This is a genomic window from Rhodococcus sp. KRD162, from assembly GCF_017168335.1.
Taxonomy (GTDB): Bacteria; Actinomycetota; Actinomycetes; order Mycobacteriales; family Mycobacteriaceae; genus Rhodococcoides.
In genome coordinates this window covers 1-57,671 of record NZ_JABFAU010000032.1, presented here as the reverse complement: position 1 = coordinate 57,671, position 57,671 = coordinate 1, and the positions used below count along the sequence as shown (strand labels likewise).

47 protein-coding genes and 1 pseudogene (1 of these 48 running past the window's edge) are annotated in these 57,671 nt (G+C 62.2%); 19 read left to right on the top strand and 29 right to left on the bottom strand.

Features of this window, described 5'->3' with window-relative positions; all coding sequences use genetic code 11:
- The 11 genes from J1M87_RS24510 to J1M87_RS24460 form a co-directional block, all read right to left on the bottom strand.
- Positions 1-1,592, bottom strand: the 5' portion of a protein-coding gene (locus J1M87_RS24510) for a LysM peptidoglycan-binding domain-containing protein (RefSeq protein ID WP_008720788.1). 2,038 nt of this gene lie to the left of the window's left edge; 1,592 of the gene's 3,630 nt are visible here — the first part of the coding sequence; it begins with the start codon at positions 1,590-1,592; its stop codon lies beyond the left edge, outside the window.
- 124 nt (positions 1,593-1,716) lie between these two features.
- Positions 1,717-2,184, bottom strand: coding sequence for a pilus assembly protein TadG-related protein (locus J1M87_RS24505; protein ID WP_008720790.1), 468 nt, complete (start codon positions 2,182-2,184; stop codon positions 1,717-1,719).
- A complete protein-coding gene (locus J1M87_RS24500) occupies positions 2,181-2,642 on the bottom strand; it encodes a TadE/TadG family type IV pilus assembly protein (protein ID WP_008720792.1) in 462 nt (153 codons plus the stop codon). Before J1M87_RS24500 ends, J1M87_RS24505 begins: the two co-directional genes overlap by 4 nt.
- Positions 2,639-3,064, bottom strand: coding sequence for a hypothetical protein (locus tag J1M87_RS24495; RefSeq protein ID WP_042940446.1), 426 nt, complete (start codon positions 3,062-3,064; stop codon positions 2,639-2,641). The genes J1M87_RS24500 and J1M87_RS24495 overlap by 4 nt, the downstream gene beginning before the upstream one ends.
- Before the next feature lie 38 nt (positions 3,065-3,102).
- Complete coding sequence (locus J1M87_RS24490; protein ID WP_042940448.1) at positions 3,103-3,333, bottom strand: hypothetical protein; 231 nt, start codon at positions 3,331-3,333, stop codon at positions 3,103-3,105.
- 171 nt (positions 3,334-3,504) lie between these two features.
- On the bottom strand, positions 3,505-4,425 hold the full coding sequence (locus J1M87_RS24485) for a type II secretion system F family protein (RefSeq protein ID WP_008720797.1): 921 nt from the start codon (positions 4,423-4,425) through the stop codon (positions 3,505-3,507).
- The gene (locus J1M87_RS24480) at positions 4,422-5,300 is read right to left on the bottom strand and encodes a type II secretion system F family protein (protein ID WP_008720799.1); all 879 of its coding nucleotides are present in this window, start codon (positions 5,298-5,300) and stop codon (positions 4,422-4,424) included. The genes J1M87_RS24485 and J1M87_RS24480 overlap by 4 nt, the downstream gene beginning before the upstream one ends.
- Positions 5,300-6,928, bottom strand: coding sequence for a CpaF family protein (locus J1M87_RS24475; protein WP_008720801.1), 1,629 nt, complete (start codon positions 6,926-6,928; stop codon positions 5,300-5,302). Before J1M87_RS24475 ends, J1M87_RS24480 begins: the two co-directional genes overlap by 1 nt.
- Before the next feature lie 32 nt (positions 6,929-6,960).
- Positions 6,961-7,785, bottom strand: a complete 825-nt coding sequence (locus J1M87_RS24470) for a hypothetical protein (protein ID WP_008720803.1) — start codon at positions 7,783-7,785, stop codon at positions 6,961-6,963.
- A gap of 4 nt (positions 7,786-7,789) precedes the next feature.
- A complete protein-coding gene (locus J1M87_RS24465; RefSeq protein WP_008720806.1) occupies positions 7,790-8,503 on the bottom strand; it encodes an SAF domain-containing protein in 714 nt (237 codons plus the stop codon).
- Between the two features lie 2 nt (positions 8,504-8,505).
- Positions 8,506-9,045: a hypothetical protein gene (locus tag J1M87_RS24460; RefSeq protein ID WP_206492367.1), complete on the bottom strand. Its 540-nt coding sequence runs from the start codon at positions 9,043-9,045 to the stop codon at positions 8,506-8,508.
- Positions 9,046-9,759: 714 nt separating this feature from the next.
- Here J1M87_RS24460 and J1M87_RS24455 point away from each other — a divergent pair.
- The 10 genes from J1M87_RS24455 (at position 9,760) to J1M87_RS24415 (ending at position 22,251) form a co-directional block, all read left to right on the top strand.
- Positions 9,760-10,458 (top strand): hypothetical protein, encoded by a 699-nt coding sequence (locus tag J1M87_RS24455; protein WP_051048292.1) that lies wholly within the window; start codon positions 9,760-9,762, stop codon positions 10,456-10,458.
- A gap of 749 nt (positions 10,459-11,207) precedes the next feature.
- Positions 11,208-12,203, top strand: a complete 996-nt coding sequence (locus tag J1M87_RS24450) for a ParA family protein (protein ID WP_198289543.1) — start codon at positions 11,208-11,210, stop codon at positions 12,201-12,203.
- Positions 12,200-12,895: a hypothetical protein gene (locus tag J1M87_RS24445; protein WP_008720816.1), complete on the top strand. Its 696-nt coding sequence runs from the start codon at positions 12,200-12,202 to the stop codon at positions 12,893-12,895. Before J1M87_RS24450 ends, J1M87_RS24445 begins: the two co-directional genes overlap by 4 nt.
- Positions 12,896-13,303: 408 nt before the next feature.
- Complete coding sequence (locus tag J1M87_RS24440; RefSeq protein WP_157226241.1) at positions 13,304-13,525, top strand: hypothetical protein; 222 nt, start codon at positions 13,304-13,306, stop codon at positions 13,523-13,525.
- A gap of 220 nt (positions 13,526-13,745) precedes the next feature.
- On the top strand, positions 13,746-19,118 hold the full coding sequence (locus tag J1M87_RS24435) for a telomere-binding protein (protein ID WP_307830923.1): 5,373 nt from the start codon (positions 13,746-13,748) through the stop codon (positions 19,116-19,118).
- Between the two features lie 3 nt (positions 19,119-19,121).
- Positions 19,122-19,772 carry a helix-turn-helix domain-containing protein gene (locus J1M87_RS24430; protein ID WP_008720822.1) on the top strand — a complete coding sequence of 217 codons (651 nt, stop codon included), beginning with the start codon at positions 19,122-19,124 and terminating at the stop codon, positions 19,770-19,772.
- Between the two features lie 103 nt (positions 19,773-19,875).
- Positions 19,876-20,001, top strand: coding sequence for a hypothetical protein (locus J1M87_RS29150; protein WP_269419367.1), 126 nt, complete (start codon positions 19,876-19,878; stop codon positions 19,999-20,001).
- Positions 20,002-20,007: 6 nt separating this feature from the next.
- Entirely contained in the window at positions 20,008-20,646 is a 639-nt protein-coding gene (locus J1M87_RS24425) for a hypothetical protein (RefSeq protein ID WP_008720824.1), read from the top strand.
- A gap of 100 nt (positions 20,647-20,746) precedes the next feature.
- On the top strand, positions 20,747-21,622 hold the full coding sequence (locus J1M87_RS24420) for a CPBP family intramembrane glutamic endopeptidase (protein WP_206492366.1): 876 nt from the start codon (positions 20,747-20,749) through the stop codon (positions 21,620-21,622).
- An 8-nt stretch (positions 21,623-21,630) separates the two neighbouring features.
- Positions 21,631-22,251, top strand: coding sequence for a DUF2637 domain-containing protein (locus J1M87_RS24415; RefSeq protein WP_206492365.1), 621 nt, complete (start codon positions 21,631-21,633; stop codon positions 22,249-22,251).
- A 9-nt stretch (positions 22,252-22,260) separates the two neighbouring features.
- Here the strand turns inward: J1M87_RS24415 and J1M87_RS24410 are convergent, their stop codons facing one another.
- Complete coding sequence (locus J1M87_RS24410; protein WP_206492364.1) at positions 22,261-23,262, bottom strand: hypothetical protein; 1,002 nt, start codon at positions 23,260-23,262, stop codon at positions 22,261-22,263.
- Positions 23,263-23,302: 40 nt separating this feature from the next.
- Positions 23,303-23,830: a hypothetical protein gene (locus J1M87_RS24405; RefSeq protein WP_206492363.1), complete on the bottom strand. Its 528-nt coding sequence runs from the start codon at positions 23,828-23,830 to the stop codon at positions 23,303-23,305.
- A 288-nt stretch (positions 23,831-24,118) separates the two neighbouring features.
- Between J1M87_RS24405 and J1M87_RS24400 the strand changes: the two genes are divergently transcribed.
- From J1M87_RS24400 to J1M87_RS29505, 3 genes and pseudogenes are all read left to right on the top strand, one after another.
- Positions 24,119-25,045: a DNA processing protein DprA gene (locus J1M87_RS24400; RefSeq protein ID WP_051048303.1), complete on the top strand. Its 927-nt coding sequence runs from the start codon at positions 24,119-24,121 to the stop codon at positions 25,043-25,045.
- A 110-nt stretch (positions 25,046-25,155) separates the two neighbouring features.
- Complete coding sequence (locus J1M87_RS24395; protein WP_206492362.1) at positions 25,156-25,680, top strand: hypothetical protein; 525 nt, start codon at positions 25,156-25,158, stop codon at positions 25,678-25,680.
- A gap of 347 nt (positions 25,681-26,027) precedes the next feature.
- Positions 26,028-26,636, top strand: a pseudogene (locus J1M87_RS29505) (hypothetical protein); the annotation flags it as partial.
- 214 nt (positions 26,637-26,850) lie between these two features.
- Here J1M87_RS29505 and J1M87_RS28855 read toward each other — a convergent pair.
- The 10 genes from J1M87_RS28855 to J1M87_RS24345 form a co-directional block, all read right to left on the bottom strand.
- Complete coding sequence (locus tag J1M87_RS28855; RefSeq protein ID WP_097388390.1) at positions 26,851-27,165, bottom strand: hypothetical protein; 315 nt, start codon at positions 27,163-27,165, stop codon at positions 26,851-26,853.
- Positions 27,166-27,659: 494 nt separating this feature from the next.
- Positions 27,660-29,201 (bottom strand): type VII secretion protein EccE, encoded by a 1,542-nt coding sequence (locus J1M87_RS24385; RefSeq protein ID WP_206492360.1) that lies wholly within the window; start codon positions 29,199-29,201, stop codon positions 27,660-27,662.
- Positions 29,198-30,568 (bottom strand): type VII secretion-associated serine protease mycosin, encoded by a 1,371-nt coding sequence (gene mycP, locus J1M87_RS24380; RefSeq protein WP_206492359.1) that lies wholly within the window; start codon positions 30,566-30,568, stop codon positions 29,198-29,200. Before mycP ends, J1M87_RS24385 begins: the two co-directional genes overlap by 4 nt.
- The gene (gene eccD, locus J1M87_RS24375) at positions 30,565-32,043 is read right to left on the bottom strand and encodes a type VII secretion integral membrane protein EccD (protein WP_206492358.1); all 1,479 of its coding nucleotides are present in this window, start codon (positions 32,041-32,043) and stop codon (positions 30,565-30,567) included. Before eccD ends, mycP begins: the two co-directional genes overlap by 4 nt.
- 18 nt (positions 32,044-32,061) lie before the next feature.
- On the bottom strand, positions 32,062-32,352 hold the full coding sequence (locus J1M87_RS24370; RefSeq protein WP_206492357.1) for a hypothetical protein: 291 nt from the start codon (positions 32,350-32,352) through the stop codon (positions 32,062-32,064).
- 48 nt (positions 32,353-32,400) lie between these two features.
- A complete protein-coding gene (locus J1M87_RS24365) occupies positions 32,401-34,197 on the bottom strand; it encodes a ParA family protein (protein WP_206492356.1) in 1,797 nt (598 codons plus the stop codon).
- A 57-nt stretch (positions 34,198-34,254) separates the two neighbouring features.
- A complete protein-coding gene (locus J1M87_RS24360) occupies positions 34,255-36,468 on the bottom strand; it encodes a hypothetical protein (RefSeq protein ID WP_206492355.1) in 2,214 nt (737 codons plus the stop codon).
- Entirely contained in the window at positions 36,461-39,058 is a 2,598-nt protein-coding gene (locus tag J1M87_RS24355) for an ATP-binding protein (RefSeq protein ID WP_206492354.1), read from the bottom strand. Before J1M87_RS24355 ends, J1M87_RS24360 begins: the two co-directional genes overlap by 8 nt.
- Positions 39,059-39,083: 25 nt before the next feature.
- Complete coding sequence (locus J1M87_RS24350; RefSeq protein ID WP_206492353.1) at positions 39,084-39,473, bottom strand: hypothetical protein; 390 nt, start codon at positions 39,471-39,473, stop codon at positions 39,084-39,086.
- 6 nt (positions 39,474-39,479) lie between these two features.
- Positions 39,480-39,794 (bottom strand): hypothetical protein, encoded by a 315-nt coding sequence (locus tag J1M87_RS24345; protein ID WP_206492352.1) that lies wholly within the window; start codon positions 39,792-39,794, stop codon positions 39,480-39,482.
- Positions 39,795-40,571: 777 nt separating this feature from the next.
- Between J1M87_RS24345 and J1M87_RS24340 the strand changes: the two genes are divergently transcribed.
- On the top strand, positions 40,572-41,264 hold the full coding sequence (locus tag J1M87_RS24340; RefSeq protein WP_206492351.1) for a hypothetical protein: 693 nt from the start codon (positions 40,572-40,574) through the stop codon (positions 41,262-41,264).
- Here J1M87_RS24340 and J1M87_RS24335 read toward each other — a convergent pair.
- The gene (locus tag J1M87_RS24335) at positions 41,261-42,217 is read right to left on the bottom strand and encodes a conjugal transfer protein (protein WP_206492350.1); all 957 of its coding nucleotides are present in this window, start codon (positions 42,215-42,217) and stop codon (positions 41,261-41,263) included. The two genes, J1M87_RS24340 and J1M87_RS24335, sit on opposite strands and share 4 nt — an antisense overlap.
- Positions 42,218-42,266: 49 nt before the next feature.
- Here J1M87_RS24335 and J1M87_RS24330 point away from each other — a divergent pair, with 49 nt between their 5' ends.
- The 4 genes from J1M87_RS24330 to J1M87_RS29340 are packed head-to-tail and all read left to right on the top strand — an operon-like array spanning position 42,267 to position 51,449.
- Positions 42,267-43,775, top strand: coding sequence for a hypothetical protein (locus J1M87_RS24330; protein WP_206492349.1), 1,509 nt, complete (start codon positions 42,267-42,269; stop codon positions 43,773-43,775).
- A gap of 16 nt (positions 43,776-43,791) precedes the next feature.
- The gene (locus J1M87_RS24325) at positions 43,792-45,645 is read left to right on the top strand and encodes an AAA family ATPase (protein WP_206492348.1); all 1,854 of its coding nucleotides are present in this window, start codon (positions 43,792-43,794) and stop codon (positions 45,643-45,645) included.
- A gap of 30 nt (positions 45,646-45,675) precedes the next feature.
- Positions 45,676-47,178 (top strand): type VII secretion protein EccB, encoded by a 1,503-nt coding sequence (eccB, locus tag J1M87_RS24320; protein WP_097388404.1) that lies wholly within the window; start codon positions 45,676-45,678, stop codon positions 47,176-47,178.
- Entirely contained in the window at positions 47,178-51,449 is a 4,272-nt protein-coding gene (locus tag J1M87_RS29340) for an FtsK/SpoIIIE domain-containing protein (protein ID WP_206492347.1), read from the top strand. The genes eccB and J1M87_RS29340 overlap by 1 nt, the downstream gene beginning before the upstream one ends.
- 71 nt (positions 51,450-51,520) lie before the next feature.
- Here the strand turns inward: J1M87_RS29340 and J1M87_RS24310 are convergent, their stop codons facing one another.
- The 5 genes from J1M87_RS24310 to J1M87_RS24290 form a co-directional block, all read right to left on the bottom strand.
- A complete protein-coding gene (locus J1M87_RS24310; RefSeq protein ID WP_206492346.1) occupies positions 51,521-52,387 on the bottom strand; it encodes a hypothetical protein in 867 nt (288 codons plus the stop codon).
- 374 nt (positions 52,388-52,761) lie between these two features.
- On the bottom strand, positions 52,762-53,589 hold the full coding sequence (locus J1M87_RS24305) for a hypothetical protein (protein ID WP_206492345.1): 828 nt from the start codon (positions 53,587-53,589) through the stop codon (positions 52,762-52,764).
- A gap of 2 nt (positions 53,590-53,591) precedes the next feature.
- Positions 53,592-55,520, bottom strand: a complete 1,929-nt coding sequence (locus tag J1M87_RS24300; RefSeq protein ID WP_206492344.1) for a hypothetical protein — start codon at positions 55,518-55,520, stop codon at positions 53,592-53,594.
- 73 nt (positions 55,521-55,593) lie between these two features.
- Positions 55,594-56,505 (bottom strand): peptide transporter, encoded by a 912-nt coding sequence (locus J1M87_RS24295; protein WP_097388616.1) that lies wholly within the window; start codon positions 56,503-56,505, stop codon positions 55,594-55,596.
- Positions 56,506-56,507: 2 nt separating this feature from the next.
- Entirely contained in the window at positions 56,508-57,170 is a 663-nt protein-coding gene (locus J1M87_RS24290; protein ID WP_097388409.1) for a ParA family protein, read from the bottom strand.
- A 184-nt stretch (positions 57,171-57,354) separates the two neighbouring features.
- Here J1M87_RS24290 and J1M87_RS24285 point away from each other — a divergent pair, with 184 nt between their 5' ends.
- Complete coding sequence (locus J1M87_RS24285) at positions 57,355-57,567, top strand: MerR family transcriptional regulator (RefSeq protein ID WP_206492343.1); 213 nt, start codon at positions 57,355-57,357, stop codon at positions 57,565-57,567.
- The last annotated feature ends 104 nt before the right edge of the window (positions 57,568-57,671 follow it).

The window sequence follows — 57,671 nt, the reverse complement described above, 5'->3', positions numbered from 1 at the left end:
CGATCGTGTTGTTGACGGTGCCTGCGCAGGCCAAAAGCACCGGCGAGTCCAATGGCCGCTAAGGCTGAGATCCCGAGCCACAGTGTGCTGTTCTGATTCTCGGAGACGTCACTTGGGTTCGCCGTCGCGGTGATCTGCACTGGATCTGTCGTCGGTGTGTCCAGTGGAATCTGGGTGGCTGGTTGAGCTGCGGCGGTGTCGAGTGACGACGCTTGCGCAGGAGCCGGTGCAAGCTCAGGAACCGCTGCAGGAGCGGCGGCCGGAGCAGGAGCGGCGGCAGGCTCAGGAGCGGCGGCCGGAGCAGGAGCGACAGCCGGAGCAGGAGCGGCGGCCGGAGCAGGAGCGGCGGCCGGAGCAGGAGCGGCGGCCGGAGCAGGTAGCTGCGACGAAGCGCTGTTCAGTTCGATCCCGAAGATTTTCGCAGCGGCAGCGGCAGCGGCCTGCGCTTCTGCCTGGGCCTGTTCGTCACCGCCCGGAACCATTTCCTCTTGCTCTGGGACGTCGGTGCCACCTATGAAAGGTGCAGCCGCGGCCGGCTCAGGAGCGACAGCCGGAGCCGGTTCAGAAGCAACGACCGGAGCCGGTTCAGGAGCGACAGCCGGAGCCGGTTCAGAAGCAACGACCGGAGCCGGCTCAGGAGCGACAGCCGGAGCCGGTTCAGAAGCAACGACCGGAGCCGGCTCAGGAGCGACAGCCGGAGCCGGTTCAGAAGCAACGACCGGAGCCGGCTCAGGAGCGACAGCCGGAGCCGGTTCAAGCGTGCCGGTCTCGGCGGCTTGCTCGTTGACGGTGAGCTGCTGTCCGACGTGGATGATCGTCGACGGTGTAGTTCCGTCGGCGTTGATGATTTCCTTGTAGCGGTGTCCGTCACCCAGATGTTGCTCAGCGATACTCCAGAGACTGTCGCCTTCTCGAACTGTGTAGGCCCCGTCGACGGTTGTGGGTGCGACGGCTGGAAGCTGAAGTTTCCAGCCTGGTTGCAACCATCCATCGTCGGTCAGGACGTCGGCATTGAGCTGCTTGATCTCGGTGTATCGAAAGCCGTCGCCAAGGTGTCGTTCTGCGAGCTTCCATAGGCTGTCGCCCTGCTGCACCGTGATGGTTTCTCCGCTGATGGGGCGCGCAGGGGCTTCTGCTGGATGCGGTTGGCTTTGTTGCGTTACTTGGATTGGTGCCGAGTGGGCAGGGGCCTCGAAAAGCGGTAGTGCTGTCGCGGTGAGGGGTTGGGCAGTGGCGGTGCCGGCGGTCACCAGCATGAGTGCTCCGCCTATGAGAACGGAGGCGCTTCGCTGCTGGAAACCAAGTCCTCGGAGTCGAGGTGCTTTGATGCCGCGTAGTACTGCGCCGAGTTCGATGACGGTGCTGAAGGTGAAAGTGGCCCAGGCGAGCCAGCCGATCCAGGTCACGAATCCGAGGAAGAGCGATCCGTCGTCTTGGGTGGTCAGAGCTGTTCCGATCTGGTTGAGATCGGGCAGCGTCGTCGGTATGGGGTTGCCGCGGAATGTCCACAGTGCAAGCGGAATTCCCACGACGAGGACTAGTAGGACGATCAGGTAGAGCAAACCAGTCAAGCGCCGTCGGATGGTGGTCATGCGTGTGTCCTTTCCGATGGCTGCAGGGTGGCCGGGGTCGTGCAGCGTTCCGCCGCGAGCTGTCGAATCACGTTCTCCGTCTTGTCGTGGAGTTCTGTGGCCCGTCTGCTCTGCGGTGGATTGGTCATGGGGTGCCGGGGATTCCGAGGTTGGTGCGGTTGAGGTTGACGGTGGCTGTTCCGATGATCTGCTGTGGGCCGACGCCGATCAAACCGAGGACTCGGGGTTGGTAGGTCGTTGTGGTGGTGATCAGCAGCGTTGTCGGTCCGGTCGGCACCACGACGCCAGGAATTCCAGCTGCAGCAAGGTATTTGGTGGCCTTTACTTGCGCTGTCAGTGGGTTGACGATGACGTTGGTGCCGCGGACTGCGAGTGGTTCGATGATGGCTTGTCCTGCCCCGCGGGCTGCTTCTTCGGCGACTTGCTCGGCGCGCTGTTTGGCTTGGACCTTGCCTCCGCCGTCGACGACGAGGCCCATCATGATCAGCAACGCCATGGCTGTGATGACACTCCACATGGCGATGGTTCCGGCGTCGTTGTGCGTGTCCCGGCGTGTGCAGGCGGCTACGGCCCGACGTAGTGCTTCGGTCATCGGATGCGCTCCCGGTAGGTGTCGACGGGTGAGGTCGCGGTCGCTGTGATGGTCCGTGAGCCCATGACTTTCGGGAATCCGAGTGCGTCCAACGAGATGATGCAGGTGACGGTCGCCGAGACGGAGGCGGTGACGCCAGGGCGGGTTCGGAATCCGCCGAGGTCGGTGTTGACGTTGAGCGCGGTGCAGGTCAGACCCCGTGCTGCCAGATCGTTGCGGGCGGCGGCTTGTGCGTCTGGTGCGGCGGCGAAGGCTGTTCGCGCGATCGAGGCGGTGCGCGCTGCTTCGTTCGCGGCGTGGACTACTTTTTGGTGCGCTTGCGCGAGGACGCCGAAGGTGACGATGAGTGCGATCAGGAATAGTGTGGCGGGGGCGACGATGACTGTTTGCAGTGCCGATCCACGATCGTCGGCTCTGGCCGTGGCTGCTAGCTGGCGTAATCGGGCGGCGGTGTTCATCTGGTTCCTGGGGCGGTGACTCGTTCGACGGGAAGCGTCTCGTTGACGTGGATGTCGAGAGGGAAGAACGGGATGAGCCGGATGGGTTGTCCGGTGATCTGGACGGTGGCTTCCCGTACGCCGCGGTTGACGAGGATGATGGGTGCGCGCAGGGTTGTCGGGCCGGCGGTGGCTGCGAATGCGTATCCCGCTGCTGTGCCGGCTGCAGCGCTGCCGAATTGCGATCGCGCTTGTCGTAGGGCTTCTTCACCTGTCGAGATCGCTACGGTTCGTGCGTGGGCGTATAGAGCTGCCTGGATTGCGATGAGGAAGAGCAGTAGGACGACACCGAAGACGACGACGGTTTCGAGGGCTGCTCCGCGGTCGTCTTGGCGTATCCGGCCGAGCCATTCGCGCAGTGGTGCGTGTGGTTCGGTGTGCATCGCGTGTTCTCCCCTATCTCGTTGGGCGAGTGGTGGGGTTACTGGATTTGGGAGAGGTATCGCTGGCCGACCACTGTGATTCCCGCGACGATGAGGATGGCGAGGACAACGAGGCCGGCGGTGATGATGACCGTTTCCATGCTGTAGCCCTTGTCGCTCTTGCGTCCGCCGGCGCGCTCTGCCATGCGGGTGTACGAGAACAGTGCCAGCGCGAACAGTGTCGCCGTCGTTGCTGTGATTCGGTTTGCGATGGTGCGTGTTGCTGCCATGTGACGCTTCCCTTCGATCTGTAAACCCTGGTGGGCGTGGAGCTATGGATGCCGGTCAGACTATCGCCAACACCGGACACTTCGAGCAGGTGAAGTGCGCAAGCCACTGTTTGTGCAGCTCACATGTGGTAGTTGATCGTTGAATGACAACGCATTCGAGGCGTTCGGTTCTCAAATTCCCATGATGTTCACTGCAGCCGGTACGAGCAGCATGATCATGAACAGCACGGCCAAGGCCCCGAGAGGGGCATCCATCTTCTTCGTACGAGCTCCCGCTTCGCCTTGCTCTTTCGAGAGCAGGGCACTACGGAGTGCCCCGGCCCGGGCGGCGAGAGTGTCTGCCACGCTGGCCCCTTGGTCGCCGGTGTAGGTCATGATGTCCGCGAGGTCACCCAGTTCTGGGAGCGCGAGTTCGCCTGCAAGATTGGACAGAGCGGCCCAGGGTGCTTGTCCTGCAAGGGACGCCTTCTGCAGCTCGGCATCAAGGCGTAGGAACACCCAGCTATCACCAACGGCGGCAGCGCGTTCGAGACTTTGGAATGCTGCGACTCCGCCGCTTCGGTTCAACGAGACGAAGTCGATGAACGCCGCCAGTGCTCGCGTGAATTCGAGTCGAGCACTGGCCGCACGAGTCTTCACGTCGGCGTCAGGCGCGAAGAAACCCGCCAACGCCAGGACGAGCGAACCGGCTGCGGGGAACACGAACGGCACTGCGATGCCGAAGAGGGCAAGGAGTGCAAGGGAGACCGGAGCAATGATCAGCCCGATTGCGGCGGAAAGGATTTTGTCTCCGATGAACTTCTGTGGGGTCTCTCTGAGAATCGCAAGGTCCGCGGTCGGGATCCTGAACCATGCCTGCGATCGCAGTCGCGGGTAGAAGCGTGCGCCGACTCTGTAGGACAGGGCATCCGAGCCGGCAAGGTTGTCGCCGCCGCTGGTGTCGACGGTGTACGGGTCCGGAGCTGCACCGGACAGTCGTTCCATGGCGTCGTCGAGGGCAGGGTCTGCCGGCAGCATGCGGAGAACAAGGAGGATTAAGCCGAGAGCGGCGATCGCGGCGAGGGCCATTGCCCAGAGCTCGAAGTCGTTCATGATGCGCTCCTCGCACGTGCGGTGCTTGCTGCGTCGCGGTCCTTGGTGCCGATGAACCTGGGGTATTTGACGGGCAGGGTGTATCGCTTCATCCACCCGAGCACGAGGCCGAACCCGACGAATTCGAGGAACAGGACGGGCTGAAAGAGGGGCTGTTTGTAGGGGTCCATGTAGTTGGTGAACAGGAACAGCCCGGCGATGAGGGCGACGGTGATGATGGTGACCCATCGAGCGGTCGTACGGGGTCCCTGTCGCTCCGCCTCGGAGGTTCTGCGGTTGCGCACGTTTTCTGCCACCGATTCCGAGAGTCGTTTCAGGGCTGCGGTGAGGCCGGATCCGCGCAGGCGTGCTGCTTGGCGGAGGGCTCCGACCACGTAGTCGCCGGTGGAATCGTCGAGGTCGTCTGCGAAGCGAAGCAGCGCTTCGTCGATAGATACGTTGCCGCGCAGGCGGGTGATGAGGCTGGTGATTTCCGGCCGCAAGGCTTGGGGCATTCCTCTGTGGGTTGCGATGATGGCTTGTTCGAGGCCGGATCCTGCTGCGAGTACGCCGGTCAGGTTCCGGACCCATTCTTCGAGTGCGTTGAGGCGTTCGATGTCGTCTGCAGCGGCGGATGATCCGAGAAGGTACGGGACGCCTACTGCTGCGATCGGAATGATGGGAAACAGAACGAACCAACCGCTGAGCAGCCATGCTGCGAGCCCGAGCGCGGTGCCGACTGCAAACACGATTTTGGTCTGCCGAGGGATACGGGTGCGGGGTGTCCGGTGCCGTGTCGGTGCTGTCGGGTCACGTCGATCGCGAATCCCGTTGGCAAAGAACCATATTCCGGTAGCAAAGAGGAGGACGATGCCGACGGCGGCAATCGTGTACATCAGCGTTCACCTCCTGTGATCGTGTTGATGGGGATTTGGCTCGGAGTGAACCCGCCGGCGTAGAGCTTGCGGAGCAGTGCCGGGGGAAGTGTTCCGTATTCGCCGGTGCCGCCTGGTCTTCCTTCGTAGATTTTGGTCACTGCGGGCATGGCGTTTTCGCCGGCCTCGATATGGATGACCTCGCTGACGAATCGGACCTGACGTCTCTCGCCGGTGTCGGTGAATTCGTAGTCCGTTTGCAGCTGGATGATCAGATTGATGTGGTGTGCCACTTGGCGGTAGGCGTACTCGACCGGCACTCCTGCTTCGAGGGCGCAGGTGACGAGGCGGTCGATCGCGCCGGCGGCGTGTTCGGCGTGCGTGGTGCTCAGGGAGCCTTTGGCCATCTGCATTGCTTTGAACATGTCGATGATCTCGCCGCCGGCGACCTCTCCGACGATGACACGGTCCAGCTGCATTCGCACGAACTGGTACAGGATGTCTGACAGCGTCGTCGCGCCGCGAAGCGCACCGGTCAACTCGTTTCGCTCTCCGCCGCCGGTGATTGCCTCGGCTGCAACGACATACGGTCTACGACCGTCGAGTTTGTCGAGGAACAGTTCGTACTCTGTTTCTGCTGTGCCGATTCGCGTCTGCAGGGGAAGGCAATTGGCGAGCGCGCGAAGGTTGGTCGTCTTGCCTGATCCCATCGGCCCGGAGATGACGACGGAGGCACCTCCGATGACTGCGGCGCTGAGGATCTCGGACAGCAGCTGGGGCATGACTCCCATGTCGACCATCTTGTCGATGGTCACATCCTTGTGGCGGTGCATGCGGATGGCGATGCTGGGATGGCGGACCGAGTAGCCCATCGCGGATAGGCGGATGTCGCCGGGCAGGTTGAGGCGGAGGTTGGGGTTGACCTGAGAGAACGGTCGTCCGCCGCCGGGGGCGCGCTGTGCGAGGTTGGTGAGCCAGTCGTAGAGTTCTTCGTCGCTGTCCGCGATCGGGGGTCGTGTCTGCAGGCTTCCGTCGGGGTACATCACAATGACGCTGTCGCCGTTGATGAGGATGTTCTCGACGTTCGGGTCGTCGACGAGCGGCTGCAGTGGGCCGAGTCCGAACAGCGTGTCGAAGACCGCCTTAACCAGTGTTTGTTCTTCTTGGACACTCAACTGTTTGTGCCCGGTGTCAATAGCGGATTGCACTTCTTTGCTGACGAGATCGATGACGATCTGCCTGCCTGACTCGCGCTCCTCGTCCGGCGTCATTGCCGTCACGCCCAGCTCAGGGTTGAGCGCCTGATCTGCTCGTTGTGTCTTTCGGAGAGAGAGGATCTCGGATGCTTCTTTGGTCAGCTGCTTGACCAATTGATGGTCGGTCTTCGCGACGTCCGATCGATCCGCCTGAAATGGCGAGGGCGATGTGAACGGGACCGTCTCGAGGTGCTCGGGTTCCGGATGAGAATGGCGACCGTCCTTGCCTGCTGCGGCGAGCAGCCCTGCAGAAGGGGAACCGTATTGCCCACTCCTGTAACGAGTTATCTCGTTGTCGCCGTCGCCGAGGATGACCGGGTCGGCGGCAAACATCGGTAGGTCGGGTAGGGCTGGTCGCTCGTCGTCATCGAAGTCGGGTGCGTTGTTGGTCATGCGGGTGGTCTCCCTTTGGCCTTATCGGCTCGTCAGGCGGGCGGTGAGCTGTATGGAGAGTTGGCGATCCATGCCGGCTGGTGGGTTTGCTGGAAGCGCTCGATCTTTTGCCAGGTTCCGTCGATTGCGCGGAGATAGCTCGATCGACGTCGCCGCCATTTACCGAGCGAGGCACCTTCGGAGAAGACTTGCGCGTGCACCGGTGACTCGGGAACGACTGCTATCAAGTCCAGACCGGTCGCTGCTGCGGCCTCAGCGGCGCTGTACGGCTCGGTGCCCCTCACGATCAGGCCGATGCTGGCCGGTGACTTCGTGTTCTCCAGATGCTGCTGTAGTGGGCCCAGCCCAGCGCGAACTGCCGCCACTGCGGTCCTGGTTGGCCTGAGCATGATGCCGATAACGTCACTGTGACGGATCAGGTCTTGATGTCCCGACCGTAGATTGAGGCGGCCAGCGTCGACGAGTAGGTCACCGCCGCCCTGTTTCGAGAGCAACGCGAGGTGCGCCCCCAACGGGCCCCACGTCGACTTCATCGATTCCGTCTGCGCGGCATTGACGAGGCCGGGGACGAACCATCCCTGCGCCTTTGTCGGATTCTCAGGGTCGAAGGGGCCGACCCTGACTATTTGATTATGGAAGGCCGGTCCGATTTGGCCGTGCCTGTTCGGCTCGACCAGTTGGATGATCGATCGATCGTGGCGGCGACGCGCGTGAAAGTATCCGGCCAGCGTCGGTGACGATCCGACCGGATCCGCCTCGATGTACAGCAGCTTGCTGGAGTCCGCAGTGAGAGCGATTCCCAGGCCGGTCGTCGAGACGCCTGGCGAGCCCGAGATCGAGGTCAGTGTGACTAGCATCGGCTCAGCGCTCCCGGGAGTCGAGGACGATGGCGACGCGGTTGGTGGCGGCCCGGGCAGCGATCCAGCTGGCCTCTCCGTTCTTGACCAGAACGTCCACTGTCGTCTGACCGGTCTCGGGAATCTCCTTGACAGCAACGACCTGTGCGTTCGCGGTGACGGGTCCCTGTACCGGGGAATCATCCTGGTCCCGGGGAGTGTCGACGATTCGAACGTTGTCGCCGGCGAGCAGTGGCTCTGCGGGGAGCTTGCCGATTGCTACGGTGATGCCGACCAAAGTGTTGTCTCCACTGGGGATTACGGCGTTGGTGACCGACGATGGGTTCAGTGCCGACCCGCTCAGGAGCGGGACCGCTGCGCTCTGGCCCACGACGGACGCCTTGTCTGTAGCGGGAACGGTCGCGATCGTCGCATCGCTGTTGACCTCTGCGGTCTTGAGGTCGTCGGTGGTGATCGTCTCCCCTTGAGGGACGTCGCGGGCGAGAACCAGAATTGTCGAGGTGGCACGCATGGCGTTCACCAGGAAGACTGCTCCCACGATGGCCACGGCCATGAGCGCTACTCCAGCGATCCAGTACGACCGTCGGCGACGAACTTTGGTGGTCGATACGACTTCGGTGAAGTCATGGCCGGGCTTGGGGGCCACCTCTTTTGCGGTGCGCGTCTCCCCCACCGCGACGGTCGATGTCTTTTCTTTGAGATTGCCGAACATAGCCATGCTCAATCACTTTCCGTTCGTGTCGTGGCCCCGAGGCCGAGGTGTGCTTTGAGGGCGGTTCCGATGAGATGGCTGCGGGAACGGGCCTTGAACTGATCTTTCAGTTGATCGATGATGACCCAGTCATCGGCGTACAACCCGACCGTGACCCCCTTCTTCTCCGCCTTACCTTCAGACGGCTTCCCTCCTACTCCCCTGGCGCGGAACAGATTTCCGCCGATCTTGCCGCCGGGGAACAGCAGGCTTTCGAGGTCACTGTGGACATCTTCGATTGCAGTGATGACCAGCTCTCCGTGAGTTCTCCCCGTCCGCTTACTCGCCTGTACCAGGCCTTGCGCAACAGCGACAGCAAGGTGAACCGTGGACGGCACAATGGTGTCGTCGTGCCCCAATTCTGCTGCGCCAGAAGACTGTTCCTCTTCATCCTTGGAGCCCAACTCCACCACCTCCGCTGAGTCAGCACTTGTCGATCCGGCCGGCGGCCGTGGCATGAAGGCCGCGCCGAGCGACGGTCGCGCAGGTGGAATCTTCGGCACGTCCACACCTTCAGCGCTCTCGGTCCTCACTCACGATCCTTCCGATATCCCCGTCCACATGAGTCGCAGCCTTGAGTGCGACGTACGAGATATACCGGGTCTCATGGACACCGCGGACAGCGTCGTTTCACACCGAACCCCGCAATACGAACGCCATGTTCCTTACGTGAGAGGACCCCACCCCCTCCCGACCTGCACAAAGGCTATCTCCACTGCAACAGCAGTGGCGATCAATGCTCGGTACATAACAGTTCGATAACAAGATCATCGATTGCGCACTTGTCCTCCATGGAACGGTCGTCGGTGCCACACCATCTATCCCCCATCGCGCTCACGGCGCTGTCGGCGAGAGCCGGACGCTTCGGTTGCTATGGCCTCTCGGCATGCATCCAACGCACCGACGCATCAGTACCACCTTTACGTTGCGAACCTGTGGTCTAACTATCGCGGTGCCATCCGTGCCTCACCGTGTGGCGCTCATGTTGGCCTGATGGCTTCTTGCTATTTGGCTGATGTGGCCTTGATGTGCTCTGCATTGCGCCGTGCTCGTTCTGCCGTGCCTTGGCAACATTGCTGTGCATCCCTGTCGATAGCCCTCGGCAGGCCTTGTGGTGCGACATTGGAGCCCTGCCGGGTTTGGCGCACTAGCCGTGGGCATAGTCATAGAACTGATGCCAACGGAGTCGTGACATGCCACCGTTTACCTGCAACTATCGACGTGTGAGCCTCTCCGACACTGCCTCCGCGCCGAGCCGCGCGGGTGCCGCGCGGGCACTCGAGGACCTGCGGTGGCATCGCGAGTTCCATCGCCAGTCCCAGTTCCGCTGGTGGGACACCGAGGCCGCGCTCGTCGCCACAGAATTCACTCGTGGACAGGACCACTTCCAGACCGTGCACGACCTCGCGCACCTGGAACGACAGCGGCTAGCTCTCGCCGACTACACCTCGACCTGTCAACGAGCCCTAGGCCATGCGCTGAAGCAATCACAACGCCTTCTGGACACGAGAGACTGGCACTTCGCATCAGACGCACTCTTGCTGTCGCCACGAATATGCGAGCAAAGCAGCTACCTCGCGACCTGGGCCGATCCGTACGATCCGAGAGCGATGAGCAACCCTCAGGTCCAGCGCATCCAGCGTTCCTGCGAGCGCATGATGTTCGGGAGTCCCCTCATCCTCAGTTGGGAACTGAGCCATCTGTGGAGCCTCTACCGCGCCGCCGAAACTCTGCTCGAGGACACCCTCGTAGACCTGACTATCGAGCTCTCGGAAGCAGTCCCCAACGCCGCATTGTTGTGGGCGACCCAGATGGCGTCGACAAGCGGATTGAGACGTCGGATATCCGATCAGCGGTCGAGCCGTGGCGAGCCCGGTGATCCCCGCCGTCGACCATGTCAAAGCTACACACTTCAACGCTGATCGGGAGCAGCAGCATAGTGCCGTGACCTGGCACTTTGGACGGAACTCGCACTCGTCCTCGCACTGAACTACGCGTTCGTATTCGCACTCCCCTACCGTCCGTGACTCGCTTGTTCATTGAGCTGCGGCGCATAACGGGCCAGCGGCCGAATCCCTGTCCGAATCGTGCGTCAAAGCGCACAAGACTCCGCACGCCAATACCGCCCCTCCTACCGGCGCTGACTCGTTGCGATACGCCTACTGATCTTCGTTGCACAACGCGCTGCCGAACTCGCCTTACAAACCCGATGTTGCAACCCATGCAAATACGCACGCCAGTACGTACGTCAGCACTCTTCGATCTTCGCACCTGTAGTCCGGTGTTGGTACGCGTCTTGATTCGCTGTTAAGTACGCGTACTCTGTCGCGTTGCAGACCGTGTTTCACACCGTGTATTACTTCGCGTTGCATGATGCGTGGTTCCCCGCATAGTTGTACGCACCAAATACTGCGTCTTCCAGCGCACCTCAAAACACTGTTCACTTCGCGTTGCTCAACGCGTAGTTCATCGCGTAAAACTACGCAGATAACTACACGTGCCACTACGCGAGCCGGGGCGCGTTGCTCCACCCGGTGTAATACGCGTTGACACACACGGTTATCTGCGCGTACTCTCGCGCACACAACCACGCACGACAACCCGCGCATTCACCCGCGTAAAAGGCTGCGGCAGATTCGAGCCACACACGCCACTCGTAGCGATGCGGCCTGTGAACGCTTCGGTCCCGCTCCGCCTTTTAGCGCTCGAGCAGATGGCGGGATCCAGAATCCTGGAAGGAAGGTTCCATTCGATGGCGATACCAAATTCACTTGCAGTCACCCAGGGCAAGGGGGGAGTTGGCAAAACGACAGTCGTGGCCAACCTCGCAGGCCTGTTCGCTGCTGCCGGCTACCGCGTTCTGGTCGCCGAGTTCGACCCTCAGGGCAACCTGTGCCGCGATTTCGGCTATGAAAAACAGTCCGGTGAAGAGCTCCTGATGGCATTGATGTCCGGCGGGCGACCCCCGGTCATCAAAGACGTCCGACACGGTCTCGACGTTATCCCTGCTGGTCCTGCTCTTACTGACGTCGCAGGAATGATGCTCTCCAGGCTCAGCCGCGGGGGAGAGACCTTGGGACAGATCCTCGACAAGGTTCTCGCTCCGATCGTTCCCGATTACGACATCGTTCTCTTCGACACCCCACCGGGCGACGTCATCATCGGCGACGCGGTCCTGTATTGCACATCCTCGGTCATGATCCCCACCCGCGCCGACGACGGCAGCCTCGACGGCCTCGACCGTGTCGCCGAGCGCTTCGCGCGTGCCCGCGAACACAATCCGCAGCTGCGATTGGCCGGCATGCTCTTGTTTGCGGTCGGCAGTAGGTCGCAACGTCTCCAGGACCAGGTGCGGGAGAGTATTACGCAAGCAATACCTGACACGATCGCACCCATTTTCAATACGACGATCCGGTACATGGAGAGCGCCGCGGCGGATGCGAGGCGGCATGGCTTGCTCGCACACGAGCTCGAGGGAGCGACTGCGAGCGCGAAGAAGGCCCGGCTGAAAGCGTTGCGAGACAAGGTAAAGCCGCCAAGCCTGCTACTTTCGCGGGATGCTACCGGGCTGGCAGACGACTACGAGGCCCTTGCAGCCGAAGTCCTGCATCGTCTGGCCGAGCTTGCAGACGAAACCAATCGCACACAAGAAGGGGGAGCAGCATGAGCGCCGTCGAACGCAAGAAGCGCGCCAGCCTGGCAGACCAGTTCGAGAAGCCCGCTCCACGTGGATCCGGCCTTGCCAATATCTTTCCTCGCAACGGAACCGGCGCTCTCACACGGCCGGCACCTACAGGACCTGCCTCGCTCGACGAGGCTGCGGGCAACTCGAAAGACGAGCCGCACGTGGCCCCAGTCGACGCTTCCGTCGACACGACGGCTGCTGCTGTCGTAGAACCCACGCCCCCGCCCATGCCGACACCCGAACCAGCCACGCGGGCGACGGCAGCTATCACCGCGGAACAGTCCGAACCCGACCTGGATGCAGCCGCAGCTGCGGTGGTCACCGACGAGGATGTCCGTCCGATCGCGGTCTACGTTCCCGCAGCGGTGAAGGAGGCATGGAAGGCACGGTCCCAGAGGGAGAAGAAGTCCTACGGCGAGATCGTCGAGGACGCCTTCGCCGAGCACACCCCCGAGACCCTGGTTCGTCTCTTCGCGCCACGCCCAGTCGAATCATCACGGGGTGGGATGCCGCGCCTGGCCCGCCCGAAAGTGGCGAGTGGGGGAGTGGAGGTGCGCCCGCATCTGTGGGTCGCCCAGACCGGCTGGATCGACGAGCAGGTGGAAGCAAGCCACCTAATCCCATCGCGAAGTGCCCTCATCGCTGCCGTGGTCGAAAGCTATTTGGCCTCTTGATCGACCCATCAGGGCGTCTTGCTCCTGGCTCCCCACCATGCTCCCCACCATGCTCCCCACTCCGGTGGGGAGCATTTTTTGTGCCTTGACCTGCGTCGATTGCCATGCTCCCCATGCTCCCCACCAATTTGCGGTCAGGTCACGCGTAGATGAAAGAACTGCTGCTCGATGGAAGTCCGTTCCACAAGTTGGGGTGTTCGTGGTGTCCGGTGCCGCAGAGAGAATGTCAGGAGATTTCGCCACTCCTGTCACAGAGGTCGATCGAGATGGATCTACCTGTCATGTGTGGGATGACGACGGTACGGACGAGGCAGGGAGGGACACGGTGAACGTCGGACGACAGGTAGGCGACACACCGGGAGTCGCGGCCTCCCTGTTTCTGTTACTGATTTCGTTTACCGTGGCCGCATGGCTGGAAGCAAACCGGGAAGAGAGTCGAAGGGCCCTCGCACACCCGCAATGGTGCGCACTCCCGAAAAGCAATATCTGCATTACAAGAACGAGGCAGACACCCTTGGCCTCGACCTCTGCGATTACTACGTCTACGTCATGGCGATGCACCACGAGCTACCCATCCCGCACTACATCCAAGATCGAATCGATCCCGCGCAGTACAAGCTGGGCGCGTGATGACCGAACCCTAGACAGCGAAAAACCCCCCTCGTGCTTGGCGGCGAGAAGGGGGGTCTTCCAGATTCACATATGAGCGAATCGCTTCGCTCCAACCACCCACCGGGAACAACCACGAACACGACAGGAGGTGTATTGACATCATAGCTCAGTACTCCGGACTCGCCGTGATTTGCGGTCCCAACCGGACACGCGTCGCACCTCGTCGTGGTGGCCTGTCGTGACCTCACCGACTCCCAACCGCGGCCACATGTGGTCGATGGACAATATCCGTCCACGCCTCGAGCAGCTCGGCGGCTTCAAAGCCACGTCAAGTTCCCAGTTTCAGGCTCGTTGCCCTGTTCACGACGACCGTCACGCTTCACTGTCTGTCACGTGGACTCCGGGACATCGCGGTTCCGGAATGGTGCTGCTGCGGTGCCATGGGTGCTCCGCGACGGCCGTGGAAATCGCGGAGCGGCTCGATATCAGCCTGTCCGATCTGTTCGACGAGCCGTTGCCGAGCCGGGATCCGGGCGCACCGCGTGTCGGTAGATCCCCGCAACAACGTGCAGCCGGCAAACGACGTGGGCGACTGGGGCGGCTTCCTGCTCGGATAGCCGGCCCGGGACCAGAGCCCGAAGTCGAGCACTCGTGGTCGGAAGTTACGCGCTATCCCTACACCGATGCCGACGGCGACTTGGTGCAGGAAGTCATCCGCGAGGAGTGCACCTCGTGCGGGGTCAAACACAAACGATTCCGGCAGTTGTTCGTCGGACCTAATCGCACCTATGTCAAACGTAAGCCCGCGGTGTTCACCCCGGTCCTGTTCGCGATGCCGCAACTGCAGGCGGCCCTGTCAGCCGGACAGCCGGTATGGCTGCTCGAGGGCGAGAAAGATGTCGAGACCGCAACGCGTCTCGGCCTCTGCGCGACCACGAATGCCCAAGGTGGCCTGAACTTTCCGCCACAGCTCGCCGAGGTGTTCACCGGTGCCGCCGTACGCGTTGTTCTCGATCGCGACGCTGCCGGATACGACCGCGGCATCGAATTGGCATCGCTGCTCGGCGCGGTCGATGCCGAGGTGCAGCTGCTGTTACCCGGCACCACAGACGACAAATCAGACTTCACAGATCATGTCGAGGCCCAACTGTGGGAACCAGACGATGCATGGAACGGGTTCATCCCCGTCCATGTCGGTGAGGTTGCGGCGCACGCTGCCCTGGCCAAGCTTCGCGGCAAGGCCACCGAGGTCGAGAAGGCAGCGCGGGAAGCGGCCGCACGCGCCGAGCGCGGGCGAGTATCGGGTCACCAGGATGAGTGCGCCGACGAGATGCGTCTTGCCCAACGGTGGGCTGTCGAGGCGGAGCGCCTGTTCGAGCCGTTGAGCGAAGCCGTCGATACGGTGCGCAGTTTCGCTGCCGCCGAAGGCACGAAGTGGTCACAGGAGGCGGTGGACGCCGCTACCGCCGTCTGGCGCACCGCCCGGACCGCTGCCCGTGCCGCACACGATATTTCGCACACTCCGATTCCACCGCTGCTGCACGACGAGGACGAACACGCCGCGACGCCACCGTCGACTGGATCCAGCCACGTCGATGCCGACGAAACGAGCCCTCCGCTCCACGAAGGACCCCAACTGCACGTTGTCGGGTCGGCCACTCGCGGCGCTCACATCTCGGCACCGACGTATCGGGTAGTCGAAGGAAGCCTCGTCGAAATCGTCACCAACCGAGATGGCGAGCAGACCGCCAAAATGGTGCTCAGCATCGATGCTCGGATCGTCGAGATGGAATACCTCGAATCGCAGGACGACGGCCTCGACGTCGATGCGCCGACGCTGCTCGGCCGCGAAGACATCGCCGGGCAACGGGAAGCCAATCCGCCGTCACCCGAACAGCTTTCCGCTGTCGTCATCGGGTACACCCATCCTGATACGAGCGAGTTCATGCGCATGCGGGTGGACGCCCAGGACTATCGGGACTGCACTTGGGTGGATTCTCTTCCCGGGCCACCGACGTACGATTCCAAACCCTCTGGGATCGCCAAACTTCGCGACGCTCTGAAAGTAGCCGGGGGAGTGACGATCGCCCGGACGGTTCGGTTCCGTTCCACCGGTTGGCGTAAGGACCGAGACGACGAGTGGTTCTACGTGCACGCAGGCGGCGCTATCAGTGCTGCCGGTACCCGTGTTGCGCCGGTGCTGCTCAGTGGCCCGCTCGCGCGTTACGACCTGCCGTGCCCGATCGCCGATGCACCTCGGTTGCGTGATGCCTTCATGGTCGATTCGGGATCGATGCTGACGCGTCTGCCGGTGCGGATCGCGGCTCCGTTGCTCGGGCACGTCTTTCGCGCGGCCTTGGGACCCAACCCGTGGGTTCTGTCGCTCATCGGTTCGCCCGGGTCCTACAAGACCTCGATCGCCTCGATCGCGATGCATCATTTCGGAGAGCTGTGGGATCGACGACGACCGGCATCGTCGATGTCCGGGAACGGTGACACCCTCAATGCGCTTCGGATCAAACTGAATTCGTCGAAAGATGCGCTGTACTGGGCCGACGACGTCGCGCCCACACGAGACTGGGGAGCTGCACAGAAAGCGCTCGAAGAGTTCGCGCGCATGGTCCACAACGGCGAACAACGGAGCCGTTCCAGTCGCGACGGGTTGAGCATCCTCGACGGCACCGCCCCCCGCTCGTCCGCGATGGTGACCTCGGAGGTCATGCCTCGACCAGGGTCCGGTGCACAGCGCATGTTGGTGGTGCCGTTGCAGTCCGACGAGATCGAACTCGACGAGCTGATTCGACTCGACAGCGAGCAGTCGCGGCATGGGCGCGCCCTGCTGATGGCCTCGTTCCTGCAGTGGTTGTGCCCCCGCCTCGAAGAGCTGCGGGAGAAGGTGTTCAACGAGGGCGCGCACTACGCCGAGGGTCTGCGTGAGCAGGGCGAAACCGTGCGCCAGGCCGAAGCGGTCGGCGCCGTCTGGGCAGGATGGCAGGCGTTCACCGCCTTTTTGCTCGATGTCGGCGCGCTCGATGCCGATGAGGTCGAGCAGGTTCTCGACGTCGTCGACGGCGGATTGCACGACGCGGTCGTCGCTGCAGCCGACCCCGATCTGCCCTCACGCACCGGAGCTCGGGTGCGCGAGCTCCTTGCGCATGCACTGCGTACCGGATTGGCCTACGTCGACGACGTGCGGACCGGTGAAGCACCCGACCGCCCGCTCGCCGGCAGGCTGGGGTGGCGGCGAACGTTGGTCTCGGACTATCAGGACGTCAAGAAGTATCGCGAAGATGCCCGCGGGATCCGGTTGGGGTACGTGCTCACCGACCCCGGGCCACGCGACGGCGAAGCGCAGCTGTTGATCGAATCGACTGCCCTCGAACAGGTTCTGAAAGCCGCGGCATCGACGATGTCCGATGCTCCACAGATCGATCGAGGCACGGCGCTGCGGGCACTCTACGACGAGGGTGTTCTGATCGCCGAGGAACGCGCAGGCAAGACACCCCGTTACACCGTCCAACGCACCATCCATTGTGAGGAACGCCGTCAGCGGATGACGGCGCTCCGTCTATGGGCGATCCTCGGCGACGGTCCCGACGACGGTCAGATCGGAATCTTCGACACTGATGGCGGACCCGACGATGCACCGGACGGTTCGACACCGAGCGACGTTCCGGGTTCGACCTCCGCAGTGGCCGACCTCGCGACGTTGTTCTCGGTATCGAACAGCGACACCTCATCGACGACGGACAGCTCTCGCGCCAACGACGCCGAAGCTACGTCTGACAACTCCGAACAGGAGGACATTCCAGTGGGAAGCTACCCCGACGCCGAGGGCCATATCGCTGTCGCAGAACATATTTCGCCGAGCGTCCCGTGCGTGAAATGCGGAGTGGGCTCGGGCCTTCGCTTCGATGGCCACGTTCTGCACGCGCAGTGCTGGTTCGGAAGCACAGCTGCCTCCCGCGCTGCACTGGTTGCCGATACCGCAGCCGCAGCGAAGCCGCCTGCACCCGCCGCCACTGGCCCGCGGCCGTCGACCGAACCTGCTCGTCGAGCGGCTTCCGAGGCCGCCGAGTCGAGTACTCCTACGGTCGAGCAACCCAGTGCGCCGCTCGAGACCACGCGGCCTCGGCGTTCAGCTCCCGCAAAGACCGCGGCCGACCCGTTCGCTGCCCCTGCCGCCGTCCTCGACGTCGATGGCATTTGGATGCCCGACGGCAGTCGAATCAATCTGCCACAGAACATCTCTCACGTCGGGCATGTCGCCGAGCTGGTGCAGGAGCTGCGTCTGGGCACTCAGACCTCGTCGTGGCAGAGCGAACCGGGACAGATCTGGGTGACCGCGGCGATGACCGAGAAGTTCGGAGTGGATCTGAGCACGCTGAGCGAGGATCCGTCACAGCGACGCAAAGACGTCGGCGAGGCCACTGCCGGCACAGCGTTCGTCACCGATGCCATCGCCGACGGTTGGACCCTGGGCAAGCCCGGTGACCGGCTCGGTGCCTGGACCCGTGTGTGGCGCACCCAGGGCGAGCACCGCGGTGTGTGGGTCGTTCTGGCTGCAGGCATGAACGCCGATCCACGCGATATCCCCATTCTCGGAGACCGACCGTCCCCGAGCACACTCGCGCGTCGACTGTCGCTGTTCGCCAGCGCGTTGAAGATGCCGTGGGTGATCACCCCGCAGTCCACCGGTTTCGACCTGATGATCTCGACTCGATTCAAGGACCGCGAGCGCATGTTCGGGGCGCAGACCCCCGTCGGCCCGGCCACCATCAGCTCCCTCGAGGACGATTACGCCTGGTCCCGCAAACCGACCAGCGACGAGACATCGATGACCTACGTCCACGCGTACGACCGTGGCGGCTCGCACGCTGCGGGAATCGCCGGCTTGGAGATGCCGATCGGATCGTCCACTCATCATCCCGACGGGCGAGCGTTCGACAAGAAGCTGCCGGGCTATTGGCGGGTAGAGGTTCCCGAGGCAGGGGACTGGCGCATCCCACATCCATTGATGCCTCTCGGTGGCCGGCCGGGCCTGCTGTGGGTGACCACACCGAGTCTGCAGGTCGCCGGAGAACTCGGCTACGAGCTCGAACCTGTCGAGGCCTACGTGTGGAACGAACATGGCCGAGTACTCGATCCGTGGTACGAGCGAATCCGTGACGCACGAACAGCTTTGGACGTCGATGACGTCGACGCTCAGTTGGCCAGGGATCTGCTCAAGGGCGTCTACACGCGCACGATCGGACAGATGGGGTCCTCGGTTCACATGACCGGCCGAGCAGGTTTCTCGCCGGAGCGACGCCATCACATCATCGCCAAAGCGCGGGCGAACATCACTCGTCGCATCGTCAAAATCGGCACCGTCTCCGACCGGTGGCCGGTGGCCATCACGAACGACACGGTTCTCTACACCAGCAACGATCCGGATCCGATCGCGTCCTGGCCCGGGGAGGACAAGCAGCTCGGTCGGGGGTTCGGCCAGTACAAGTGGGAGGGCTCCGCTCGGCTCGACGATCACCTCGAGTTCCTCGTCGGCGGCCGCTACAAGGGCAAGGAAGCGTTGACGATGAACTGGGATGCCACGACAGGTAAGGGGGAATAGCCGATGGTCGGTCGCAAGCATGCCGGCTTCACAGAGAACCTGGAAGCAGACGAACGCCGACGCAGCTCACTGTTCCAGGGCTTGACGGGTCGGCGCGGTGCCGATGTCTCCGGCAAGGCCGGTACCACCCCTGACATGCGTGGGATGCTCCTCGCCGCGTACGGCCCGGGCACGCGGGGCGGGGTGAACACGGCCGCAGCTGCGCGCGATCTCGGAGTCTCGCGTCGTACGGTGGAACGGTGGGTCGCCGCCGAGGGACGCCAGCGAATCTCGAAGCCGAAAGCCGAGACTCTGAGCAAACTCACCACCAAATCGCGGCAGGCAGCGACGACGAAACAGGGCCGGCGCGCCGCCATCAAAGCTGTCCGAGAGAGCAAGCAAGGCAAGTCGATCGCCAAATACGGTGCGCGCGTACAGATCAAGGGCCGACAAGGCGTCGCCGGCGGGGGAGGGTTCTACATTCGCAATCGTTCCATCCAGATCCCCCCGGATCAGAGTGGTATGTCGCCATCCGACGTCGAGTCGATGTGGTCGGCGTACGAACGCGGCGGCGACAAAGAGCTCTCGAAGTGGCTCAGCGGCTACGCCAGCGACCGGTACGTCGACGGATGGACCTTCGAGAGCATCGACAACATCTCCATCGACCCGGTCTGACCATAAGAGTCTGCGAGTTCAGATGTTCGGAGTGTCCGGTGCAACCACTACGGTATCGGTGGAATCGCGCACGGCAGCGCTCTGCAGGAGGGATCAGAAAGACATGTTCGAGACCAAGTCTCAGCAGTGGAAGACCCGCGTCGTTGGCGCGTTGGTGGGTCTAATCCTCGTCGGCTCGGTTGTGCAGGCCAAAATGGGATTCAGCTTCTTTCTCGGACCACTCAATTAGAGCGACATGAACCCGAAGCGACCGCGGTGGACCAAACGACAGCTCGAGGTCGCATTCACCGCGTGCTACGGACGATCGGTCAACGGTGGTGTCGATATCGACTATGTCGCAGCGGCATTCAGGGTTACTCGCCGAACCGTCCAGCGTTGGCTGCAGGGCTCACCTCGTACTCGAGCAGCGATTCCCGCCCACCGGTTGCAGCAACTTCAATTTCCCCTTCCTGAAATCCGACGTGTCGAACAGCAGACCCTCGACAATGCACGAACTGTCCTGACCGGACTCGATCTTCCCCGTGGCCGCGGTGTCCGCAAGGAATGGCGAGAGCGACGCTGGCTGGACCCCCATGTCGTGGCGATCCTCCGTCCCCACGGCTCTCCGGACCTGCGGCAGGTAGCGATCGCCAGAGGCGCACCCCGCCCCGTCGCGGCACTACACAAGCGGGGCCCGCTCGATGACTTCGTCACCGTTCCCACCCGTTTCCACGCCGACGCCCTCGTCGGTGAACTGCTCGACCGCGTCGGCCCATGGCGTCTCTATCCGGACGACCGTGTCGTAGAGCTCGGCCGAACCCGCGTGTGGGCCGCATGGGCACCACCGATCGACCTACCCGCTATTGCCCGCGGTGCGGGCCTGCTCGACAACTGATCAGCCTCGACCGCCGTACCCACGCTCAGTACTCGTATCCGCACCCATGACTGTCCTGTGCCGCCGCGACGAGAGAATGTCAAAGAAAGAGTGAATCGCGATGAATCGCAACAACAACTGGAACTCAAGCCTGTATATCGCTGCTGTTCCGCTCGGGCTTGCTGCCGCCTACCTAGTCGTGTGTTGGCCTTTCGAGGCACTAGTCTCGGTTCAGAGGCATCTCGGTGCCGGATCCGAGGTAGTCACCGAGTCGACCCCACCGACGATGCCCGGCGCTCAAATTGGCTTCCTAATTCTCTTCTTCGCCGCAGTTGCCGGTCTCGCTCTCGTCGCGGCGGTGCGCCGGTTCATCGAACCGAACGCGATCGAACCGAACAGCTTCCCTGGGACGTGGCGAACACGGACGCTGATGAGTGCAGGATTGTTCCCCATCGGCCTGTGCATGGCCTCGTTGCTGTCCCCCGAGGATGCCGAAAACCTCTCGCGCACCAGTGACTACGACAACCCGGCACAATGGTGGAACAGTGCGCACCTTCTCGTCGCCGGCTCGGCCGAGGAACCGTTCTTCAGTGCGCTTCCGGTCTTGTTGCTCTTCGGGGTCGTCGGACTGGTCTGGCGCGTCCAGCCGTGGATGCTCGGCATCGTCATCGCGAGCTCAGCTCTGTTTCGAGCCTCCATCCATCTCTACCAGGGAACAGGGCAAGCGTTGTCGGCGTTCGTATGGGGCGCTGTGGCCGTCTACGTCTACTATCGACTCCGCAGTCTCACGGGACTCGTTCTGGCCCATACAGCTTGGAATGCATTCGTCATTGCAAACAATGGTGACTACACCGCGGCTCAGATAGTGATCGGCGGGTGTATCGCGTTCACCGCTCTGTGGTCGATCTATCGACTGTCAAACACTTCCACCTTCGATCACTCCGATCGAGCATGCCCGACGGCAGCAGCCGGCCACACCTCGAACGCCACCAGCTAAGGACACCGATGACCAATCTGACGACCATCAAACGTTGCGCGGTAATCGGCAATGCGGTGATCGGTGTCAGCGCCTTCACCAAGAGCGGAATGTCGTTGTGGCAGCTGGCGACCGCCAGTGGATACCCGACAGCACTGGGATGGGTCCTGCCACTGGTGCTCGACGGAATGGTCATCCTCGCAACACTCATGCTCGTCGTCGACGCCTCACACCGCTGGTTCGCGTGGGCCTTGCTGATTCTCGGGTCGATCGCATCGACCGCGGGCAACATCGTGCACGTCTCGACGGTGGACTACAGCTCGACTTTCACAGTGGCCGCCCTGGCAGCTGCTGCGCCGCCGCTGGTACTGCTGGTCACCACGCACCTGATGATCCAGCTGGTCCGACTCGAAGCACCGGCCATGGAAGGCGACACCGACGAGCGTCAGGTGGACCTGAAAAGCCCGACAGAGGCCGAAACGGCCATCCTGTGCGTTCACGTCCTGAAGCTGGCCAGCGAAGGCCATGAGCTCGCTGCAGTGGCCACCAGGACCGGGCTGTCTGTCGAGGTCGTTGACGCGGTGATCGCGGCCGCGGAGGACGAGCTCCAGATCGGCTCTGAGGAGGATCGATACCTCGCCCCGGCATGAGTGCCCGGTCTACTTCATTCGCGAGCTCAGTTCGTCGAAGAATGCTGCGAGCATCGACGGCGCGTCGGGGCTCTCGAACTCTTTGCCCCCGAACCGATAGACCTCGTATCCCGCTAGCCGGAGACGTCGGTCTTCGGTGACCATCTCGGCGTACAGCTGCGTGCTGGCGCGGCCGTCTTCGTTGGCGTAGTGCTGACGACCGTCGACCTCGATGACGACGCGTTTTCTCGAGCTGAAGAGCAGCAAGAAGTCCATGCGTTGGCGTTCGAGGGGACTGCTGCCCTTGCGTTGATACTTGGTGTACGGGTCGTAGTGGAGGTAGACCTGCGGGATCAGAGCGGGAATACCGAAGCCGTGCTCTCCGTATCGACGTGAGTAGACGTCCAAGACCATCCGCTCGGGTTCGTTCTTACCGAGGCTCTCTCGCAGCCGTTTGTGCAGTGACAGCCCGACATCGCGATCGTCCGTGTCTGCCATTGCTTGGTGCTCACGCCACCACTGAATCAGCTCCTGAAAGGACAGGCCGGCCTCGGTTATCGGTCTGTCGTAGACAAGGCAGAACTCAGCATTCTTGGTGATCAGGATGTCGTTGCTGACCGCGTCGCGGAGCACCATCTCCGGTTTGGGACCATTGGCCGCGAAAATGAGGTTCTTTGCGGGGGAATCGACACCGCTGGAGCCCTTTTCGTACTCTGCGATCAGCACCGCGAGCCCGTGGTCCACGACGTCGCATTCTGCAAGCACGCGACGCGCCAGTGCGACGAGCTGGGGGATCTCGAATCCTACGAGGTAACCATCGATCAGCGACCGCTTGGTGTCGGCCTCAACGGGGGTACCCGTACCTGCCCACGTCAGGTCGAGTTCGTCGGGTAGGACCACTTCGAGGGCGGCTCGCGAGAACCCATAGATCAAGGTGTCCTCGATCGCCGACCTGAGCGTTCTGGTCGACACGATCACCCGTCGCGGCGGCTCCTCCGAGAGGCCGGCCGCAAGTGAATCCCAGAAGCTCATCGGTCAGAGGCTCCGCGGGCGGCCATGTTGAGCGGAGCGCTTACCGGCGTCGATGGCCTGGATCCAAACGAACTTCGGCGAGAATCGCCCAGAGCTTGGCGTCGTCGCCGTCGTCTCGGTGGTCGGCGATGGCCTGCACGAGGGTGTTGATGACCTCACGAGACCGTGGATTGAATCCGGCAGCTCGCGCACCAGCCCAGGCCAGGGGGTCGTCGACCACCTTGTCGAGCCTGTCGAGGGCGTGGATACACAGGTCGTGAAACTTGCCGGCGCGTTTGTATTGGGCGTCGTCGAGTTCGCCGGTATCGAGCGCTGCTGCTGCTTGCTCGACGTAGACATCGATGATCGCGTTTGCGCGATCGTTGAGCTGCGGATCGAAAGTGAGGGTGTTCCAGAATGCACGCCAATTGGCTGTATCGCCGGCGGTGTTCGAGCGCGGCAGGAGGTTGTCACGAATGATCGCAGCCAGTTCCGGGTCCATCAGTTTGCTGATCGTTCGGGCGTCGGCGGAGTTCGGGGGGAGCGGGGCCGGCGTCTTGCTTCGACGCCATGGCTCGGGCTCGGTCATGTGTGCAGCTTCCCTCTCGAACGTCGCGGTTGGTGCGTTTTTCGTCGGCGGCCCGTGAGATCTGCTCCGGTATTTGTATCACTCGAACAGGACACTTCGGTCTGCTCTTTTGGCCGCTTCGTGAACTTACCGCCCGGCGCACCCGCTGTCCCCGGCACCGGGTGCGCCGGGGACATTTTCGCTTGTCAGGTGCTGTTTTTGTCGGTGTGTCGGGGTAGGTTCGAGTTGTTCTGTTGATCGGGCGGACTGACCATCTGCCCCTTGTGTGAGCCCTGGGAGGGTTTCGTCGTGAGCGGTGTGTCGAGCGAGAACGCGGTGTCGGGTAGCGAGATGGTGCGGAGTGAGCGTGTGGCGTGGGCGTACCTCGCTCACGTGGCGCGCGGGCAGGGCGCGTTGGTTCATCTGGCGGTGTCCTTATCGGGCGTGGAGGCTGCAGCCGAGGCTGTGCGGCAACGGGAGGTGTCGGAGGACTTGTTGCGTGCGACTGCTCGCTCGTGGGAGTACTCGGGTGCCGAGGCAGACCTCGAGACGGCTGCAACACTGGGAGCACGATTGGTCACTCCTGCGGACGCTGAGTGGCCGCAGCGGCTGCGGATGGCCGGATGGCTGGAGGGATCGACTCCGGTCGCTCTGTGGGTTCGTGGGCAGGGCATGCTGCCCGGTGTCGATTCGTCGGCGGTGGCGCTCACCGGCACCCGGGCCTCGAGTCCCTACGGCGATCATGTCGCGGCGGAATTTGCCGCGGATCTAGCGATGCGCGGGGTGTCGGTCTTGTCGGGCAGCGGGTTCGGGATCGAGGCAGCGGTGTTACGGGCATCGTTGGGCGTCGGTGCGGGACCGGTCGCGGTCATGCCGTGCGGTTTGGACCGGGCATATCCGTCCGGTCATGCTCGGTTGCTCGAGCGCGTCGCGGAGCAGGGGGTAGTGGTGAGCGAGTACTCGTTCGGTGCAGAGCCTCGTCGAGAACGTTTCAATGGGAGTGGCGCGCTGCTGGCTGCTCTCTCCGATGCGGTAGTGGTGCCCGAGGCCGGGTCACGCGGACGTGCCCTGGCTGTGGCTAGGGAAGCGCACAGGCTCGGACGTGCGGTGTACGCGATACCGGGACCGGTCACCTCCGCAGCGTCGAGCGGATGCCATGCCTTGATCGTCGACGGTGTTGCGTGTCTTGCGATGTCGTCTGCTGACGTGTGCCCAGACAGAGGCGAGTTGTCCTGATCGATGCGATCACTGTTAAGGGGGCTTAAGGAAAGCACATCATCACCCCTGAACGGTGCGCGCTTACGCTCGTTCTGCCATGAAAGACGTTTGCGAAGAGAGGAATTGGCATGAGTTATGTAGCTGTTGCGTCACGGCTCGGGCAGATTACGGATCCACATTTGGCAGGGGTGATCGTCGGCGTCAGACGCGCGGTGACCGCGGAAGCGACCGGGCAGCGTTGCCCGATGCCGTCGGCAGTGTCGATACCCGTACGTTTCGCGAGCGGAGAGCAGAGGGCAGCGGATCTGTGGCCGGTAGCCGCGCACGGGTACCTCGACGGGGTTCGCGCGGGAATCGGCGCCGTAACAGAGACGGACGATCCCGAATGGTTCGCCCAAGAATCGCAGGTGGTGTCCGGTTTCGTGTCAGCTCTGGCCGCTGCGGAGTGGGCTGTCTCGGCGCGCGATGTCGTCGACGTGCTCGACAACCCCCATAGATGGAACCGTCAATTCTCCCTGTGGCAGGTCCTGGGGTCTCCGGGTCCGATGGACGCCGAAAGCGATTCGCTGGTGTGGTCGGTTTGGACGTGGGTTCTGGACGCGATCTCGGAGACCAATATCGGCACGCCGGATTCGATCCGAGAGATCATATAGCGAGATTCGCTGTTGCCCAAATGCTTTCGCATCAAACCCGAACGCTGCACAACGGGCCTGCCCAACGAGAACATGGGCGGGCCCGTTGCCGTTCGTGCACCGAGTCCCCGGCGCACTCGGTGCGGTCCCCGGCACCGAGTGCGCCGGGGACGAATTCCGTTGCGTGTGAACCGTTCTTGTCGGTGGTCTCGGCTAGATTATGGGTGTTCTGTTGATCGGGCGGACTGACCATCTGCCCCCTGTGCCCTGGAAGGGGTTTGTCCGATGTCCTCTGTTTTTCGTATCTCCACCCCGCCGATGCTGTTGCTGCAGCCGTGTTGCTTGTCCGCTACGTTCCCGAGAACGAAATGGTGGTGTTCACCCCGAACGCGCCGGTCATGGCCGTGATGGTCTGCCCCATGGGAGAGGATGCGCCGATCGGCGGTGTTCCCTTGCTGGTGCCCAATGGTCACCCGGTGCGTGAGCTGGCCGGGCCGCGTGTAGTGGTGGTGTTCGGTAGTGACACACACGCTGATGCGGCGACGATGGCCGTTCTGCACGAGTTTTCGGACGATGACGTTGCCGTGTTCCAGTTCCACGAAGGCCGTGCACGCTGCTACCTGATGAACGGGGTGCTGGCGGGACCGGAGGCGGTCGGCGAGGCGGTCGACCTGACGGCTCATCCCTACGTGGTCGGAGCGTTGCTCGAGGGGCAGGTACGTCTGGCCTCACGCGCTCAAATCCGCGCTGGCTTCGCCGCTGAACAGTTCGGCACCGAACGCGCAGCGAGTGTTGTGGACATGATGCGGGCCGCACGCGGGGCCTTCCCGGCGGTAGGTCCTATCTCCGCAGCCGAGACCATCCACCGCGAGGTACTCGCCGGATATCTCGATTCGGACAACCGTGGAATCGAAGTATCTGACTACCACGCTGCGATGCTGGCAGCCGCTGCCTCGGATGTGCGCGTGCGCGATGTGCTGTTCGTTCATTTCACCGAAGCCAACGCCGCAGTCCTCGGCGAATTGTGGCGGCAGGTCGGCGCAGTGCTGCGCCTCGGCAACCAGCCCTGCGAATGCTGCCCATTCGACCGCGCCAGCGAACCACGTTGCTGGACCAATTCCGGCGTCGTATCGACCGGAGTTGATCTCCGGTGGATACAACCCCCACGGCTCAGCACCCACTTGTTTTCTCCTAGACCGAGATTGCTGTCGCGGCTGCCGCGTTCAGCTCATCTTGGATTGCGGTGGTCGTGGCAGCGGATCCCACGACCTGCGCCAGACCTTGCTGCTGCGCCAGGCCAGCGCGGAGGGCGTTGGAGAAGCCTTCGACGTTGGTTCCCTGGCGTACCGAGGCGAGGTACGAGGCGGAGTCCTGCGTGGGCGGAACAATCGCTGCCGCGACTGCGTGCACGAGCTCGTGCGTTCCGCTGACCTGTCCTTCGATGGCGCTGACTGCGGACGCACCAGCCTGAACGCCCGCTACTGATGCCATTCCTACTGCTGTCATGATGGCCCCTCCTCATTACTTGATGCTCGTCAGATCGGTTTTACCGAACAATGGGGATGGTACCGACAGTTATCCCTCAGATCATCCCCACTTTGCACTTCAGACTACGTGGACTCGGCCCATTTGATGATCCCATTTTTCGCAGCCTGGCAACTCATCAAGCTCTCAGTCTCTTTCAGAGTCGCAGTGGGAGTCCGATGAAAGTTTCCTCAGGGCACCTATGGTCGGGCGCGTGACGCCTAATCGCCTTTTATAACGATCAATATTGTCGGGAAAGTTGCTGACTAATGTTGAACGAATTGTTTAGCAAAAATAGGGCCTGCGCCAAACGAGTCGTGCTGACCAGCCGACGCCAGGCTCCTGCTGTTTCCGAAACGAAACGTTCGTTGCCGAGCAAGGCCGCTCCACCGGACGGACTCGACCTTCGGCGCTGGCACAGCCGTTGCAGCCTGCCGGGGTTCGCTTGAGCGGACCCCGGCAGGCACTTCGACGATCTACCCCCGCAGCGAGGTCACGAACGGCAACTCCGCGATCGGGGCTTCCCAATGGAACTTCGCGCGCGAGGTCCGGGAAACGACAGTCATCACACTGTTCTCGTCGGCGGTGATCCGGTGCGCCGACGCGACAGCGGATGGAACGCCTTCCGGAGCCCACACGATCACAACGGTCGAAGCCGGGACCTGCGACGGTGGCCTGCCCTGATAGATCGCGACATCGACAGGTTCGGTCGGGGACAGACGCAACCCGAGAACACGGTTGGCCAGGTCAGACCACTGCGGCGTGTCGATGTAGACGCCGACACGGGCACCGGTGGTCGTGATGCGAGCAGCCAGCTGCTGCACGAATGCCTCCGGCGTTTCGAGCCAGAGGACCTCGCCGCTGGTGTCGGTGTTGAGGAAAACGCGGCCAGCGCCGTCTGCCCACGGCCCGAGGTACACCCCGAGCCCGTACGCCGGAAGGGAGACAGGGAACGTGGATCCGCGGGGCACCGTCAAGGTCGGGGCAGGCGAGGAGATGGTCTGCGCCAACGGAAGCATCGCCGTGGCGTGGTCGCCGTGCTCGCCGTCGTTCGCACGCAAGCTCAGCGCCCGCGCGGGCATCTTCGTCGCTTTGCTGTACGAGTAGGCGACGGTCAAACCGACGGTGGCCTGCCGGTGGCGGTCGTTGGCGATCTCGAGAACATAGGCGATACGGTCGGCCGGGACACCGAGCCACCGCTCGACAGCGAGTTCACTCCATTCGGTCGGCGCCGCCGTCACTGTCGGAACGGCTCCCCCGAGATGCGTCCACCGCTCGTCACGCAGCCCGTCATTCATCGGCGCCAGCATCATGTCGTGGAAGTCTCGGATCTCGTTGCGCCTGAGCACCTTCGCCGAGAACCCCTCGATGTTGAGGTTCTGTTCGAGGCGCCGAGAGACGATGTGCGCGGCCTTACCGATGCCGGTGGGGATGCTGCCGTTCGTGGCGCGGGCCAGCACACTTTGGTACGACTTGCGCAGGTTGACCCGGATCTCGATCACCGTCTGCAGGGTGTCCGGGATCGCAGTCTGCCCGACGACCGAGGTGTACGCCTGACCGTAGGCCGAGTCACCGTAGGCGCGGTACCCGGAGGCGATCACACGGATAGATTCCAAATTCACATCGCCTTGAATCAGATGGTCGCGGATCAATTCCAGTGGCAATGACCGTGATTCGAGGCCGGTCTCGTTCGCGCCGACCACCGCCACCCGAAACGGAACCGGCCGCAACGCAACGAACATCGACAACGCCTGCCCGTCCCATACGGTTCCCACACGCAGCGTCGCGTACAGCAGCGACAAGAACCGGTCGGGGCGGGCGAAGTGGCGGCGCCGCCGGAAGCGGTTGACGGTGGACTTGCCTCCGGGAGCAACCAGGATCGACAGAATCACCAGCGCAGCGACCGCGGCGATGATCGGGCGGGCGACACTGTCGCCGGGCAATGCACCGATGGCCAACACGGCGACGGTACCCACGGCCACCGCGACAGGGGCGGTGGTATTCGTCAGCTTGATCATGATCGATCCTCTCGAAGCATTCGATAGGCAACGGCGACAATGAGTCCCAGGATGCACACGCCACCGATCGTGATGATGGTGATGTTGCGGATCAGGGTCTCCACGTCGGTGCCGGGCGCACCGGCAGCCTGGTAGGACGGCGACGCGGTCGCCGCGGGAATGTCAGCGGTAGTGGAGGTCAGTGCCGCGATGGGATCGACGACACCCTCACCGATCAGATTACGGTCTCCGGACCCTGGCGTGTGCGCAGTGTTGCGGATGCGGTCCATCACTTCTCGCGCAGTCAGGTCGGGGTGCAGCTCCCGGATCAGCGCAGCGAGACCCGCGACGTACGCGGAGGCGAAGGACGTGCCGCTGATCGCACGCGGGCCGTCCTTGCCGACGGTCGCGTTGGTCAGTCCACCGTTGTCACCTTTGGTGGGGTCGAGGGAGACGATGTCGACAGCCGGGGCAGCGACAGTCACCCACGGCCCGGCCATCGTGCCGGTGTAGGCCTCGCCGGTCAGAGTGGTGCCCCCGACGCTGAGCGCCAGCGGCGCGTAGAACGAGGGCATCGACACATGCTCGACACCGTTCCAGTTGCGGGGATCTCCGCCGTTCGCGGGATCGTACCCAGGGTTCGACTTGCAGGCATCGGAACCGGAATTGCCTGCAGCCGTGACGACTACGACGTCTTTGACCTCGACGGCGTATTTCAGCGCTGCAGCAACGTCGGAGGTGTCGACGAACTGATCCGTCGGGTAGCAGGCAGTGATCGACAGGTTGATCACGTCGACGTCGGAGTTCGCAGCTCGCACGATACTGCGGGCCAGGGTCGCCAAGGTCGACGATCCACCAGTCGGGGCGTCGGGGCCTTTGTCGGCGGGCTCGTACGCCGACGATGTCTGACGGATGGACAGGATCGACGCGTCCGGAGCGACGCCGACGAAACCGTCGGTGCTGGCGGGGGCCGCGCCGATGATCCCGGCGACCAGCGTGCCGTGATGGTCGCAGTCTTCGAGACCGTTGGTGGTGGTGATGTAGTCGCCGCCACCGGTCAGTCGGGGAAGCCGAACACCGGGAGAGACACCGGAATCGACGACAGCGACGGTAATTCCCTTACCTGTGGCATACCGGTGCAGGTTTTCCACACCGAACGCGACGTTCGCCGGTGTGGCGCGGGTGAATTCCGATCCGGCGAGGGTCGCGGACGTTGCGCACGCCGTTTTCTGCACCATCGGTACCGACGGCGCCGGGTTCGGATCGTCGGGTGTGGTGAGAGGAATTCCGGGGATGTCGGGAGGTTCCACGGCGGCGGCGGGCACCGCCGCCGTGGCCAGGAGCACTCCCACAGCACCCGCCACGGCAGCGGCCCGGCGGATCATCATCCGCGAACTTTGTTGTAGCCGTCGAGGATTACGACGATCAGCACGATCGGCATGGCAAACATGATCGACTCGACGAGTTCGAGCAGTTTGAGCAGGACCGGCGAGTTGACGATCTTCTCGCGGATGGAGACGTAGCAGCCCATCGCGGTCCCGGCGCCCAGGACACCGAGACCGATGAGTGCGTAGGAGTAATTCGTTCCGCTCACCGCCAACGTCAGCACGAACGCCGCGTACGTGGTGGCTGCGGCGACGATCCACGACCGTGAGGACACCGCATCCTCGAAGGACTTACCGCGGAACAGGGACACTGCAGCGATGACTACGTAGAACACCATCACCGCAGACTGGTGGTGATCCATGTTCGCGCCCGCCACCACCGCGGAGATCACGAACGTGGACAACCCGCCCCAGGTCATACCGACGAGGCAGTCGTAGGCACTGAGAACCTTGTGTTCCTGGTTGTGAATCGCGGTGATCGCGGCCGAACTGGAACTGGAATCGACGGTGGTGATGTCGTCCGAGTTCTCGTGAACGAACGTCTCACCCATGGTCGGCACGAACGGCATCGGGATGCCCGCCAGCACGAGCGATAGTCGCGGGGCGAAAACGAGGAACAGCAATGCCGCCGCGCTCAGCAGTACCGCGAACACCAATGGATCTCGTTCGGTGGCAATCGCCAGCAGGCACCCGATCAGGATCAGCGCGCCGAAAGTTGCTACCGCGTAATGCAATCGAGAGGGTTTCCCGATCGTCATCAGTCCGACGATCGCGCAGGTCGTCAACACCAGCGCACCGACGATCACGCTGAACATGTCCACTGTTCCAGGGAAGGCGAGCAGGCCCGCTCCCCCGACACATACGTAGCCGACCAGAATCAACGCCGCGACGAGATTGCGTGCCGTTGCGTCGACCGCACCGCGGATCCCGAACCCCGCACCGATGAGCAGGCCTGCGCCCAGAACCGCGAGGACACCGCACGCTGAAGCCTGCCCGATGGTGTCGAGTTCGCCTGTCCATCCGCCGTACACGACGATTCCGACGCCGACCAACGCCACCAGCGGCGCAATGAACGAGGCGAGGGTCCGCGCGAACGCACTCGTCCACGACGTCATGTTGCGTTGCGCGAAGGCGATCGACTCGGCGACGTCGTCGATCAGCGCCGGATACGCCTCACGCTGATCGCTTTTCACCAACATCAGATAGTCACCGTCGAGGACGCCGTGGTCCTTCAGGGACTTACTCGACGAGAGGTGGTCGGACGTAAGGTTCGTCAGCTGCCAGACGGCATTTTGATCCTTCACCCATTCCAGGGCTTTCTCGTCGTCCTTGGTCGCCAGCGCGTTCGCGATGTAGGTCACCAATTTTTTGATCGTGATGGCCAGCGCCGGGTCGCGAGCGAGGGTGACGTCCACGGTGTGATCGGGCACCTGCACGGTGACACGGACGTGGGTGTCCCTGATGGTGTTGGTCAGCATGGCTGTGCGGCCCTTCGGTTATGCGGACGCTGCCGAGGCACCGGCGGGCTTTCCCGCAGGCTTCTTCGGACGTCCGGGACGCTTGGCGACGGGGTGATTGAATCTCTCGAGAAGCGCATCGGTCAGCAGACCGCCCTTGCGAACTTCCTCAATGCTCTCGCTGTACGCCTGCTGCGCGGCAACCTCATCCTTTTCCGCCTTCTCGCGTACTGCTGTTGCAGCGTCGACGGCGGCGCGTTCCTCTTCGAGCATGTCGAGGTTCGTTCTGATGTCGCGGGCGATCTGTTCTGCATCCGGAATGTCAGTCATTTAACTGTCCCTTTCTTTTGTGAAAACCCTAGCAATTTTCAGCGGATTTCATTCACGCGTTTCGCGGTCATCGAAAGTGTCGATCAACGTCGCCAACGCCAACGTGAAATCGGTCGTCGTCGGCTGAGAGAGATGCGCGATGTCGATCACGGTCGACTGCGACAGATGCTTGTCGTATCGAATTTCCACGACGTCACGTTTGTCGCGATGTTTGAGCCCTCGCGCAAATTCGGCGGTGTCGACCTCGGTCCGTGCGGGGCTGGTGTTGTTCAGGACGGTGATCCGGTGATTGTTCAGATTCCCGACGCCGCGCTGATGTAGATCCGACTGCGTCTCGTACAGCGTCTGCACACCGTCTTCGACGGTCGGCGCCATCATCACCAAGCCGTCGAGGCTGTGGAGCACCGTGTTGTACAGTTCCGAATCCATCAGCGCAGACATGTCGACGAACACGAATCGATACACCTGCCGTGCAGCGTCGAGGATTGCGTAGTAGTCGTTCGGGGTGACCGTGTTCGCCTTGTTCGTCCGGCTACCCGGCACGAAGACGAATCCGTCACCGCCGTCCCACACCTTGCCCGAGATCTCGGCGCCGCCGCCCCGCAGCACAGAAGACAACGTCATCATGATCTGCCGGTCCCCGCCGCCCGACTCGTTCACACCGAATGCCCGAGACAACAATGTGCCGTGCAGATCGGTGTCGAGTGCGATGACACTTTCGTCGCGGATCTCGGCCAACAACCGGGAGAACACGACCGTCGCTGATGTCTTTCCGCAGCTTCCGCGGTACGACGTGACTCCGATGACGATGGGTTTACCGAGGTCTCGGCGGATCACCTCGTGTGCGTAGGCCATGAGGTCGTTGAATCGTTCGGTCGCGCCTTTCCGTACGGGAAGGCCCAGCTTCACCAGCCACGCGCGCCATCCCTCTTTCGCGAGGTCGGCGCTTGCCAGCGCGGTATCGACCTCCGGTTCGGCGACTGCATTCGCGGGCGCCGCGGCTGCAGGCGTGGCCCTCGTGGCGTCGGCGCGCGCGGTAGTCGTCGCTCCTATTTGGGCCAGCAGACCCGGGTTCTCCTCCAATAGAGCCTGCAATTGTTCGGCGGTGATCGACGGCTGCGTGACCGGAGGTTGCGCGACAGCGGAAGGCGCGACAGCGGAGTGCGCGACCGGCGGTTGCGCGACCGGCGCCTGCGCAATAGGCGGCTGTGCAACAGGCGGCGGCGAAATAGGCGGCTGCGCGACAGGAGCATGCGCAGCTCGGTGCTGCACTGGTGGCGATTGCTCAGCGTAGGACTGCGCAACATACGACTGCCTCACCCGCGGCTGCTCTACGTACGACTGCTCCCCGAACGACTGCTCTACGTACGACTGCTCCGCGAACGACTGCTCGACCGGCGGGTCTGCCACTGGTGGATGTGCCACTGGCGGGTGTGCGATCGGCGGCGCCGCGATGGGCGGTATCGATGAGATCGGCGTCCACGCGTCGGTGTCCACAGGAATTTCTGTGCTCGCAGCTGGCGGTTCCGGCGGCGGCGAGAACTGTTGCGCAGGCGGTGCGTGCGATGGCTGACCGGAACTGCGCGGACGCATGTTGGTGAAGGAGGGCCGCGGTTCAGCGGGCGGAATATCAGGCTCCGCCCGCGGCGACGTCGGCTGCTCCTCGGCGAAGTCGTCGACGTCCGGCAATCCCACTTCCACGGACTGCTGCGCAATTTCCGGAGCCCGCGTTTGTTGCGGGGCTACCGGCGGCGGTGGTGCGGGCGTGTGGGGAGTACCTGCCACCAGCGCGGCCCGCATAGCTTCCAGTTCAGCAATGTCATCATTCGATTCAAACGTGGCCATAATTCCTCCGGTAAAACGTCACCCATTCGTGTCGAAGAATAACACGCATTTCCGCACTTATATTGCGTCTCCAAACCCGCCGCGACCACGGTATCTCACTTCATTCTTTCCATCCTCTGTAGATGAATAGAATGTGATATTAGGGCGATCTTCTCTCGATTCATTTGGCGGTGGTTCGATGACCATTCCCATGCTCTTTGCAAGGGTCTTGTATTCCTGCCACTCGACGTCACTGCTCACGGTGGAAAGGAACTCGCCGGAACGTCCGACGACGCCGTCGGAGATCGGATCGACCTCGCCGGGCTCGGCGGTGTCGCTGTAGACCTTCGCCACCCGGTGGAATGCGGTGGTGTCGACGTCGCGTGTGGTGATGGTGGTCGTAATGCTGGTGTCTTCGACGGCGTCCGGGTCTACGGAGATTTGTTCGATCGCGTCGAGGTAATTCGCAATGGTCTGTCGGCGCTCGGCTTCGGGGTCCAGGGCAACCGCAGCGGCGACGGCTTCCGCCCCTCCGATCGGGGTTTCGCCGTCGTTGCGGTGATGACGCCCTCCGATCTCGTCGCCTGCTGCTCCGGGGTATCCGCTGACCCCGGTGGCGACGGCGCCAGCGGCGGTCGCTGCTGGCATACCGGCGACTGCACCGGCTCCGATGTCACCTCCACCCGTCAAAGATGTCGGGTCGGTGAACGCGTCGGCTTTGGCGCCGGGGATCTGTGTTTCCGCGTGGCCGTTCGCTTCGGCGATCAGCGCCGACGTCGCGGCGGCGGCGAATTCCGCCGAAGACATCGGCCCGGCCGCGGGCTGAACTTCTGTCACCGTGTCGATGCCGATGGGGGCAGTCGAGGTGAGCATCTTTCCGGCGACCGAATCGAGAATGACGGCGGGTTGTTTCGTCGTCAGGTCAACCGTTTTCACCGCCTCGTCCAATGCGGGGTCCACTACCGGCTGATCCACCGTCGGGCCTTTCTGCGTGGTGCTCTGCGAGTGTGTCTCGCTGGTGCCGTTGATAATCGCTTCCGACATCGCCAGCTCCGCTTTGGATGCTTTCTGGGCCTCGTTGAACGGTTCGGCGAGCCACTTCCCCATTCCGCCGTTCTGACGGAAATCGTTCCAACCGGTGGCACCGGAGTCGGTGATCTCGATGCGGTTGCCGTCCTTGTCGCGCTTAAATCGGCGTCCGATGTATTTGTTCGCGAATTTGCCTGCCAGGAAGAACAGGGCGGACGAGATCAGCATCGTGATCACGGCAGGCATGTTCGTCGACGACACTGCGGTGATCAACGCAGCTGGCACCGCTGAAGCCACCACCACTGTGATAATCAGCCAGGCAAGGCTTTTCGCGGCTTCGAGGAAACGATCCTTGACCGCGTTGAGTTTTTTGCGTTCGTTTCCCGGGTTGGCCATCAGCATCGCGGCCTGCCAGGGCACGACGGCGACGTTCACGATCATCGTGCACAGCATCCAGGAGAAGCGCATCAGGATGATCCACGAGAAGTAGATGAATCCTGCTGCCATCAGGATCGAAACGATCGCCAGCCCGAGGGTGACGTGATCGGCTGTGGTTGCGGCTTTCTCGGATGCTGTCAGGCAGGAGAGTTTGGAGACGTTGCCGCCACCGGCGAGCGTGGCCGACCAGGATTCCCCACAGGCTGGTGCGAGCACGGTCTGGAAATTGATCACCTGCAACATCGGCGCGAGGAATCCGTCGACCTGTGGGCTGGCGCCGGTGGACTGCGGAGCCAAGCTGCCGACGAACCAGGTGATGCCCGAGAACACCTTCACCAGCAGTGTGAAGGGGTTCGCCATCGCGATGATGATGATGAACAGCAGGACCGCGGAGTTCATCACCTCGCTGGTGATCTTTTTCCGGAACGCTTCGTCGCCGCCGAGGGTCGAATTGTTGAGCTCGAATCCGCTGATGCGGCCACCGTTCTTTTCGGTGGTCAACACTTTGTCCCCGATGTACATACGCGCGAACAAAATCATCGCGGCGATGACGGCGATGTACAGCGGATTGACGTATTGGTAGATCGTGTCGAGCAGGGATTGGTACACCGATCCGGCGACCTCGAGGAACAGACCCTTGTTGATGATCAGGTCCACGATCCAGATCGAGTACGTCAGCAGCAACTGCACGAACATGACGATCAACTCGGTCGGTGCGCGCCAGATCAGTGTCGACAGGCTGCCGGAGAAGTCGACACCGAACCTGCTGACCTGAGTGCCGTACTTGTCCGCCAAATCAATGAAGTCGACCAGCGGATTAGACATGGCCACCCACCGTCGCCCGGGTGGCATCCTCGATACGGATCATGCTGCTGGTCGTCGTGTCGGAGAAGCGGTGACGCCGCGCGCTGGCCTGCGGCAGGACCTTCACGCGAGCGATCGACCCCGATCCGTCCCGGTACCACCCTTCACCCTCGCGACCGCGAATTGCGCGATTGTTATTTTTCTTGTCACCAGGTGAGGTGTCGACCATCATCTTCTCGATCATCAACTCGGTGGCGGGTATTCCCATCCACTGGAGTGCCGCGATCGCGTTTTCGCGAATGGTCTGACGGAATGCGAACTTCTTACGGATCTGGTCGTAATTGCCGTCCTGCAGATCTTTCGCGAGCTGCGAACCGGCGACAACGATGTTTCCTGCCTTTCGCCCGACACGGTCGGGAGTGCGCACGAGATCTTCGAGGACACTCGACCCTTGAAGGAAGGAAACTTCGTCCGCGATAAATGCATTGAGATCGCGGCTCTGCGAGAACACGTACGCCGTGTACGCGGCGATCGCGGTGTACAGCACGCGTCCGAATTGCTTCGACGGCTCTGTCGTGGGTGTCACGTCACCCTTGTGCACGGAAATGCCGTGGGTGCGGAACACGACAGCGCGGTCACGGCTCGGGGCGAATGCGGGCAGTCGCCGGACACCGCCGTCATGTCCGATCGGGTCGAACAGTGTCCGGGTGTATTCCTGCGAGGCGTAGAACGCCAGGCCCGTCGCCAATTGTTGTCCGTCTGCGGTTTTCTCGAGGTAGTCGATGAGGTCGCGGCTGGATTGAATGTCGTGGCCCTTACGGTTTGCCGGTGTGAGTGCGTTCGCCAGGATCGACGCGTCTTTGCTCATCGGTGACAGACCGAGCAGCGGGAGCATGAGATCGACGAACAGCTTTCCTGCGCGCTCCATCGGGAGCACCTTCAGCGGGTCCAGAGAGTACTGCGGCGCCATCGCGTCGATGACATCCACACCGCCGAGCTGCTGCGCGTAGACAACCCACTCGCCGTGCTCGCTTTGATCGATCACCCATGCCGGGCACAGGAGATCTGACATGTGTCCGGCGAGCATCTTCTGGAAGTAGCTCTTTCCGGATCCCTGCTCACCGGTGCAGGCGATCGAACCATTTCCGCCTTCGGTGCCGCCGAGATAATCGTGCAGGATGATCTGGCCGAGCGCATTTTCCATGTTGATGGCGATCGGCAGACCCTGCAGATCTCCGACGTGACTCGTACGCAGCGGCAGGCACGCGGAGAACGCGTGCACGGTGGTGGTGCCTTTGAGTTCGGTGCCCATCGGTGTGCAGGACGATCCGGGCATCATCATGTTCAGCAGTTCGAATTGTCCGCCGACCGGAACAAACGGCTCGAATCCGTTTCCGCGGAACGTCTCCTTCAGCGCAGCCACTTGCTTGGTCAGCGTGAGGCGGTGGGGGTGGGCGAACGCGAAGATCGCGGCAACTTCCATCCCCCGCGGACCCTTTTCTTCGCTGACCTGACTCTGCAGCAGCCGCCGTTCCCGGCCTCGGTCGCCGTACGCCTGGGCGTCGAATTCGTCGACGGAGTTCGCCTCGTTTTCACCAGCAAGGGTCTTGAGGAATTGTCGAGTTTCGGTCAGCGAAATAGCGTCCTGACTGAACGAGAATCGGAGCGCGAAATCAGCGTCGACACCGATCTGCTGATCGACGAGATAGGTGAATGTGTTGAGCGCGTTTTTGGGGGTCGTTGGCCATCCACCGATGGCCATCAATGTCTGATAGCTCGTCGGCCCGTCGGGCAAACTGTTCGTCCGTTGTTCAGGGTTGCTGATGGAAAGCTGCTGTCCGTAGCGGATGGAGCCGTAGTTCTCGCGCAGCCGACCGAGCTTCCGTTTCGGTGTGGCTCTGACAGCGCCGGAGTCCACTGCTTCGAGGAACTCGTCGAGGACCGCGCGTGTATCCGCGGCTTTGTCGATGATGACGTTTCCGAACCCCTTCGGCGAGATGGGTGCGGTGTTCTCTCGCGGCGGCGCGCTCGGCACCTCGATTCCGCGTAGGCGCATCCGTTCGTGAACCCACTGCAGCATCAGCGGCGTGGTTCGCGCGGGTTCGAATGCGTCGGGCAGGAGATCGAAGATCTGTGTTTCCAGTCGTGCGATGTAGTTCCGGTCGATGGAGGCGAAAGGGTCGGTGCCGTTCAGTTTTGCCACGGTGCCTGACGTTCCGCTTGCCGCGGTCGGAATTTCGACGCTGAGAATGTAGAGGCGCTGAAATTCTTCGAGCTTTCCGCGCTGCATCTGTTGGAAGAACGCATCCACATGTGCAGCGAGAGCGCCGTGTCGTCCGTCGGCGATATCGGGGATGCCTTTGAGCATGCGGTCGACGAACTCTTCGGGGGATGTTTTCGCCTTGATACCCAGTAGCAGCATGTCGCCGCTGCCGATCTGACTCAGGTTGTGGAAGAGATCTTTGTTGCGTGCCTGCCCGTTGGCGATCGACGTGCCCTGGTACGCGCTGACGTTGATTCCGTTGAGGTGGTAGTTCGCCCAAATACGGCCATCGGCCGTGTAGATCAGGTTTCCCCGGACCTCGCGTACCGGAGTGAGGTAGTCCCCCATGTCGTCCCCTTCTAACAGTGTGAGTTCAGTGATTCCGGTACACGGAATTCGAATCCGTGAGCAGGTCGAAATCGTCGTTGATGTCGCCGCCGACGTCGGGCGTCTGGAAGTTCTTGATGCGGCGCTCCCGCATCGCATCTCGAATCAGAGAGAGCTGCGTCCCCTCTCGGAGGTTGCCCATCTGCGTCAGCTTCACTATCGCGAAGAAAGCCGTCAGCAAAATGACGAAGCCGATGAAGATGACGAAACCAAGGGCGATAGTTCCGGCGACGAATGAGGCGAAGGCCGCGAGTGCCGCCGTCGCCGCGACGACGACACCCAGAATCGCTGCCGACCCGATACCGATGTGATTACCAGCAACAGGAAAGGTGACACCGACTGCGCGCACGCGGTTGTAGACGCGAAAATGCCGCATGCGCGGTCACACCTTGTCTGTAATGAACTTCGCCACCCAAGTGACGAACGGGATGACCACGAGGATGCCTGCCATCGCGATTCCGGCGTCGATCATGATGGAAGCGGTCTGCTTGGCGCGGTCCTCGGGTGCAACGACTGCGCCGTTCTGACCGGACGACAGGTAGTTCTTGAAGAGGCGCCACGTCGCCACCAGAATGACGAAGCCGACCAAAATCCCAGCGACCCACATCGCGATCTTGGTGAAATCAATGTCGCTTCCGGAGCCCGTGATGCCTTGTGCGATCACGGCGAATGCATCTTCCGCACCAATGGTGTCCATAATTTATTTCCTTCTCCTGGGTGTACCGATCACACGTTCAAACGCGACAGGTTCGGCAATTAATCGTGAGAGCCGGTGCCAATTTGTCTCGCACAGGCTAGCACCGGAAGCCACCATTTTTCCCACCCAATTGGCGCCATAAGATTCGCCGCGAAGCGCCTCGGATGATGACGCGGTACAGAGCAGGAAGATGGTCCCGATGACCACTAATGGTCCACCATGGAATGCGCACAAAGCGCAACCCGAGATAGCGAATCCGGGTGCCATAAATTGGGGTTGACAAGCCCTCCGCACACCGTGATATGACGCTCAGAGACACGCCCACAGTTCGGCCAAGTTCAGCGCCAGGACCGGTGCCATCCCCTTTGCCATGACCCTCGCCATGAACAAGACTGGCACCCCGACGTAGGCGAGTAGGCTGGAAAGGCGTTTACCTGCACTTTTAGGCTGATTTCACGCCTTTTGACACATTCCGAGATACGCGATTAGTCGCCATGGACCCCGCCATGGGCATCGCCATGCGGATCGCCACAGCCTTCGCCATGAGCGCCGCCATACCGACTGCAATGAGATGCGCCACGATCGCCGCCATGGGCCTATTTTTCGAGGTCAGAGGCCATCGCCATGCATCTCGCCAACGAAGCCGACGCCGAAATAGCGTGTCGCCACTCGGACAATGCTGCTCGCTAATAGGGCGCGACTGCCAGAACAATTAGAGAAGAGTTGTGTAACGGGTTGCCGAAGAAGTGCAATCTCAAGCCGTTCACAGTGTCTATGATGACGTTCATGCGCCTCTATATGTCGTCGCCACAAGGCACGTCGATGAACCTCGCCCGAAACATGGAGCGAGTGGCGCGGCTATACGGCAAAGGGTTCCTCGACGACGCATCGACGGTGTGGATCAATTCGGATGTTCGGGCGCCCGCGTTCTGGACTTTGGCTGCGCGTCCGTCATGTGTTCTCTGGGTTGCCGCGCCGTCATCGGGCACGGTGCGGTTGACAAAGGATCGGATTCGGTGGGCGGCGACCTACAACGACACATCGAAAGCGCCCGCGATTGATGTCTCGGTGAGCACGCTGCCCGTCGACTCCATCAAGCATGTGACAGTCGTCGTCGAACATGGGCACCCCACCGAGCCGGTCCAGGTGATCGATGGGACCGACTCGGTGAAAATGGTGGACGGTTTTTATCAGGGCCATGAGGCTGCGGTGTTGGACCTCAACAATTTCGTTCCTACAGAAGGTGAGCGGACGTTGCCTACGTATGCGACGTCATTGGCGTTCGTGCACGGAACGAATCTGCTCACGACCGGCATGGGTAAAAAGATGGTCACCGAATTCGAAGAGAACATCGAACGGCACGGCATCGACCTCTCCCCGATAATGCTCAACCAGTTGGTGGAGGCCGCGGAAACTTTCAATGTGACGGCGCGGCTACTCACCGAGCAAATTTCATCCCAGTCGACTTAGTTGCCGGGGACGAGCTGGTTTTTCGACACTTCCACCACACTGTCGACGGAATCGATCTGCCATGTTCCGTTGTCCGTTCGGTGCACTGTCATCGGTACATCCATCGTGTGAAATGTCGTGAGCGAAAATCCCGCCCGGACGGTGACCAGAATCTTCAGCGCAGCTCCGACCTCATACTGATCGACGTTCACGCTTCCCTTGGTTCGGACAACAAGCGCGTCCGCCGACGAATACGGAGAATTCGGAATCGGCGCACCGGTGAATGATGACGACACGAATCGACCGAGCGTTCCTTCTCCTGCTGTGAAATACGCCTGCGCGAACGAATTCACTGTCGTTCCGAGGCTCGACGTCACCGACACGTTGGAATCGAAATTCGGCGACAAGTCGACACCCGGCCGAGAATGATCAACCAACCGAGGCATCGTCAACGCCCGCAACGCCTCATCCTGCTCGATGACGGTTACCAGATAATAGAGCCGCTGAGAAGTGCCGTTGTTCGGGGGAACAATCGTCACGCCGAGCTTGACCCACCACTCGGTTCCCACACCACCGGGGTCGGATCGCGTGAGGTCCGCGACGCTGACGTCGGAAATCTCGACCGGCTCCGTACCCCACTTCGTAGGCAGCGCAGAGGTGTCACTGACCATTTGTTTGACCGTCGGTGCGTCACGTTCGGTTCCAGTGAGCCAGACCGTCAGAAAATTCGTCGAGAAGAACTGCACTCGCTGCATCGTGGTGAACTCACGGGTGGTGTCCGGAATCTGCGGAGTCGGCTTCAAGACGACCATCAGAAATAGAACAAGAACCGCGACAACTGTGGCGTAACCGATGAACGTATTTCGTTTGATCGTCCGCAACAGAGACGCCTCGGTAAACATCCCAGACGGAGCGGATTTAACACGCTTGAATGCGACGGGAACAGCGATCCGGATGCGGTCGATAATTGACATGAACCAATGATACTTTTTATCGGCGATCTCCGTGGGGAAGGAACAGTCCATGAGTAGGCCTTTGAGCGACGACGAACGTCGCTCCATCAACGTCAATAAAATCGACGATGCACTCGCTGCTTTTGCGAGTACACCGATCGATGAACTCGATGCCGACAAGTGGATGGCGGACCTCGACGACGCCCTCACCCCCGGACATACCCGGCGCCCGCTCGAGGTTCCGGACGAGCCGGTGGTGCGCACTCCGAAACGATCGATGCATCACGAAGTCGGCGGCGACGACGACGCCGACGAGGACGTTCAGCATCTACCGACGTGGGACGACGAGGATGTCGTCGGCGACACACAATCCACGGTCGATGACGGCGCCCGCGTCGACGTCGGCGCCCCCGAACCCGCTGACACAACCACGCCACCCCCACCCGAAAATTCCGGCGCTGACGAGGAGTCTGCAGCGAATCCGGTTCCGGACAACTACCTGCCGACGCTCTCCTCGGCCTTGGATCGAAACGCAGAGTCGGTTGATCCCGGTCTTCAGTTGAGTGCAGGATTTCGGGACTTGCTCGCACGCAGGCCGAGCGCGCCACCGTCGAACGACTTCTACGGCAACGAGTACGGCTCCGTCGACAACGATTCCCACACCGCTGCTACACCTCCCCCGTCATCGCTCGCTTCTGCGCCCCCGGCGTCCGCGCCGCGCGTTCACAACGATCCGTACGCCGCGGCGCACAACTCGGCCTCCACGTCCGACGACACTGCGGCGATCCCGACGATCGACACCGCTGCGGCTCCGGCAGCGCCACCGCCGATACCACTGCGGGGCGCTCGCACGGAAAAGGCGAGCGCGCCGAGCGGCGTACTCGGCGCGCTGCGTGAGCGATTTACGACGATGTCTCCCGGGCGCCGCAAAGCCGTCAAGTTCCTGGCGCCCGCCGCGGTGTTGGTCGGGATTCTCGTCGGCGTCAATTCCTGCACCCCGGACGAGAAAGCGCCGCCGCCCCCAGTCGCCGCAGCCAGCCCGGACGCAGGTGCCCCAGCCACGACAACGGGTGCCGCAACGGCGATCCCTGTCCCCGAGAGCGCCGTCGGAGTACTCGCCCCGAGCGCGGTCTCCGCGAAATGCCCCGAAGGCTCGACAGACGCCCGTTTCGCGTTCACCGCCGACAAGTCTCAGGCGTGGATCTGCAAGCGGGCTCTCGGAATCGACGGGGCGGTCATGGAGATCACGTTCCCGTACGCAGTCGTCATCTCCGACGTGTTCCTGACGCCGGGCTTCGACTACATCGAACCGTCAGGCATCGATCGCTGGGTCGAACATCGCACTGTCTCTCGTGTGCAGTGGTCGATCGGCAATCAACGGTTCATCCAGGAAATCAACCCCTCACGTACCGGGTCGAACATGCCGATCCCCGAAGTGAAGACGCAGAAAATCACCCTCACGATCATGGCGACCGCCGAGCCGACCGGCGCCGTCAATCGAGGGTTCGGTGCAGCAACCGGAGCGAAGGACGACTCTTTCGCCATCTCACTCATCCGCATCACAGGCCACCAGCCCTGACGAGAACTAGGACCACATGATGAACACGACAATGGACGAAAAGCAGCTCGTCGAAACCCACTATCAGGCATTGCGATTTCTCTTCGAAGGGAACTCCACCGCCGCCCGCGAACACTTCGTGTACGCAATCAGTGAGAAGACACTCGAATGCGACACCTTCCGCGGACTTGCAGCGTGCTCGACGGGCCGCATCGCGACCGACGAACAAATTCAGGCGATCTACCTGACACGCAAGTCGTTCGGAGATTTGACGTACAAAGCGTTCCAGCACGAATCCCGCGAATACAACGTTCAACTGCGGGAACGAAAATTCACTACCCCGGAACCCGAATGCATTTATCAGACCAAGTTTTTCGGCGTCGACATCCCCATCCACTTCGTGGACAACCTGTGCGCTGCGGCAGCAGCGAGCTACATGAACGGGGGCCTGTACGACCGCGCGTTGAAAGCGCTCGACGGAGCCGGAGACAAGCCGAGTGTGCACTTGATGCGTGCCGCGCTGTACTACCGCACCTCCCGATGGATGGATCTGATCGCGGCGATCGAACCGCTGCGCAATGCCGCCATCGTCGACGAATACGGCGCGACTGCTGTTGACCCCCAAGGCGCCGCGGTCCCGAATGTGTTGTTCCACGAATTGGCATACCTGCTCCTGCACACCGCGCAGACGCACCTGGGTAACAGTGACAACTCGAAAGAGGTGTTCGACACCCTCACCAAATCGCGCTTCACTGCCGTATCCGGCGAAGCCCATCGGATGCTCGGAATGATCGCGCGCACGAACGGCGACGAGAAAACCGCGCAGCAACACTTCGCGATGGGTGTGGCATTGTCGCGTTCGGACGAACTCCTCCGCGTCCAGGGAGACCGCACCGAATACCTACGGATCACCAATGCGGACTTGATTTCTCGACGCGAAAGCTATTGGGACGTCAGCACCGAACCGTCGCTGGAAATGGAACAGCGGACGGAACTGGATACGCATCGTTCGGATCTGCTGGCCAAGGGCAAGGCGGAACTGGCGCGGCAAATCGGTATGGCGAACGTCAAAGCGCAGATTGCGACCCTCGAGAACACGTTGCGGATCAACGAAGAGTTCAAAAAGCGCAACCTCGCCGTCGCAGAACGCACGAACCACCTGATGTTCGTCGGCCCTCCCGGCACCGGCAAGACCACCATCGCCCGCGTTGTCACCGACATCTTCGGCGGCACCGGTGTGTGCCGACTGCCGCACATCGTCGAGGTCTCACGCCAGGATCTCGTCGCCGAATACCGGGGCCAATCGGGACCGAAAACTCAGGCAATGATCGACAAGGCGCTCGGCGGAGTCCTGTTCATCGACGAGGCCTACAACTTGGTGCAGTCCACGGGCGACGGCCAGATGGACGCATTGGGCCAGGAAGCCGTCGACGCGCTCCTCAAAGCGATGGAGGACAACCGAGACGATCTGGTCGTCATCATCGCGGGATACGAAAAGGAACTGAAACAGTTCCTCAGCACGAACGACGGTCTGACATCTCGGTTCAACACCACGATCACGTTCGAGACGTACTCCCCCGAAGAAATCGCCGACATCGCCGAGGTCATCGCCACCGGTCGCAGTCTGATCCTCGACGCCGCCGCCAAAGCATCCATCGTCGACGCGGTTCGAGACATGGTCGGCGTGACCGATGACAAACGGAAGAAACTGATCGACAAAGCAGGCAACGGTCGCTTCGCTCGAAACATCATCGAAAAGGCGGAGGGATACAAAAACTCACGCTTCTTTGGTGCGCAAGAGTTGGGTCGACTCAGCTCCGAAGAAATGCAAACATTGATCGCAAGTGACGTCGAATCGGCGATCGCTGAAATCAGGAAGAATCTCCGTTGATTCGACCGCCGAGACTGGGGAAATAGTGCGATGGCTCCACGCTTTCTGACAACAAAGACACAGATCTCCGGATACCGGATGCTGGTCCGCCGAATCGAACAGGCATTCACGCGCCGTGACACCCGGCTGTTGTCGTCGCCGTTCTCGATGCAGACGACAGCGGTGATCCTCGGCTTCGGTCTCGCCGGACTCGTTCTAGCCGCCGGGTTCGTGATGGGGTTGATCAAACCCCAGCCCACCCGCGGTGAGGCGTCGATCGTCGCGACTCAGTCCGGCGGCAGGTACGTCATGTACAACGGCGCTCTGCATCCGGTGACGAACCTGTCGTCCGCACGGCTCATCGTCGGTAAAGCCGACGCGATCAAAACCGTCAAGGACGCGGAACTAGAAAAGTATCCACGCGGATTGTTGATGGGTATTCCCGGTGCGCCGGACGAAATGATTCCGCGCACGGACGACACCTCACGGTGGGCGGTGTGCACGCAATACAACTCGGCGACGTCATTGGATCTGACTCCGAATATCTCGACGCGGACCCTGCTCATTGCCGGTGATCCGGAAATCGTTCCCGCGCAGGAACCGATCAGTGATTCCGAAGCGATCCTGGTCAGCGAGCGCGACGGAAACACCAAGAAGACGTGGCTGCTCTACAACGGCATGCGCAGTGAGATCAGCATGTCGGAGAAGGCACTGACCTCGGCGTTGCAGGTCGATCAGGACATGCTCGACAAGGCCACACCGGTGTCTGCTGCTTTCCTCGACGCTGTCCCAGTCCGCGAAGCGATGCGGGCGCCGCGTCTGCTGCGCCAGGGTCAGACATCGACCGCTGTTCCGCAGTATCAGGTCGGTGCCGTTCTCTCGTCCACCGGCATCGACGGCGATTCGATGTACCTGGTCTTCGACAACGGTGTGCAGCCCATCGGCTCGTTCACCGCCCAGGTGATGATCAACAACGGTTCCAAATTCGTCGACAACGTCTCCGCTGCCCAAATCGCCGCAGCCCCGCACGTCGTCGGCGCGGACATGGATCACTGGCCCGCTCAGCGCCCGACTCTCGTGCAGAAGGACACGGTGTGCTTCGACTGGTCCCGTCACGGTCAGGCCGCTGCCGACTCCTCCCTGTTCGCACTCAATTCGGTGCCGCTGAAATCCGAGGCACGCGATCGCGTTGTCGCGTTGCTTCCGGGCACTGATCAGAGCCCGCAGGCTGATTTCTTCTACACCGATCCCGGTCGCGGGTGGCTGGTTCAGGTGACCGGCGAAAGCGACGGTTCACTGGCTCGTGAGCAGCTGTGGTGGGTCGGCGACAACGGTGTCCGCTATGCGATTACCGGTGATTCCGGTAGCTCACCGGGCGACACTCTCACCAAATTGGGGCTCGGTGATGCGGCTACACAATTGGTGCCGTGGTCCGTTCTCCGGCTGCTTCCAGAAGGCGCCAACCTTTCGCCGAATTCCGCTAGCGTTATCCACGAACAAATACCCGTGGAAATGGCAAAGAATCCGATCACAAATGTTGAAGGATTGAAGTAGTGGCGCAACGAGAATTTAGATCCCGGCCCCCCATCGCTCCGAAGCTCGGGAATCACACCGTAGAACTCCCCGATCCGCTGCCCCAGCCTGAGGGCACCAAGGGGCCGATTCTGCAGCGAATCCTGCCGTTCCTGATGATCGCGATGATGCTCGGCTTCGTCGGTCTGATGGTCACCCAGTCCGGATCGTTCAGCATTTACATGCTGATGATGCCGATGATGATGCTCATGGGCCTGGTTTCGATGCTCGGCGGCGGCGGTGGCGGCGGAACCAGCGAACTCAACGCTGATCGCCGGAACTACTTCCTCGACATTCGTGAGCGGCGCACACTTGCGCATCGCAACGGTGAAGCGATGTTCACGGCACAGGAAATGTCGTTTCCGCAGCCCGCACGCTTGACACAACTCATCGGGTCCGACGACAGAAACTTTCAGTCGATGTGGGCGGTCTGGGCGAAAAACCCGGGCGGTTTCGTCACCAAGGAAGGCACCGAGGACGAAAAGGCGTACCGCCCTTATCTCGCCGCGCGAATCGGCCGCGGCACCGTCGAACTCGAACCGCTGATCATGACCAAGGAATTGGCCGTCGCGGAACAGATCGAACCCGTCACATTGGGCGCGTACCGCGGATTCCACCGCACCCAACGTTTCGTGCCCGGCTTCCCGATCGCATATCACCTGGGGCGCAGTCCGTTCCATTCGTTCGAAGGCGCCGACGCGCGTGTTCTTCCCCTCGTGCGGGCCATGATCGCCTCCCTGGCGTTCAACCACTCCCCCGACCGCCTCGAATTGGTGTTGATCACCGACGACCCCGACGGCGCGGACTGGTCGGCATTCAAGTGGCTCCCCCACGCCAACGACCCGACACGAATGACACCCGACGGTTCGGCACGCCGGATCTACCGCAGCCTCGCCGAATTCGTGAACGATCTCCCCGAGTCCGTCACCGAACGACCGGCGTTTCGCGACAACGCCTCCTCGACCACCAACGAGGAACTCCCCTACGCGCACATGATCGTGCTCATCGATCTCCCCGACGCGGAGGTCCGACTGCCGGAACTGTTCGGCGTCAGCGGAATCGACGGCATCACCTTGTTCGTCGTGCGGGCCGGAGTCAACGAGATCCCCTTCGCGGAAGATTCCGCGTTGACTCTCGACGCGGACGGCAAGCTCTCCACACCACTGGAACCGGCACTGATCACCGCCGACGAAATGAGCACCGCCGAATTCGATGCCTTCGCCCGCAAGATGAGCGGCTACCGCACCGGCCGTGCCGTCGTCCTGCCCGGAGTCGTCGACACCGCACCGGTCTCGACCGGCCGCACCCCGTATCTGAAGGCTCTCGGTATCAACGATCTCGAATCCTTCGATGCATACGAGTTCTGGAAGCGCACCGCCACCGACCGTGAACGCACCATCCCCATCGGCGACATCCTCGACGAAACATCGCTGCTCCCTACAGGTCTGCTGGCAGATCTGAACCTGTCGGAGTCCTCGGTCGGCGGATCCGGCCCGCACGGGTCGATGCAGGGCGCCACCGGTACCGGCAAATCGTTCCTCCTGCAGCCGATGGTGCTCTCACTCGCAGCGAAGTACTCCCCCGACCAGGTCACGTTCATCCTCATGGACTTCAAGGGCGGCGCGACGTTCATGGGGTTCGAAAAGTTGCCGCACGTGCTCGCGAACATCACGAACTTGGAGAGGGACCTCGACGTCCTCCTACGCGCGGACATCGTCATTCGCGGTGAGCTGAACAAGCGTCAGGAATTCTTCGACCAGCACAAGGTTCCCGGCATCCTCGAATACGTCAAAAAGCGTGCGAAGGACCCGGAGCTGCCTCCGCTGCCGGAATTGTTCGTCATCATCGACGAGTTCGGTGAATTCATCGTCGACAACCGTGACTTCCTCAAACTGTTCTCCAAGATCACCAAGGTCGGCCGCTCCATGGGGGTTCACCTGATGCTCGCCTCGCAGTTCATCGACCAGACCGTTGTCGGTGACATCCAGAACAACCTCACCTTCGGAACCAGCCTCGCGGTCAACAGCTCCACGGCCTCACGGTTCGTGATCGGCAGCGACGCCGCGATCAACCTCCAAAGCGGCCAGGGACACGCCTATTTGCGGCGCAGCGGCAAAGACTCCGGCCTGGCATTGATCCAGGGGTTCCCGGTCGACGCCCCGTACATTCCCTCTGCGGCACCGACTGTGGACATCGGCGTCTCCGGAGCCGACGTTGACGAAACCACCGGCACCGACAACGACGTGATCCCGTTCAACTCCATCAGCACCACCACCACAGTCATCGACACCGACGGCACCGTCGTCACCGTCGACGAACCCGTCGTCAACCCCGACCACTACGCCGAAGAACGCCAAGCTCTGCTCGAGGCCCTCATCCAGTACCAGGACATCCAGCCGAGAACGCTCTGGCAGCCCACCCTGACTGCACCGATCAGCTTCCACGGCGCCACGCTCCCCATCGCCGACAACAGTGGCTTGCGGATCCGCATCGGCGATCTCGACGACCCGTACAACCACCAGCGGGTGCCGTACACGATCCGACCAGAAGGAGCAGGTGCACACATCCGTGTCGTCGGTGCTCGCGGCACCGGAAAGTCGACGACCCTGCAGACGATCATCGCTTCTGCCGCACAGACATACGCGCCGACGCAGGTGCAGTTCTATCTCATCGACAGCGGCACGAAGCTGCAGGAAATGGAGAACTACCCGAACGTCGGTGGCCGCGCCTCGATCAACGACGACGAGATGATCGACCGCATCATCGCCGAGTTCACCCGCATTGTTTCCCTCCGCACCGACGAGTTCGAACGTCGCCGCGTCGCGAACTACGCCGCCTACGCCGCATCGAAGATCGACGAACCAGTTCCCGGTGATCACTACGGCGAAATGTTCCTGGTCATCGACGGTGTCAACGATCTCCTCGACGTCCGGCAGGAAGGTATCGGCGGCACGATCGCCAACCAGCGGACCGCAGCGCTCACCAAGATCGCTGCCTCCGGCGGCTCACGCGGCATCCACCTCGTCATCGCCGGTGAGATGGAGTCGAACAAGATCACCTTCTACAACCAGTTCGCACTGTGGATCCTGCACCCGTCGGCGAACCCGAACGAGTTCACCACCGCCATCAGGGATCGCGACATCCGCTCCAAGTACGCGACGATCCCCGACGGGCAGCCGGGACGAGTACTCGAACCCACAGTCGGCTACCACGCACGTATCTACGTCCCGCAGCTCGACCCGATCGAACCGATCCCCGGCAGTGATCCGATCGCATACGACCCGAAAGCTGACTACGGAGACGGAATCCGCGCTCTCGGTGAACGTCTCGCTTCGCAGTACGTGATTCCCACCGACGACGGCGGAGAGATGGAGGTCAGGGCACCGAAGATCATCACGGTCCCTCATCAGCTCGAATGGGCCACTGTGTGGCCGATCTACCAGCACGCCCTCGCGGTGGGCGATCCGCGCGGGTTGCCGCTCGGCGCCGCCGCAGACGATCTGAGCTTGGTCACGCTGCCCACCGACGACGGACGCAAGAAATCACACATGATGATCGTCGGCGACCCCGGATCCGGCAAGACCACAGTGGTCCGGTCGTTGCTGCGCAGCATCATCGAGCAGTACACACCCGCCGAAGCACAGATCTACCTCTTCGATCCGGGCTTCACGATGATGAACGAATCCGCGATGATCAGCGCCTTCGGCATGCTCGCCCGGTACGAAAACCAGCCCGCCCGCATCCAGGAAGCCGCCGAAGACATCGCGGAAATCATCGCCAAGCGTCAGCCCGATCTCGAAGTCGTCGGACCGCAGGAGATCGCCGAGGGCACCTGGTACACCGGCCCGAAGATCTTCGTGTTCATCGACCCGGCAACGACATTGACGTCGACCGGATCCTGGGACGCCGCGCCGACGGACGCGCTGAACACCGCTATCGCCGCGCAGCAGGCGTTGGGCATGAGTATGGGCCTGCAGGTCTTCGCGACGGAGACCACGAACCAGTACATGACCCGCCGCAACGGGTCGGCGTTCTACAAGGCGCTGATCTCGTCGAATGCTGACATCCTGCTTCTGTCGGGCACCTCCACCGAGCCCGTTGCAGGTTCGTACAGTTCAGCGGACGGCAAGATCATGTTCGCTCGCCGCCGACCAGGCCTGGGGCAGCTGTACTCGCCCAGTTCGAATAACGGGCACCCGATCGTGCAGACCTCGTTCCATCCCCCGTTCGATCCCCCAGCCCAGGAGTCCTGAGCCCGGACACACAACGACTGCGGCGCCCCACCTTTCACCAGGTGGGGCGCCGCAGTTGTGTGTTCGAGCGTTCAACGGGAGGTAAGTGATGCCTGAGCGTCGGTGGGTGGATACTCACGCATCGCCGCAGGCTGCTCCGACGCACACCTCGAGCAAAACACCGTGCACGTCAACGCAGGTCCGTCGTGGAAGGTCACCTCGGCCGGGTCGATCCCGCGAAGCCCGCACGTCCCGCACGTCGGCTCGGTGTACGCGCCGCCGAACTGGTAGTCGAAGAACCCGGACGGATCGCAGAACGGGCACGCGATGCCCGCGGCCGTCGAGTAGTCGGCGCCGAGGTCGGCGCACTGCCCGTCGACGCAGACGGTGTCCGGATACCTCGCACCGAACGCTGACCAGTGGAACGGTTGACCGCCGGTGCAGGACTTCGGTTCCGGCAGCGCCGGATCGAACACCTGACCTCCGTATCTGACGGCCGGGCACGACGTGCATTGCTCGCCGTCGAAGGGGCCTCGGATGTTCCCGTTCTCCGTCGTAAATCGGACCTCGGCGTGCACCCACGTGTGCTGGCAGGGCGTATCGGTGTCCAGAGCTGCGGCGACCGGGGTGAGCGCCGGGTCGGGTACCACGATCGCGTCGTCGATCGCCGGGACAAGGCGACGCAGGCGCGCGCGGGAGCTGGCGTGTCCGTCGTTTTCCCAGAGAACGTTTCGCAGATCGGCCAGGTCGGCGGCTGTGAAGGCCTGGCCCCCGTGCGCGGCGATGACGGTGGAGAAGTGCTCGTGCGCCGCTTTGGCGTAAAGCAGGGCGCGGGCTCGTTTTTCGGGAAGTTCGTCCCAGGCGGTGTCAAAGTCGTAGGCGTCGTTCAGCATTTTCTTGGCGAGCGCCGTCACGGGGTCCTCGTCGACGATCTCCGGATCGTCCAGATGGTCGGTCAATGTGTTCTCCTCGTCGATGCCGTTGCAAGGGAAGTGCGTGATTCCGCAGAAGGCCGGGCCGGCATTGGATCGAATCTTTCTAAAACTATTGTCCTGCAACCAAATTGCCGATGTGAGTTTATCGGGTTGCGGCGCTGTCGTGTCAGCCTCGGAAACCGCGGGCACCCGCCCGCCCACGAACCTGACCTGGCCACACCCCCTCGGGCGCTGAGAGTCCCGCTCCCCCAATCAGACTCTCTAGGGCATCCGTCGACTTCTCAGACCGCAACTCGACAGCCACACGGCGATCTCAGACACCCAAACGGGTCCACGCAGCAAGAAACGGGGCGCCGCCGTATGGCGCCGCCCCGTTCTCCACCAACCCTCGCCGGTTGCTAGCGCAACCACACGATGTCGATGTCATGCACTTCCTCGAAATGGAAGCCGTTCCCGTCGTCGTACTGCGACAACCCACCCGACGCCTGATTGTCCGGGTACGCCGTCGACGCGAAACGCTCGATCACACCCACAGCATCACCAAACGCTCCGCGCGCCAACGCATGCCCCAACTCCCACAAGTCGGTCGGCGACATCGGGGTGGTGTCCTCGGCGAATCGGAACAATTTCCGGTCCCGATGCTCGTAGCCCTCTTGGCCGTTGTACCGAACCTCCACCGTCGCAGTGACAGTCACCTCCGCACGGCGCAACGTCCCATCCGGATTGAACGCCTTCGCCTCACGCATCGCGTCAAGCGTCTTCGCGTTCGCCATCTCGACACCAGCGGGACCGCGCAGGCGATTCGTCTTCCCCGACTGCCAGCGATACACCGACGACGGTGAACGCTGCAGCATCGCGGCCACGACCTGGACGCCGCCCAGACGCTCCACCGACGCCCGGCGCTGAGCACCTTCCTCCACCGCTGCGTGCGGAATGTGGTTGCGCTGCACCCAACGCTGCAAAGTCCGCATCGACGGTTCCTTGCGGCCTGCGGCCACAGCAGCTGCACGTAAGCCGTCGTAGCCGATCTGCGTCCGCAGTTCCGGTACCGAGACGTCGCCGGTCAGCCGTGAGACACGCTTGACTGGCGACGAAACCACCGACGATGCCAGTGTTTTCGCTGCAACCGGGTCGATCTGTACGGTCGCGCCACTGGCGTCGCGGAACTTCGAAGGCTTCTCGCCCGTGCTCTTGCGGCCGGTGATGCGGGGCCTGATCTGGGCCATCGCTACTCTCTCTCGTCTTCGTCGATGTCGCCGCCGAGAATCTCTCCGACCAACGTGCGCAACACATTCACATCCGAGGCATTCGCCAATGTGGAGATCTGCTTCTCCGTCAGCGGTGCGCCCTTCTCGAACACCAACTTACCCAGGTACGGCGACATATCGGCCAGCTCGTCGTCCGGCCCCGCAACGTAGGTGAGCGCGTCCGCGAACGCCTGGAAAGGCCAGCGACCTGTCTTGTCCGCCAACGCCATAGCGGCCCGGCGGGAACGCTGACGTGACGACGCCATGATCGTTGCCCGCCACACCGGCTGATGGTGGTGCTGCTTGTTCGATGCCCGCCACTGGTCGGGGTTGAGCATCCGGCCGATGTACCGCTTGTAGATGTTGCCGACGTGCCCTTTCATCACCGTGTCGCCGCTCTCGACGGCGACAGCGCGGGCTTTACGCAGCCGCGTCGCCCACGCTTCCAGTGCGCGGCCCTGATTCGGCCACACCCACGCCTCGTCCAGCTCGAGGTCGTCGAGGTCCAGACCTGCGCCGCCGTCGGCGACAGGTGAGGTCAGTGCCTCCAAACTGACGCTGGTGACCCACGTGGTGACGATGCTGTCGTACTTCATGTGCGGATGCGGCAACGGCAGCTTCTCCGGCAACGCGATCGAATTCCCGGCAGGCAACGTCACCCGCCACAGCCCGTACGGCGTTTTCTCTTCCCGCGCACGACGATCCGCTCCGATGGCGACATGGTCGGGTCTCCCCCAGCCGAACGAATCCGAACCGGCGCTGGCCAGGTACGAGGCCCGCTGGTCGATCGAGATCACCCGGTCGACACCGGCGAGATCGTCGGCGTCGAGGGTGCGTGCCCACCAGGTGCGGGGTTCGATCTCGCCGTGCAGCTGCCCGTCGAGCATCGGAACCGGACCGGCGGTGTCGATGACCGCGCCGCGAGTCTTCCCGGCGTCGGAGGACTTGCCCCGGCCCCGTGAGGTATTGCCGCGACGGCTCTGCATGATCTGATCGAAGATGTCGGCCGCGGTGCGGGTGGCGGTCGGGCCTGGCAGTACGCCGAGATGCTCGACGCTCCACGCGATTCGGCGCCCGATCTCGGCGGCTTCAGCCATGGGGCCTTCGGGGAGATCGTCACCGGTACCGAGGATTCCGAGGTCCTTTGCCCGTGAGGAGATCGCCCAGGCATAGCCTTCGAGAATCAGATCGACCATGCGGCGACCGTTGCCCAGGTTGCGGGTCAGGTGGATGCGATCACCGGGTTCACCGCGAATTTCCCAGCCCTGGCTCATCAAGGGCGCCATCGAGTTCTGGATCCGCGGTGCTAGTTCCGCCAACACCATGGCACGAGCTTCGGCGGGGGTTTCGAATTCGAGCTCGTCAGCGGCGACGTACCATCCCAGGCTTTCCAGGATTCCTGTGCCGACCAGCCACACCTGCGGCGCACTGCCCTTCGGCACCAGGCCTTTTCGGTTCATCATCCAGTCGATCAGGCGTGTGAGCTTGTTGATGTCGTCGACGGGACCGGCGAGGTACGCACCTGACGGTAGGTAGCTTCCGGTGTCGGTGAGGATCATCGCGTGATCATCGGCCGCTGTCGACGCACGAAGCGCGGGGCGAGCTTCCTCCGAGGCCTCCGCAGTGGGCTCTACATCCTCGCCTGACGGCTCGGCAACGTCAGCTCCGCCATCGCCACCCTCAACGGCACTTGCGGGCTCAGCGGCCAATTCAGCGGCTGTTTCCTCGGCGTCGGCGACGGGCGGGTCCTGATCAGCTTCGGGCTCGACAGACGAAGCGGGAGTCCTGTCGTCAGCCGTATCGGCAGCTTCCCCCGACGCGGGTCGCGTGGTCGCGGGATCGACGAGCCCACCGTCGACAGACTCGTCGACATCGCCGAACAGCGACAACTGACCTTCTACTTCAGACATGTCCAACCTCCTCTCGGGACGACAGTGGCTGCCAGGCAGACGAAAACGCCTGGCAGCCACTGAAAGAAACTCATTAACCCTTGATCAGGTGCTTGATCTGAATCAGGTCGGCGGGGTCGAAGAACTCTTCGAGAGCCGCTGTCGCCGTCTCCGGATCCGCCTTCGCGTTCTTGAACGCTTTGACGATCTTGTCGACCGGAGTCACCTCGGGACGATCCTCATCATCGTTCTTCTCGGCATCCGAAGGGCTCGGCTTCGGATCTTCCGGCGGAACCGGCGGAGCTTCCTTACGTTCCAACTCCGCCAACCATGCCGCGACCTGCTCCTCGCGAGGAACCTTCACCAGCGCGCGTGCCTCCCGGACACCCAACTCCCCTGCCCGCAACTTCTCCTGCAGCTCGGGGGTGAGATTGAGCAGCGCGCGGCGCGTCGATACCCAAGCGGTGCTTTTCTTGAGCATCGTGGCAGCCGCTGCAGCCGTGGAAAGCTCCTTGACGAGCATCTCCACGGCCTTCGCTTCTTCGATGACGTCGAAGTCTTCGCGGGCGATGTTTTCGAGCATCGCGGAAGTCAGGACCGATGCGGGGCTGGCGGCGAGCGAGTCACGAACCACCACGTCCAAGCCGGGTCGGCCGTACTCCCGAGCTGCAGCGAGACGCCGATTTCCGGTTACGACAATGTATTCGGCCTCACCGATCTCGGTGTCGTCACCGGGGAACACCTTCAGCCATGTCTCGCGAGTGACGGCGGAGCCGGGCTGCAGCTGAACGTCGACGATGCTGGAGAGGTCCTCGAGGTTCTTGAGCTCGTCGCGGGGATTGCGGGGATTCCCGGCGAGCTTCTCCACCGGCACATTCGCAAGGAAAACACCCTCGGCACCTGCTGTGACGGGCTTGTTCGTTTCCCGAATCTTCGCGCCACCAATGGGGGAATTCTTTCCGATCGCCCCACCAAGATCGGCGAAACTAGTGCGCTTGGTAGCCACAGTCACCACCGGCCCGTCGCGAGTTCGAGTGCGAGTTTCTGGAAGTCACTGCGCGCGTTGAAGCTGATCTTGTTGTCGGGGTAGCTGGTGACTACCCGGCCTTCGGCGGCGGCGTTGGTGTGGATGCGGTACTGGCGGATGACGGTCTTCGCCAGTGGCCAGCCCTGCCCCTTGATGAGGTTCTGTGTATCGGTGAGGGATGCTTTGCCGTCTCGGGGATCCCAGCCGTTGATGACGACGACGTAGGGAATCCCGTACGACTGGACCACCTCCACAGTTCGGGCAGTCGGATCAAAGGCCAGAGGCTGCGGAAGCGTCGGAATGACCACCAGGTCAGCAGCTTCCATCAAAACCTTGATCATGGGATCGTCACCACCGGCTCCGAGCCAGCCGGGAGTGTCGACGAAAATGCTGGAAAAATTGGTCAGGTCGGACAATCCACGAAGTGTCTCCGGATTGTCTTCCTGCGTGATCACGAACGGGAGATCGTCCACTCGTTCCGACCACCAGGTGGCCGAGCCCTGCGGGTCCACAGAGACCGCGAGAACGGACTGATTCTCCGTATCGGGTTCCTGTGTGGCTTCGGCGGTCACAGCCGCGAGATTCACTGTCAGCGTGGATTTGCCGACGCCGCCCTTTTGATTGAGCAGGACATAAACAGCCATATTCTCTTCCTCCGTCTATTTCATCCCGTTACCGGGACTACTACCGGGCCTGCGAATTGGTTTCCGCAGTGGTCACAGGATACGTAATTTGTGACCTTCAGGTCACGATTTACGTCCCGCGTGTTCACAGCGTAGACCCGATCGGGTCTACATTGCAAGCCCCGTGCACTTCTATGATCAAGAGGTGATCCACTACCTCTCACTTCGCGACGTCGCCGCCAAGACAAACCTCGCCGTCAACACCCTCAAGGGATACGCCCGCAAAGGCCTACTCCCCGAACATGACGCCACGATCGGAACCCATAGAGGATGGACAGACGCAACGATCGACAAATGGATGCTCGACCGAGGTATGACCAAAAAGCTGCCCGAAACAACGATCTCGAAAGGTCCATAACCCCTACCGAGAAACGTCACTGTGACGCAACTCTTTTCCTACCGAAAACGAATCATCAACGACGCCAAGGCAACACACCGCTTCAGCAAGACGAACCATACAAC

Excerpts from the sequence above, each read along its gene's own strand:
- J1M87_RS24415 (WP_206492365.1), top strand. The coding sequence starts at position 21,631 with ATGACCAATCTGACGACCATCAAACGTTGCGCGGTAATCGGCAATGCG.
- J1M87_RS24445 (WP_008720816.1), top strand. The coding sequence starts at position 12,200 with ATGAGCGCCGTCGAACGCAAGAAGCGCGCCAGCCTGGCAGACCAGTTC.
- J1M87_RS24385 (WP_206492360.1), bottom strand. The coding sequence starts at position 29,201 with ATGATCAAGCTGACGAATACCACCGCCCCTGTCGCGGTGGCCGTGGGT.
- J1M87_RS28855 (WP_097388390.1), bottom strand. The coding sequence starts at position 27,165 with ATGACAGCAGTAGGAATGGCATCAGTAGCGGGCGTTCAGGCTGGTGCG.
- J1M87_RS24465 (WP_008720806.1), bottom strand. The coding sequence starts at position 8,503 with ATGGCTATGTTCGGCAATCTCAAAGAAAAGACATCGACCGTCGCGGTG.
- mycP (WP_206492359.1), bottom strand. The coding sequence starts at position 30,568 with ATGATGATCCGCCGGGCCGCTGCCGTGGCGGGTGCTGTGGGAGTGCTC.
- J1M87_RS24330 (WP_206492349.1), top strand. The coding sequence starts at position 42,267 with ATGAGTAGGCCTTTGAGCGACGACGAACGTCGCTCCATCAACGTCAAT.
- J1M87_RS24370 (WP_206492357.1), bottom strand. The coding sequence starts at position 32,352 with ATGACTGACATTCCGGATGCAGAACAGATCGCCCGCGACATCAGAACG.
- J1M87_RS24490 (WP_042940448.1), bottom strand. The coding sequence starts at position 3,333 with ATGGCAGCAACACGCACCATCGCAAACCGAATCACAGCAACGACGGCG.
- J1M87_RS24425 (WP_008720824.1), top strand. The coding sequence starts at position 20,008 with ATGAACCCGAAGCGACCGCGGTGGACCAAACGACAGCTCGAGGTCGCA.
- J1M87_RS29150 (WP_269419367.1), top strand. The coding sequence starts at position 19,876 with ATGTTCGAGACCAAGTCTCAGCAGTGGAAGACCCGCGTCGTTGGCGCG.
- J1M87_RS24305 (WP_206492345.1), bottom strand. The coding sequence starts at position 53,589 with ATGGCCCAGATCAGGCCCCGCATCACCGGCCGCAAGAGCACGGGCGAG.
- J1M87_RS24335 (WP_206492350.1), bottom strand. The coding sequence starts at position 42,217 with ATGTCAATTATCGACCGCATCCGGATCGCTGTTCCCGTCGCATTCAAG.
- J1M87_RS24355 (WP_206492354.1), bottom strand. The coding sequence starts at position 39,058 with ATGGGGGACTACCTCACTCCGGTACGCGAGGTCCGGGGAAACCTGATC.
- J1M87_RS24340 (WP_206492351.1), top strand. The coding sequence starts at position 40,572 with ATGACGTTCATGCGCCTCTATATGTCGTCGCCACAAGGCACGTCGATG.
- J1M87_RS24480 (WP_008720799.1), bottom strand. The coding sequence starts at position 5,300 with ATGTACACGATTGCCGCCGTCGGCATCGTCCTCCTCTTTGCTACCGGA.
- J1M87_RS24325 (WP_206492348.1), top strand. The coding sequence starts at position 43,792 with ATGATGAACACGACAATGGACGAAAAGCAGCTCGTCGAAACCCACTAT.
- J1M87_RS24395 (WP_206492362.1), top strand. The coding sequence starts at position 25,156 with ATGAGTTATGTAGCTGTTGCGTCACGGCTCGGGCAGATTACGGATCCA.
- J1M87_RS24365 (WP_206492356.1), bottom strand. The coding sequence starts at position 34,197 with ATGGCCACGTTTGAATCGAATGATGACATTGCTGAACTGGAAGCTATG.
- J1M87_RS24470 (WP_008720803.1), bottom strand. The coding sequence starts at position 7,785 with ATGCTAGTCACACTGACCTCGATCTCGGGCTCGCCAGGCGTCTCGACG.
- J1M87_RS24475 (WP_008720801.1), bottom strand. The coding sequence starts at position 6,928 with ATGACCAACAACGCACCCGACTTCGATGACGACGAGCGACCAGCCCTA.
- eccD (WP_206492358.1), bottom strand. The coding sequence starts at position 32,043 with ATGCTGACCAACACCATCAGGGACACCCACGTCCGTGTCACCGTGCAG.
- J1M87_RS24405 (WP_206492363.1), bottom strand. The coding sequence starts at position 23,830 with ATGACCGAGCCCGAGCCATGGCGTCGAAGCAAGACGCCGGCCCCGCTC.
- J1M87_RS24430 (WP_008720822.1), top strand. The coding sequence starts at position 19,122 with ATGGTCGGTCGCAAGCATGCCGGCTTCACAGAGAACCTGGAAGCAGAC.
- J1M87_RS24360 (WP_206492355.1), bottom strand. The coding sequence starts at position 36,468 with ATGTCTAATCCGCTGGTCGACTTCATTGATTTGGCGGACAAGTACGGC.
- J1M87_RS24500 (WP_008720792.1), bottom strand. The coding sequence starts at position 2,642 with ATGAACACCGCCGCCCGATTACGCCAGCTAGCAGCCACGGCCAGAGCC.
- J1M87_RS24495 (WP_042940446.1), bottom strand. The coding sequence starts at position 3,064 with ATGCACACCGAACCACACGCACCACTGCGCGAATGGCTCGGCCGGATA.
- J1M87_RS24505 (WP_008720790.1), bottom strand. The coding sequence starts at position 2,184 with ATGACCGAAGCACTACGTCGGGCCGTAGCCGCCTGCACACGCCGGGAC.
- J1M87_RS24440 (WP_157226241.1), top strand. The coding sequence starts at position 13,304 with ATGGCTGGAAGCAAACCGGGAAGAGAGTCGAAGGGCCCTCGCACACCC.
- J1M87_RS24300 (WP_206492344.1), bottom strand. The coding sequence starts at position 55,520 with ATGTCTGAAGTAGAAGGTCAGTTGTCGCTGTTCGGCGATGTCGACGAG.
- J1M87_RS24345 (WP_206492352.1), bottom strand. The coding sequence starts at position 39,794 with ATGGACACCATTGGTGCGGAAGATGCATTCGCCGTGATCGCACAAGGC.
- J1M87_RS24420 (WP_206492366.1), top strand. The coding sequence starts at position 20,747 with ATGAATCGCAACAACAACTGGAACTCAAGCCTGTATATCGCTGCTGTT.
- J1M87_RS24410 (WP_206492364.1), bottom strand. The coding sequence starts at position 23,262 with ATGAGCTTCTGGGATTCACTTGCGGCCGGCCTCTCGGAGGAGCCGCCG.
- J1M87_RS24290 (WP_097388409.1), bottom strand. The coding sequence starts at position 57,170 with ATGGCTGTTTATGTCCTGCTCAATCAAAAGGGCGGCGTCGGCAAATCC.
- J1M87_RS24350 (WP_206492353.1), bottom strand. The coding sequence starts at position 39,473 with ATGCGGCATTTTCGCGTCTACAACCGCGTGCGCGCAGTCGGTGTCACC.
- eccB (WP_097388404.1), top strand. The coding sequence starts at position 45,676 with ATGGCTCCACGCTTTCTGACAACAAAGACACAGATCTCCGGATACCGG.
- J1M87_RS24485 (WP_008720797.1), bottom strand. The coding sequence starts at position 4,425 with ATGAACGACTTCGAGCTCTGGGCAATGGCCCTCGCCGCGATCGCCGCT.